This is a genomic window from Nonomuraea sp. NPDC003560 (assembly GCF_042878785.1).
Classification (GTDB): Bacteria; Actinomycetota; Actinomycetes; order Streptosporangiales; family Streptosporangiaceae; genus Nonomuraea.
The window spans coordinates 111,329-166,424 of sequence record NZ_JBIAOF010000016.1 but is presented as its reverse complement, the minus strand read 5'-3'; the positions used below and the strand labels follow the sequence as shown (position 1 = coordinate 166,424).

At 72.9% G+C, this 55,096-nt stretch carries 54 protein-coding genes and 1 pseudogene (2 of these 55 cut by a window edge); 32 read left to right on the top strand and 23 right to left on the bottom strand.

Annotated features, from left to right (window positions below; genetic code table 11):
- The 4 genes from ACFYUV_RS45155 to ACFYUV_RS45140 all read right to left on the bottom strand — a co-directional run.
- On the bottom strand, window positions 1-534 hold the beginning of the coding sequence (locus ACFYUV_RS45155) for a sensor histidine kinase (RefSeq protein ID WP_387680778.1). 684 nt of this gene lie to the left of the window's left edge; only the first 534 of its 1,218 coding nucleotides appear in the window; the start codon lies at window positions 532-534; its stop codon lies beyond the left edge, outside the window.
- Window positions 535-611: 77 nt separating this feature from the next.
- A complete protein-coding gene (locus ACFYUV_RS45150; protein ID WP_387680775.1) occupies window positions 612-2,123 on the bottom strand; it encodes a nitrilase-related carbon-nitrogen hydrolase in 1,512 nt (503 codons plus the stop codon).
- Window positions 2,124-2,252: 129 nt separating this feature from the next.
- Window positions 2,253-2,867 (bottom strand): TetR/AcrR family transcriptional regulator, encoded by a 615-nt coding sequence (locus ACFYUV_RS45145; protein ID WP_387680773.1) that lies wholly within the window; start codon window positions 2,865-2,867, stop codon window positions 2,253-2,255.
- Window positions 2,868-2,912: 45 nt separating this feature from the next.
- A complete protein-coding gene (locus tag ACFYUV_RS45140) occupies window positions 2,913-3,038 on the bottom strand; it encodes a hypothetical protein (protein WP_387680770.1) in 126 nt (41 codons plus the stop codon).
- Between the two features lie 105 nt (window positions 3,039-3,143).
- On the opposite strand from ACFYUV_RS45140, the gene ACFYUV_RS45135 reads away from it, so the two are divergent.
- The gene (locus ACFYUV_RS45135) at window positions 3,144-4,121 is read left to right on the top strand and encodes a phosphotransferase family protein (protein WP_387680767.1); all 978 of its coding nucleotides are present in this window, start codon (window positions 3,144-3,146) and stop codon (window positions 4,119-4,121) included.
- A 15-nt stretch (window positions 4,122-4,136) separates the two neighbouring features.
- On the opposite strand, the gene ACFYUV_RS45130 is transcribed toward ACFYUV_RS45135, so the two are convergent.
- Complete coding sequence (locus ACFYUV_RS45130) at window positions 4,137-4,730, bottom strand: pyridoxamine 5'-phosphate oxidase family protein (RefSeq protein WP_387680764.1); 594 nt, start codon at window positions 4,728-4,730, stop codon at window positions 4,137-4,139.
- 75 nt (window positions 4,731-4,805) lie between these two features.
- Here ACFYUV_RS45130 and ACFYUV_RS45125 point away from each other — a divergent pair, with 75 nt between their 5' ends.
- Window positions 4,806-5,273, top strand: coding sequence for a cupin domain-containing protein (locus ACFYUV_RS45125; RefSeq protein ID WP_387680762.1), 468 nt, complete (start codon window positions 4,806-4,808; stop codon window positions 5,271-5,273).
- A gap of 71 nt (window positions 5,274-5,344) precedes the next feature.
- On the opposite strand, the gene ACFYUV_RS45120 is transcribed toward ACFYUV_RS45125, so the two are convergent.
- Window positions 5,345-6,247, bottom strand: coding sequence for a GlxA family transcriptional regulator (locus tag ACFYUV_RS45120; RefSeq protein ID WP_387680759.1), 903 nt, complete (start codon window positions 6,245-6,247; stop codon window positions 5,345-5,347).
- Between the two features lie 13 nt (window positions 6,248-6,260).
- On the bottom strand, window positions 6,261-6,845 hold the full coding sequence (locus tag ACFYUV_RS45115) for a cysteine hydrolase family protein (RefSeq protein ID WP_387680756.1): 585 nt from the start codon (window positions 6,843-6,845) through the stop codon (window positions 6,261-6,263).
- Window positions 6,846-7,044: 199 nt separating this feature from the next.
- On the opposite strand from ACFYUV_RS45115, the gene ACFYUV_RS45110 reads away from it, so the two are divergent.
- Complete coding sequence (locus ACFYUV_RS45110) at window positions 7,045-7,602, top strand: hypothetical protein (RefSeq protein WP_387680755.1); 558 nt, start codon at window positions 7,045-7,047, stop codon at window positions 7,600-7,602.
- On the opposite strand, the gene ACFYUV_RS45105 is transcribed toward ACFYUV_RS45110, so the two are convergent.
- Window positions 7,581-8,498, bottom strand: coding sequence for an AraC family transcriptional regulator (locus ACFYUV_RS45105; protein ID WP_387680752.1), 918 nt, complete (start codon window positions 8,496-8,498; stop codon window positions 7,581-7,583). The two genes, ACFYUV_RS45110 and ACFYUV_RS45105, sit on opposite strands and share 22 nt — an antisense overlap.
- Window positions 8,499-8,614: 116 nt before the next feature.
- Here ACFYUV_RS45105 and ACFYUV_RS45100 point away from each other — a divergent pair, with 116 nt between their 5' ends.
- From ACFYUV_RS45100 to ACFYUV_RS45070, 7 genes and pseudogenes are all read left to right on the top strand, one after another.
- Window positions 8,615-9,169 (top strand): NADPH-dependent FMN reductase, encoded by a 555-nt coding sequence (locus ACFYUV_RS45100; protein ID WP_387680749.1) that lies wholly within the window; start codon window positions 8,615-8,617, stop codon window positions 9,167-9,169.
- A gap of 79 nt (window positions 9,170-9,248) precedes the next feature.
- The gene (locus tag ACFYUV_RS45095; RefSeq protein ID WP_387680746.1) at window positions 9,249-11,579 is read left to right on the top strand and encodes an ATP-binding cassette domain-containing protein; all 2,331 of its coding nucleotides are present in this window, start codon (window positions 9,249-9,251) and stop codon (window positions 11,577-11,579) included.
- Window positions 11,579-12,358, top strand: coding sequence for an LLM class flavin-dependent oxidoreductase (locus ACFYUV_RS45090; RefSeq protein WP_387680743.1), 780 nt, complete (start codon window positions 11,579-11,581; stop codon window positions 12,356-12,358). The genes ACFYUV_RS45095 and ACFYUV_RS45090 overlap by 1 nt, the downstream gene beginning before the upstream one ends.
- 329 nt (window positions 12,359-12,687) lie before the next feature.
- A pseudogene (locus tag ACFYUV_RS45085) lies at window positions 12,688-13,335 on the top strand (dihydroxy-acid dehydratase); the annotation flags it as partial.
- Window positions 13,336-13,338: 3 nt separating this feature from the next.
- Window positions 13,339-13,908, top strand: a complete 570-nt coding sequence (locus tag ACFYUV_RS45080) for a dihydroxy-acid dehydratase (RefSeq protein ID WP_387680996.1) — start codon at window positions 13,339-13,341, stop codon at window positions 13,906-13,908.
- Window positions 13,895-14,899 carry a C-terminal binding protein gene (locus ACFYUV_RS45075; protein ID WP_387680740.1) on the top strand — a complete coding sequence of 335 codons (1,005 nt, stop codon included), beginning with the start codon at window positions 13,895-13,897 and terminating at the stop codon, window positions 14,897-14,899. Before ACFYUV_RS45080 ends, ACFYUV_RS45075 begins: the two co-directional genes overlap by 14 nt.
- Before the next feature lie 152 nt (window positions 14,900-15,051).
- Window positions 15,052-15,459, top strand: a complete 408-nt coding sequence (locus ACFYUV_RS45070) for a nuclear transport factor 2 family protein (RefSeq protein ID WP_387680738.1) — start codon at window positions 15,052-15,054, stop codon at window positions 15,457-15,459.
- A gap of 13 nt (window positions 15,460-15,472) precedes the next feature.
- On the opposite strand, the gene ACFYUV_RS45065 is transcribed toward ACFYUV_RS45070, so the two are convergent.
- The 3 genes from ACFYUV_RS45065 to ACFYUV_RS45055 are packed head-to-tail and all read right to left on the bottom strand — an operon-like array spanning window position 15,473 to window position 17,967.
- A complete protein-coding gene (locus tag ACFYUV_RS45065) occupies window positions 15,473-16,033 on the bottom strand; it encodes a GNAT family N-acetyltransferase (protein WP_387680735.1) in 561 nt (186 codons plus the stop codon).
- Window positions 16,034-16,054: 21 nt separating this feature from the next.
- Window positions 16,055-16,762 carry a response regulator gene (locus ACFYUV_RS45060; RefSeq protein ID WP_387680733.1) on the bottom strand — a complete coding sequence of 236 codons (708 nt, stop codon included), beginning with the start codon at window positions 16,760-16,762 and terminating at the stop codon, window positions 16,055-16,057.
- Complete coding sequence (locus ACFYUV_RS45055; protein WP_387680731.1) at window positions 16,747-17,967, bottom strand: sensor histidine kinase; 1,221 nt, start codon at window positions 17,965-17,967, stop codon at window positions 16,747-16,749. Before ACFYUV_RS45055 ends, ACFYUV_RS45060 begins: the two co-directional genes overlap by 16 nt.
- Window positions 17,968-18,162: 195 nt before the next feature.
- Here ACFYUV_RS45055 and ACFYUV_RS45050 point away from each other — a divergent pair, with 195 nt between their 5' ends.
- The 10 genes from ACFYUV_RS45050 to ACFYUV_RS45005 all read left to right on the top strand — a co-directional run bounded on the left by ACFYUV_RS45050 (window position 18,163) and on the right by ACFYUV_RS45005 (window position 29,178).
- On the top strand, window positions 18,163-19,146 hold the full coding sequence (locus ACFYUV_RS45050; RefSeq protein ID WP_387680728.1) for an ABC transporter ATP-binding protein: 984 nt from the start codon (window positions 18,163-18,165) through the stop codon (window positions 19,144-19,146).
- A complete protein-coding gene (locus ACFYUV_RS45045) occupies window positions 19,143-21,416 on the top strand; it encodes an alpha/beta fold hydrolase (protein ID WP_387680725.1) in 2,274 nt (757 codons plus the stop codon). Before ACFYUV_RS45050 ends, ACFYUV_RS45045 begins: the two co-directional genes overlap by 4 nt.
- 299 nt (window positions 21,417-21,715) lie before the next feature.
- The gene (locus ACFYUV_RS45040) at window positions 21,716-22,708 is read left to right on the top strand and encodes a helix-turn-helix domain-containing protein (RefSeq protein WP_387680722.1); all 993 of its coding nucleotides are present in this window, start codon (window positions 21,716-21,718) and stop codon (window positions 22,706-22,708) included.
- A 652-nt stretch (window positions 22,709-23,360) separates the two neighbouring features.
- The gene (locus ACFYUV_RS45035; protein WP_387680719.1) at window positions 23,361-23,855 is read left to right on the top strand and encodes a thioredoxin family protein; all 495 of its coding nucleotides are present in this window, start codon (window positions 23,361-23,363) and stop codon (window positions 23,853-23,855) included.
- 4 nt (window positions 23,856-23,859) lie between these two features.
- Window positions 23,860-25,674 carry an ABC transporter ATP-binding protein gene (locus ACFYUV_RS45030; protein ID WP_387680717.1) on the top strand — a complete coding sequence of 605 codons (1,815 nt, stop codon included), beginning with the start codon at window positions 23,860-23,862 and terminating at the stop codon, window positions 25,672-25,674.
- Window positions 25,671-26,117, top strand: coding sequence for a S26 family signal peptidase (locus ACFYUV_RS45025; RefSeq protein WP_387680714.1), 447 nt, complete (start codon window positions 25,671-25,673; stop codon window positions 26,115-26,117). The genes ACFYUV_RS45030 and ACFYUV_RS45025 overlap by 4 nt, the downstream gene beginning before the upstream one ends.
- Before the next feature lie 59 nt (window positions 26,118-26,176).
- A complete protein-coding gene (locus tag ACFYUV_RS45020; RefSeq protein ID WP_387680711.1) occupies window positions 26,177-26,320 on the top strand; it encodes a hypothetical protein in 144 nt (47 codons plus the stop codon).
- A 140-nt stretch (window positions 26,321-26,460) separates the two neighbouring features.
- Window positions 26,461-26,604, top strand: a complete 144-nt coding sequence (locus ACFYUV_RS45015) for a hypothetical protein (protein WP_387680708.1) — start codon at window positions 26,461-26,463, stop codon at window positions 26,602-26,604.
- Window positions 26,605-26,744: 140 nt separating this feature from the next.
- The gene (locus tag ACFYUV_RS45010; RefSeq protein WP_387680705.1) at window positions 26,745-27,872 is read left to right on the top strand and encodes a hypothetical protein; all 1,128 of its coding nucleotides are present in this window, start codon (window positions 26,745-26,747) and stop codon (window positions 27,870-27,872) included.
- Between the two features lie 46 nt (window positions 27,873-27,918).
- Window positions 27,919-29,178 (top strand): MFS transporter, encoded by a 1,260-nt coding sequence (locus ACFYUV_RS45005; protein ID WP_387680702.1) that lies wholly within the window; start codon window positions 27,919-27,921, stop codon window positions 29,176-29,178.
- A 94-nt stretch (window positions 29,179-29,272) separates the two neighbouring features.
- On the opposite strand, the gene ACFYUV_RS45000 is transcribed toward ACFYUV_RS45005, so the two are convergent.
- Window positions 29,273-30,499, bottom strand: a complete 1,227-nt coding sequence (locus ACFYUV_RS45000; protein ID WP_387680699.1) for a cytochrome P450 — start codon at window positions 30,497-30,499, stop codon at window positions 29,273-29,275.
- A 253-nt stretch (window positions 30,500-30,752) separates the two neighbouring features.
- On the opposite strand from ACFYUV_RS45000, the gene ACFYUV_RS44995 reads away from it, so the two are divergent.
- Window positions 30,753-32,432 carry a YncE family protein gene (locus tag ACFYUV_RS44995; protein WP_387680696.1) on the top strand — a complete coding sequence of 560 codons (1,680 nt, stop codon included), beginning with the start codon at window positions 30,753-30,755 and terminating at the stop codon, window positions 32,430-32,432.
- A 58-nt stretch (window positions 32,433-32,490) separates the two neighbouring features.
- Here the strand turns inward: ACFYUV_RS44995 and ACFYUV_RS44990 are convergent, their stop codons facing one another.
- Both ACFYUV_RS44990 and ACFYUV_RS44985 read right to left on the bottom strand, forming a co-directional pair.
- Window positions 32,491-33,249, bottom strand: a complete 759-nt coding sequence (locus ACFYUV_RS44990; protein ID WP_387680693.1) for a class I SAM-dependent methyltransferase — start codon at window positions 33,247-33,249, stop codon at window positions 32,491-32,493.
- On the bottom strand, window positions 33,237-33,875 hold the full coding sequence (locus ACFYUV_RS44985) for a TetR/AcrR family transcriptional regulator (RefSeq protein WP_387680690.1): 639 nt from the start codon (window positions 33,873-33,875) through the stop codon (window positions 33,237-33,239). The genes ACFYUV_RS44990 and ACFYUV_RS44985 overlap by 13 nt, the downstream gene beginning before the upstream one ends.
- Before the next feature lie 82 nt (window positions 33,876-33,957).
- Between ACFYUV_RS44985 and ACFYUV_RS44980 the strand changes: the two genes are divergently transcribed.
- From ACFYUV_RS44980 to ACFYUV_RS44970, 3 genes are all read left to right on the top strand, one after another.
- Window positions 33,958-35,043, top strand: coding sequence for a DUF2867 domain-containing protein (locus tag ACFYUV_RS44980; protein ID WP_387680687.1), 1,086 nt, complete (start codon window positions 33,958-33,960; stop codon window positions 35,041-35,043).
- Complete coding sequence (locus tag ACFYUV_RS44975) at window positions 35,040-35,456, top strand: helix-turn-helix domain-containing protein (protein WP_387680685.1); 417 nt, start codon at window positions 35,040-35,042, stop codon at window positions 35,454-35,456. Before ACFYUV_RS44980 ends, ACFYUV_RS44975 begins: the two co-directional genes overlap by 4 nt.
- A 77-nt stretch (window positions 35,457-35,533) precedes the next feature.
- On the top strand, window positions 35,534-36,859 hold the full coding sequence (locus tag ACFYUV_RS44970; protein ID WP_387680682.1) for a serine/threonine-protein kinase: 1,326 nt from the start codon (window positions 35,534-35,536) through the stop codon (window positions 36,857-36,859).
- Between the two features lie 13 nt (window positions 36,860-36,872).
- On the opposite strand, the gene ACFYUV_RS44965 is transcribed toward ACFYUV_RS44970, so the two are convergent.
- Complete coding sequence (locus ACFYUV_RS44965) at window positions 36,873-37,190, bottom strand: hypothetical protein (RefSeq protein ID WP_387680679.1); 318 nt, start codon at window positions 37,188-37,190, stop codon at window positions 36,873-36,875.
- Window positions 37,191-37,363: 173 nt separating this feature from the next.
- On the opposite strand from ACFYUV_RS44965, the gene ACFYUV_RS44960 reads away from it, so the two are divergent.
- The gene (locus ACFYUV_RS44960) at window positions 37,364-38,173 is read left to right on the top strand and encodes an alpha/beta fold hydrolase (protein ID WP_387680677.1); all 810 of its coding nucleotides are present in this window, start codon (window positions 37,364-37,366) and stop codon (window positions 38,171-38,173) included.
- Between the two features lie 22 nt (window positions 38,174-38,195).
- A complete protein-coding gene (locus tag ACFYUV_RS44955; protein ID WP_387680674.1) occupies window positions 38,196-39,101 on the top strand; it encodes a MerR family transcriptional regulator in 906 nt (301 codons plus the stop codon).
- Here ACFYUV_RS44955 and ACFYUV_RS44950 read toward each other — a convergent pair.
- Complete coding sequence (locus ACFYUV_RS44950) at window positions 38,985-40,019, bottom strand: alpha/beta fold hydrolase (RefSeq protein ID WP_387680671.1); 1,035 nt, start codon at window positions 40,017-40,019, stop codon at window positions 38,985-38,987. The two genes, ACFYUV_RS44955 and ACFYUV_RS44950, sit on opposite strands and share 117 nt — an antisense overlap.
- Window positions 40,020-40,136: 117 nt before the next feature.
- Between ACFYUV_RS44950 and ACFYUV_RS44945 the strand changes: the two genes are divergently transcribed.
- From ACFYUV_RS44945 to ACFYUV_RS44925, 5 genes are read left to right on the top strand one after another with little or no spacing between them, the layout of a single operon-like run.
- The gene (locus tag ACFYUV_RS44945) at window positions 40,137-40,736 is read left to right on the top strand and encodes a helix-turn-helix domain-containing protein (RefSeq protein ID WP_387680668.1); all 600 of its coding nucleotides are present in this window, start codon (window positions 40,137-40,139) and stop codon (window positions 40,734-40,736) included.
- 52 nt (window positions 40,737-40,788) lie between these two features.
- Window positions 40,789-42,006, top strand: a complete 1,218-nt coding sequence (locus ACFYUV_RS44940) for a glutamate--cysteine ligase (protein WP_387680665.1) — start codon at window positions 40,789-40,791, stop codon at window positions 42,004-42,006.
- A gap of 31 nt (window positions 42,007-42,037) precedes the next feature.
- A complete protein-coding gene (locus ACFYUV_RS44935; RefSeq protein ID WP_387680662.1) occupies window positions 42,038-43,825 on the top strand; it encodes an N-acetylglutaminylglutamine amidotransferase in 1,788 nt (595 codons plus the stop codon).
- Window positions 43,825-45,636: a S9 family peptidase gene (locus ACFYUV_RS44930; RefSeq protein ID WP_387680659.1), complete on the top strand. Its 1,812-nt coding sequence runs from the start codon at window positions 43,825-43,827 to the stop codon at window positions 45,634-45,636. The genes ACFYUV_RS44935 and ACFYUV_RS44930 overlap by 1 nt, the downstream gene beginning before the upstream one ends.
- 55 nt (window positions 45,637-45,691) lie before the next feature.
- Entirely contained in the window at window positions 45,692-46,870 is a 1,179-nt protein-coding gene (locus ACFYUV_RS44925) for an amidohydrolase (RefSeq protein WP_387680656.1), read from the top strand.
- A gap of 32 nt (window positions 46,871-46,902) precedes the next feature.
- Here ACFYUV_RS44925 and ACFYUV_RS44920 read toward each other — a convergent pair whose 3' ends face one another.
- The 7 genes from ACFYUV_RS44920 to ACFYUV_RS44890 form a co-directional block, all read right to left on the bottom strand.
- Window positions 46,903-47,274, bottom strand: a complete 372-nt coding sequence (locus ACFYUV_RS44920; RefSeq protein WP_387680653.1) for a hypothetical protein — start codon at window positions 47,272-47,274, stop codon at window positions 46,903-46,905.
- 28 nt (window positions 47,275-47,302) lie between these two features.
- On the bottom strand, window positions 47,303-49,921 hold the full coding sequence (locus tag ACFYUV_RS44915) for an ADP-ribosyltransferase (protein WP_387680650.1): 2,619 nt from the start codon (window positions 49,919-49,921) through the stop codon (window positions 47,303-47,305).
- Window positions 49,922-49,927: 6 nt separating this feature from the next.
- Window positions 49,928-50,386, bottom strand: a complete 459-nt coding sequence (locus ACFYUV_RS44910; RefSeq protein WP_387680647.1) for a hypothetical protein — start codon at window positions 50,384-50,386, stop codon at window positions 49,928-49,930.
- A complete protein-coding gene (locus ACFYUV_RS44905) occupies window positions 50,379-50,783 on the bottom strand; it encodes a YbaB/EbfC family nucleoid-associated protein (RefSeq protein ID WP_387680644.1) in 405 nt (134 codons plus the stop codon). Before ACFYUV_RS44905 ends, ACFYUV_RS44910 begins: the two co-directional genes overlap by 8 nt.
- Before the next feature lie 166 nt (window positions 50,784-50,949).
- Window positions 50,950-51,837, bottom strand: a complete 888-nt coding sequence (locus tag ACFYUV_RS44900; protein ID WP_387680641.1) for an alpha/beta fold hydrolase — start codon at window positions 51,835-51,837, stop codon at window positions 50,950-50,952.
- Window positions 51,838-51,840: 3 nt separating this feature from the next.
- The gene (locus ACFYUV_RS44895) at window positions 51,841-54,654 is read right to left on the bottom strand and encodes a LuxR C-terminal-related transcriptional regulator (RefSeq protein WP_387680638.1); all 2,814 of its coding nucleotides are present in this window, start codon (window positions 54,652-54,654) and stop codon (window positions 51,841-51,843) included.
- Between the two features lie 52 nt (window positions 54,655-54,706).
- The gene (locus tag ACFYUV_RS44890) at window positions 54,707-55,033 is read right to left on the bottom strand and encodes a hypothetical protein (protein WP_387680635.1); all 327 of its coding nucleotides are present in this window, start codon (window positions 55,031-55,033) and stop codon (window positions 54,707-54,709) included.
- Window positions 55,034-55,042: 9 nt separating this feature from the next.
- Between ACFYUV_RS44890 and ACFYUV_RS44885 the strand changes: the two genes are divergently transcribed.
- Window positions 55,043-55,096: the beginning of a helix-turn-helix domain-containing protein gene (locus tag ACFYUV_RS44885; protein WP_387680632.1), read on the top strand. Its footprint extends 789 nt past the window's final position; 54 of the gene's 843 nt are visible here — the first part of the coding sequence; its start codon is at window positions 55,043-55,045; its stop codon lies beyond the right edge, outside the window.

Below are 55,096 nucleotides of genomic sequence, written 5' to 3'. Positions count from 1 at the left end.
CCACCGGGCGCGCAGACGCAGCAGCGGGGGGCCGATGTAGAGGCCGAGCGCGATCAGCGCCAGCCCGACCGGGATCGCCGCCAGCGCGGCGCCCGTCGAGGTGACGTGGATGACGCCGTAGGCGTTCGCGCCGCCGGCCCGCAGGTTGGCCCGCCACACGAACGGCTGCACCGCGACGCCGTACAGGCCGTACAGCGGCATGCCGAGCGCCAGCGCGGACGCCCACGTGCCCATGAGCGGGTCGAGGACGCCCCAGAGCACGTCCCGCCAGGTCGCCGGATCCTTCAGCAGCGCGGACGCGTCCGTCCCCGGACTGTAGGGACGCTCGACGCGCACGCCGAGCCGGCCGGCCAGCCGCCGGGCCGCGTCCGCGACCGCGCGCTGCAGCGTCACCGCCTGCCGGAACGCCCCCCGGCCCACGCCGGCCACCGCCGGCACCGCGCTGAGCACGACCAGGACGGCCGCGAGCACGCCGGCCACCGACAGCCCGATCATGGCCAGCGCCCGCACCGGCGTCGTGAGTCTCGCCTTCACCCCTCGTCTCCCCGTCGTCCGCGTCCTCGCGTTCCGCGCCCGTGGCATCATCGCACCTTCCTCCGCAAATCCCATGGTCAGCTCCGGTACGCGGCCCGCCGGAGCACGGCGAGCCCGGTCAGCCCGGCCAGGGCGGCCGCGCACAGCCCGGCGAACAGGTCGCCGACCAGGCCGTACAGCGTCCAGGCGCCGCGGGTCGGGACGGAGACGACCATGCTCTGCCGTACCGTGCCGAAGTAGTTCGCCCTGGCCAGCGGGGTGCCGTAGGGGTCGACGGTGATCGCCAGGCCGTTGCTGGCCGTCCGGACGAGGCTGTAGCCGTTCTCCACGGCCCGGAACACCGCGTTCGCCGCGTGCATGCGCTCGATGCCCTTCCAGTCGTTGGCCGGCACGAACATGACGTCGGCGCGGGTGCGCAGCGTGGCGGGGAAGTCGGCGTCGAAGCAGATGACGTGGGCCAGCCTCCCGTACGGCGTGCCGGTCACCGGCACGACCCCGTCGCCCGGCCGCAGGCTCTCCATGCCGGGCACCGGATGCGCCTTGTCGAAGACCGACGCCACCCGCCCATCGGGCGTCACCAGCACGGCCAGGTCGCGGGAGCGCGGCTCCCCGTCGAGGACGACGGCCACCCCCATGTCGAGATAGACGCCCTTCTCCCTGGCCAGGTCCTGGGCCTTGCGCAGGAAGCCGGGGTAGTCCTCGCCGAGCACGACCGCGGCGGTCTCGGCCCAGGCCACGATCCGGGCGCCGCCGTCGGCCTCGGTCCGGGTGCGGGCGAACAGGTCGTCGTCGATCACCGCGAACGCCTTGCGCAGCGTCGGCTTCTGCTCGGGCAGGACCCGCGGGGTGTGGAAGTCGTCGATCTCCCGCATGCGTTTCTCGGCGGCCGGCGAGGCGCTGATCCCGGCGACGCGCACCAGCTCCGGCGCGGCCGGCGCGGCCGCCAGCCGCAGGCCGCCGCCCAGCAGCACCGGGACGAGCACCGAGACGTACGTCAGCGTGACGCCCCGGACCGACGGCCAGGCCACCCGGCGTTCCAGCAAGAGGTTGACGACCGGCGCGGCCCACGCCATCAGGAAGCTGATCCCGTAGACGCCGGTGACGGACGCCGTCTGGAGCAGCGGCAGGTTCGCCGACTGCGTCGCGGCCAGCGGCCCGAAGATCGTGCCCAGCGGGCTGACCGTGGCGATCAGGAACTCGGCCGTCACCCGGGCGGACGGGAAGACCAGCGTGCCGGCGATCGGGCCGAGTCGCCGGACGAGCAGCCGGTCGGCCAGCAGCGGCAGGCTCAGGACCAGGCTGAGCAGCAGGCAGCCGAGCAGGATCGGCGGGACGGTGAGCGCGCCCGCCGCCGCGACGAAGACCACCGTCGTCGCGGCGGCCGACAGGCCGACGGCCGCGAGCCCGGCCGGGACGCCCGAGCTGCGGGTGAAGCGCATGAGGCCGATGGAGAACAGCCATCCGGCCAGCGGGACCGACCATTCGCTGTTCGTCCCGAACAGCCCGAGCACGATCCCCGCCGCCAGCCAGGCGTATTTTCGCCGGCCGCCGGCCAGGTGGGGGATTGTCGTGGTTGCGGTGTTTGCCATGCACAGGAGCCTCGCCGATCGCACGGCGGCCGCCATTGCGGCTGACTCTCGACTCCCCCTGTAGTTATCTCCACCCCCGGGAGGCCGTCTGCGGGGAGGCCGTCTGCGGGGAGGCCGTCTGCGGGGAGGTCAGCCGCCGGGACGGGCCAGCCCCGCGGCGACGATGTCGATGAGCAGGTCGATGATCCTGGGGTGCAGGTCCGGATCGCCGAGCCGCTCGGCGAACATCGGCACCAGCAGCACGCACTGCAGCACGCCGATGATGACCGCGGGCTCGGCGTCGACCAGCTCGCCCGCGGCCCGGCGGGCGGTGACGTACTCGGTGAGGGCGGCGGCCGGGCTGCCGGACATCGCGGCGACCCGTTCGGGGTCGAGCTTGCGGGCCACCGCCTGCATCTCCTCCGGATGGGTCATCAGGCGACGCCACAGGGGGTTGACCGACAACTCCTCGACGGTGGCGTGCAGGAACCGGCGCAGCGCCTCGCGCGGGTCGTCGGCGCTCATCAGCGCGCCGTCGATGACCCGCCGCCGCACCTCGCCGGTCTGGCGCAGCATCAGCTCCAGGTACAGCGCCTCCTTGGAGTCGAAGAAGACGTAGAAGCTGCTCTTGGCCACCCCCGTGGGGGCCATCAGCTCCTCCAGGGAGGTCTTGCGCAGCCCCTGGCCGGTGAACAGCTTCTCGCCGTTCGCCAGCAACAGGGCGGTGATGCGGGCCTTCTCCTCTGCGGTGAACGCGGGCGGCATCGGGGACAACCTTCCTGCACGACCAGTTATGCCGATCAGATGGTTTCACGAACCCGCGGCGGCGGCGCGGCGCAGGCCCTCCTCGTAGATGGCCACGAAACGGTCGATCTGCCGCTTCCATGCCTCGTCGTCGAGTCCGAACGTGGCGGCCGCGGCCTGGGTGAGCTTCATCGTCGCTCCTTGCGGGGGAACCGCCGGGACCTCCCCGGCACTCTGCATCCATAAAACCAGTTTAGAATTTTGTTTTCAACCAGCCCGGGGTGATAGAAAACGATCATGACCCGAACATTCCTGCGGCCCGACGACGTGCGCGACCTGGTCGCCGAGCAGTTCGGCGCCGACCGGCGGCCGGCCGCGCTCGACCGGCTGACCGGCGGCAGCAAGAAGGGCGTCTACCGGCTCCGGCTGGACGACGCGACCAGCGTGATCCTCTACGTCTGGGCGGAGGGCGAGAACTACTGGCCGCCGTCCCCGGCGGTCGAGGACGACCCCTTCACCGACGCGTCGGGAGCGGACCTGTTCGCCGCCGGCCACGCGGCCCTGACCGCGGCGGACGTGCGGGTGCCCCGGCTGCTGGCGCTCGACCCCGGCGGCCGTCACCTCGGCGCCGCCCTCGCCCTGGTCGAGGACGCGGGCGCCACGACGCTGGAGACCCTGATGGAACGCGACCCGGCCGCCGCCGCCCGGCCGCTGGCCGCGCTCGGCGACGCCCTGCGCCGCATGCACACCACCCTCGGCCCGTCCTACGGCAAGCTCGCCCACCTGGCCGACGGCCGGACCCGGGCGTCCCGGCCCGCCGAGGACGTCGTCCTGGACCGCGCGCTCGCCCATCTCGCCGCCGTCGCCGACCGCGACGCCCGGATGGGCCGGGCGCACGAGCGGATCGCCGCCCACGTGCGCCGCCTGCGTGACGCGGTCGCCCCCCGCGAACGGTACGGGCTCGTGCACGGCGAACTCGGGCCGGACCACGTGCTCGTCACGTCCGCGGGCGAACCCGTCATGATCGACTTCGAGGGCCTGACCTACTTCGACGCCGAGTGGGAGCACGCCTGGCTGCGCATGCGCTTCGAGGACGCCTACCCGGCGCTGCGCCCGCCCGCCCTCGACCCCGACCGGCTGGAGCTCTACCGGTACGCGCAGGTGCTCTCGCTGATCGAGGGCCCGCTGCGCATCGCCGACACCGACTTCCCCAACCGGCGCTGGATGCTGGACCTGGCCGAATGGAACATCGCCAAGGCCCTCGCCGTCCTGTGACGCCGGCCCGTCCGGTCAGGCTTCGCGGGGGAGCGGGGGCAGCGGGAGCGGCAGCCCCGGAAGGCCGTCGATGCTGGTCGCCACGTGCTCCTTCTTGTGGAAGTACGCGTCGAGCGACTCGTCGTCCTCGCGGGCGAAGCGGGAGCCGTGCAGCGGGCGGTCGGCGTCGTAGGTCATGAACGGGACGGCGTACCCGCAGGTGTCGCGGATCAGCCGGGCGGTCACGACGATGATCGCGCGCAGGCCGTGCGGGACGGGGTCGATGTCCGGGAAGTGCCGCAGCAGCCCGGCCCAGCGGGGGTCGTCGCGGAAGACCGGCTCGCCGTGGCCGTGCACGCGCACGATGTTCGGCGGGCCGTCGAAGGCGCACCACATCAGCGTGACGCGGCCGTTCTCGCGCAGGTGGGCGATGGTCTCGGCGTTGCTGCCGGCGAAGTCGAGGTAGGCCACGGTGTGGTCGTCCAGGACGGCGAACGAGCCCTTCAGGCCCTTGGGCGAGAGGTTGACCGTGCCGTCGCCGGCCAGGGGAGCGGTCGCCGTGAAGAAGATGGGTTGGGACTCGATGAACGCGCGCAACCGGCCGTCGATCCGGTCGTAGGTCTTTCCCATGATCCGGATTATCCCCTTTCGCGGTTTCGTGTGGGGGTGAGGGGCGTCGGTCCCGCGGGTGGCAGAATGCCCGGCATGATCGCGAACGAGGGCCCGCAACCGCGTCCCCTGCTCCGGCGTCCCGCCGAGGGCGAGCTCATCGACGTCGCCGGGGTCCGGCACTTCTTCCGGCTGACCGGGGAGCACACCGGGGACCGGTTCGCGTTCGAGGAGTTCACGCTGGACCCGGGCGTCGTCGGGGCGCGCCCGCACGTCCACCACGGCCACGACGAGTACTTCTACGTCCTGGACGGCGAGCTGACCCTGCACGACGGCGCGGGAGAGGTGACGGTCGGCCCCGGCCACCTGCTGGCGGCGACGCGCGGCACCCCGCACGGCTTCCGGAACGCCGGCGACGGCACCGTGCGCGCGCTGTGCCTCTACACGCCCGCCGGCTACGAGGGATACTTCCGCGAGGTGCACGCGGCCGTCGCCGCGGGCGCGCAGATCACCGACGAGCTGCTCGCGGAGTTCCGCTCCCGCTACCGCACCACCTCCCTCTGACCCACCGCCTGGCCTGCCGCGGCGACGGTCAGGAGGCCGTCGCACCGGCCCACAGGCCCCCGGGCCGGCGGTCAGGAGGCCGTCGCGCGGGTGCGCAGCCGGCGGAGCATCCGGGCGTCGGCGAAGCCCACCTCGCGCGCGGCGACCTCGGCGGTCGCGCCGCGGCCGAGCAGGTGTTCGGCCCGCTCCAGCCGCAGCGCGGTCTGGTAGGCCAGCGGGGTGAGCCCGGTCGCCCGCCGGAACAGCCGGGTCACCGTGCGCTCGCTGCATCCCGCGGCCCCGGCCAGCAGACTCAGCGGCAGCCGCTCGGTGAACCGGGTCTCGATCAGGTCCTGGATGCGGTGGACCGTCTCGTCCACGTGCGAACGCCGTCGCAGCAGCGGGCTGACCTGCTCCGCCGTGCCGTCGCGGTGGGCGTGCACGAGCATCGCGCGGGCCACCTGCCCCGACGCGTACGGCCCGTGCCGGGTGGTCACCAGATGCAGCGCCACGTCGATCCCGCCGGCCACGCCCGCCGAGGTGACGATCCGGTCGTCCTCGACGTACAGCGCGTCCCGGGCGACGCTCGCCCGCGGATAGAGGCGGGCCAGCTCGTCCTGGACGGTGTGGTGGGTCGTGCACCGGCGGCCGTCGAGCAGCCCGGCCCGGCCCAGCGCGTCGGCCCCCGCGCACACGCCGGCCACCGTGCCGCCCGACGCGTGGTGTTCGCGCAGCCGGCGCAATGTCTCGCCGCTCGCCGGCCGGGCCGGCCCCCGCCAGCCCGGCACGACGATCAGGTCGTCGGGTGTCAGTGACGGCCACGAGGTCCGCGCGTGCAGCGTCAGCCCCTGCACGCTGGCCACCTCGCGCTCCTCGGCGACGTAGTCGATGGTGTACGGCCGGCCGAGGTCGGCGGCGGTGGAGAACACCTGGGCGGGCCCGGCCACGTCGAGCAGGTGCACCCGCGGGATGAGCAGGAAGACGACTCGGGACATGACCGGCGCCTCCTCAGTTCCGGGCGAGCTCGTCCACGGTCCTGATCGTGGCGAAACGACCCGACAGAGCGTATTCGGTACGGGCGAGGATCTCGTCCACGCCGAGCGTGCGCGGGTCCCGCACGAGCTCGTCGAAGGGGACGTCGGCGGGCGCGTCGCGGTGGGGGAGCGGCGTGGTGGCGGTGGCGTCGATGGCGAAGTCGACCTCGAAGCCCAGGTCGGAGGCGAGGCGCGCGGTGGTCTCGCAGCACTGCTCGGTCCGGATGCCGCAGACGGTCAGCCGCCTCACGCCGCGCCGGGTGAGGAACTGGTGGAGATTGGTGGTGGTGAAGGCGTTGTGCGCCGACTTGGTGAGGACGGGCTCGTCCGGAAGGGGCTCCAGGCCCTCCATCAGCTGGACGTACCCGCGGGCCGGATCGAAGACCGTGCCCGAGCCGGGCCGCGACCCGAGCACCCACACGACCGCGTCCCCGGCCTGCCTGGCGGCCGCGGCCAGGCGGTTGACCTGCGGGACGATGTCCGGCCTGGACGTGTGCCGCCAGTCGGGCAGCTGCAGGAAGGAGTTCTGGACGTCGATGACGACGAGGGCGCTGATCATGCCACCCAGGCTGGCCGGACGAGGCGCCCGGGCGGAAGGCACGACCTGGTCAGCGTGTGGACCGATCCAGTCGGGCCCCGCCTCCGGGCCGATATCCCCCCAGCGTGACACCGTAATCCGCGGGCCCTCGCAAGGGCCGGTGCCGCCTGCCACCATGGAGGCGCCAGCTGATCCGGACGATCTCTGGAGGGGGCGTGTCATGAAGTGGTGGGAGGGCGACGACGGACGCCACGAAGGCTGGGATGCCGCCGTCTTCCCGGACGGGCGGGTCTCCACCGGCCCGGCCGACGGCGGGGCGAGGGTGCACCCCATCGGCTCCGACGGCCGCATCGGCTACGGCCGCGGCGACGTCGTGGACGGCCGCACCGCGATCGGCTGGCGCGGCCACTGCGCCTGCGGATGGCAGGGGCCGCTGTGGGAACGCGTGGCCCAGGCGCGCCACGACTTCGCGGCCCGGCGCATCTACGCGCTGAGCGAATGCCTGCTGTCCGGCGCCGCCCCCGACGACGTGGCCGTCGCGATCCGCGCGGAGTGGGAGACCCATCTCGACCCGCCGAGCCTGGTCGCCGTCCGCCAGGCCGCCGAGGCCGTGCGCCGCGCCCAGGGCCACCTGGACGCCGCCGTGCGCGCGGCCCGCAAGGACGGCCGCTCCTGGACCCGGATCGGCGAGTCCGCCGGCGTCCGCCGCCAGTACGCCCAGGAACGATGGGGCCCTGACCCGGCCGGCCCTTGGGATCAGGCCGCCGACCGGCGGTAGCGGCCGGGGGCGACGCCGAACTCGCGCTTGAAGGCGTTGCCGAAGGCGAACTCCGACCCGTACCCCACCTGCTCGGCCACCCGCGCCACCGGCGCGTCGGACTCGCGCAGCAGGCGGGCCGCGCTCATCAGCCGCCACCACGTCAGGTACGCCAGCGGCGGCTGCCCCACCAGCCCGGTGAAGCGGCGGGCGAAGCCGGCCCTGGACATGCCCGCGTGCGCGCCGAGCGACTCGACGGTCCAGCGGCGGGCCGGGTCGCGGTGGATGGCGTCGAGCGCCCGGCCGACGACGGGGTCGGCCAGCGCGGCGGCCCAGCCGGAGACCGTGCAGGGCTCGTCCTGGGTCTCGAAGTAGGCACGCAGGACGTACAGCTGCAACATGTCGAGCAGGGACGACACGACGGTGTCGGTGCCGGGCCGCGGGCCGTCGATCTCGGCGGCCAGCAGCTCGACGGCGGCCCGCAGCTCCGGACGGCTGCCGAGCGTCGCGGGCAGGTGGATCACACCGGGCAGCGAGCCCAGGATGGGGTGGGTCCGGTCGAGGTCGAGCCGGTAGCCGCAGGACAGGACCACCGTCTCGGCCCCCGTGCCGCCGAACCCGGCCGACGCGAACAACTCCGAGTGCGGCTCGCAGTCGGCCTCGGCCAGCGGGCGGGCGGGATCGTCGGCCAGCCCGAAGTCGTCGCCGTGCGGCAGGAACACCACGTCGCCCACGCTGAGCGCGACGGGCTCGCCGTCCGGCGGGATCAGCCAGCACGACCCGCGCAGCACCACGTGGAACCCCGCCGACCCCGGCACCGAGCGGAACGCCACCCCCCACGGCGCCCGCCAGGAGATGCGGGAGGAGGTGGGGCGCCCGCACCGCATGAAGGCCATCACGTCGCTCAGCACGTCCATGAGGATCGAGTCTAAGGGGTGAGACGCTCGCGTATAAATGGTGGATTGCAGCGCATTCAGTATCTCAGTCGCTCTCCCTACCGTTGGTTTCCGTAACCGAACTGAGGGAGAGGGACATGCTCAAGGTAGGCATCATCCTCGGCAGCACCCGTCCTGGCCGCAACGGCGAGGCGGTGGCCCACTGGGTGCGCGATCTGGCGGCCAAGCGGGGCGACGCCGACTACCGGCTCATCGACCTGAAGGACTACGACCTGGGCAACCTGGACGAACCCGAGCACCCCGCCATGGGCAACTACCGGCACGAGCACACCAGGCGCTGGTCGGCCACGGTCTCCGAGCTGGACGCGTTCGTGATCGTGACCCCGGAGTACAACAACTCCTACCCGGGCGCGCTCAAGAACGCCCTCGACTTCCTGTACGCCGAGTGGACCAACAAGGCGGCCGGATTCGTCGGCTACGGCGTGGACGGCGCGCCCCGGGCCATCGCCCACCTGCGGCACGTGCTGGGCCTGCTCGGCGTGGCCACCGTGTCCAACCAGGTCGGGCTGTCGATCCACACGGACTTCGCCGACGGCTTCCGGCCCGCCGCCGCCCACGAGGACCGGCTGAACGCCGTCCTCGACCAGGTCCTCGCCTGGGGCTCGGCGCTGCGCCCGCTGCGGGCGGCCTGATCCCGCCCCGGTAGCCGCACGGGAGTCGCCGGGGAGCCGCCCGGCGGTCGCACGGCGGGCGATGGGTAGATTGCGCAGAGTGGAAGACGAGGTGGTCAGCGGCATCCGGGTGCGCGGCGCGCGGGTGCACAACCTGCGGGACGTCGACGTGGCGATCCCGCGCGACGCGTTGGTGGCGTTCACGGGGGTCTCCGGGTCGGGCAAGTCGTCGCTGGCGTTCGGCACGATCTTCGCCGAGTCGCAGCACCGCTACCTGGAGTCGGTCGCGCCCTACGCGCGGCGGCTGCTGCAGCAGCTGCCGATGCCCGACGTCGACGACATCACCGGCCTGCCGCCCGCGGTCGCGCTCGGCCAGCGGCGGTCCACGCCGTCCGCGCGGTCCACGGTCGGCACGCTGAGCCGGGTCTCCAACTCGCTGCGCATGCTGATGTCCCGCGCCGGCGCCTACCCGGCGGGCGCGCCGCGCCTGGACTCGGACGCGTTCTCGCCCAACACCGTCGCCGGCGCGTGCCCGCAGTGCCAGGGGCAGGGGGTGTTGCACGAGGTCACCGAGGAGTCGCTGGTGCCCGACCCGTCGCTGAGCATCGCGGAGGGCGCGATCGCGTCGTGGCCGGGCGCCTGGCAGGGCAAGAACCAGCGCGACATCCTGGCGACGCTCGGCTACGACATCCACGCGCCCTGGCGCAGCCTGCCGCGGGAGCAGCGGGACTGGATCCTGTTCACCGACGAGGAGCCGGTGGTCACCGTCCATCCCGTACGCGAGGCGGGCCGGATCCACCGCCCCTACCAGGGCAAGTACGCCAGCGCCCGGCGGCTGGTGCTCAAGGCGTACGCGTCCTCGGCCAGCGAGAAGAGCCGCCTGCGCGCCGAACGGTTCATGACCGACCGCACCTGCCCGCTCTGCGGCGGGCGGCGGCTGCGTCCCGAGGCGCTGGCGGTCACGTACGCGGGCCGCACCGTCGTCGAACTGGCCGCGATGCCGATGGGCGAACTGGCCGGCGTGCTCCGCCCGCACCGGGACGAACCAGGACCGGCAGGGGCGCTCACCCGCGACATCCTCGACCGCATCGAGGTGCTGGACGAGCTGGGGCTGGGCTACCTGAGCGTGGCCCGGCCCGCGCCGACCCTGTCCAGCGGCGAGCTGCAGCGGATCCGGCTGGCCACCCAGCTGCGCGCCGGGCTGTTCGGCGTCGTGTACGTGCTGGACGAGCCCTCGGCCGGCCTGCACCCCGCCGACTCGGCCGCGCTGTCGGACCTGCTGCGCCGCCTGCGCGACACCGGCAACACCGTCTGCCTGGTCGAGCACGACATGGACGTCGTGCGCCAGGCCGACTGGGTGGTGGACGTCGGCCCCGGCGCGGGCGGCGACGGCGGGCGCGTCCTGTACAGCGGGCCGGTCGCCGGGCTGCGCGAGGTCGCCGGGTCGGTGACCCGCCGCTACCTGTTCCACACCGTCGTGCCGGAACGGCCGGCGCACCGGCAGGCGGGCCGGCTGGAGCTGCGCGGGCTCACCCGCAACAACCTTCAGGGCGTGGACGTCGACGTGCCGCTGGGCGTGTTCACCGCCGTCACCGGCGTGTCGGGGGCGGGCAAGAGCAGCCTGCTGGCGGCCGTCGCCGAGGCCGCCGGGGAGCGGCGGGTGGTCTGGGTGAACCAGCAGCCCATCGGCCGCACCCCGCGCTCCAACCTGGCCACCTACACCGGCCTGTTCGACACGGTGCGCAAGCTGTTCGCCGCCACCGACGGCGCGCGTGCCCACGGCTACGGCCCGGCCCGGTTCTCCTTCAACGTGCCCGGCGGACGCTGCGAGACCTGCCAGGGCGAGGGCTACGTCGCGGTCGAGCTGCTGTTCCTGCCCACGACGTACGCGCCCTGCCCCGACTGCGGCGGCGCCCGCTACAACCCCGACACGCTGCGGGTGACCTACCGCGACCGCACGATCGCCCAGATCCTGGAGATGACGGTCGACGAGGCCACCGGCTTCTTCGGCGACGTCCCCGCGGTACGCCGCCCGCTGGAGACGCTGCACGAGGTCGGGCTCGGGTACCTGCGGCTCGGGCAGCCCGCCACCGAGCTGTCGGGCGGCGAGGCCCAGCGCATCAAGCTCGCCGCCGAGCTGCAGGGCCGCCGCGCCGAGTCCACGATCTACCTGCTCGACGAGCCGTCCACCGGCCTGCACCCGCACGACACCGACGTGCTCATGGACCGGCTGCACGAGCTGGTCGGCGGCGGCGGCACGGTCGTGGTCGCCGAGCACGACATGCGGGTGGTGGCGACCGCCGACCACGTCATCGACCTCGGGCCGGGAGGCGGCTCGGCCGGGGGCACGGTGGTGGCCGCGGGCACGCCGGCGCAGGTGGCCGCCAGCCCGCGCAGCCGTACCGCGCCGCACCTGAAGGGCCTGCTGTGATGCGCCGCGCGCTGTACCTGCCGCCGTTCGGGGAGCTGGCCGATCCGCGGGTGCTCGCCGACCTGGCCGCCCGCGCCGAGGACGCCGGGTTCGACGGCGTCTTCCTGTGGGACCACGTCGTGCGCCCGCTGAGCCCGGGGCTGGCCGTCTGCGACGCCTGGATCGCCCTGGCCGCGATCGCCGCCGCCACCGAGCGCGTCCGCATCGGCACCAGGGTCACGCCGCTGTCGCGGCGCAGGCCGCAGGAGGTGGCCAGGCAGGCCGCCGCCCTCGACCAGCTCAGCGGCGGGCGGATGGTGCTCGGCGTCGGGCTGGGCGCGGACGACGGCGGGGAGCTGAGCAGGCTCGGCGAGACCGGCGACCCGCGCGTCCGGGCGGAGATGCTGGACGAGGGCCTCGACGTCATCTGCCGGCTCTGGACCGGCCTGCCCGTCCGCCACCGGGGCCGCCACTACCGCGTCGACGACCTGGCGTTCCAGCCGCAGCCCGTGCAGCGGCCGCGGATCCCGATCTGGGTCGCCGCCCAGTCGGTCCGGCGGGCGCCGCTCCGCCGCGCCGCCCGCTTCGACGGTCTCTGTCCCGAGACCACCCCGATCGGGCTGCGGGAGATGCTGGCCGTCGTCGCCGAGCACCGGGGCGGGCTCGAAGGCTTCGAGGTCGCGGTCGGCGTACCGCCGGGGGTGCATCCCGGCCCGTACGAGGACGCGGGCGCGACGTGGTGCCTCATCGAGTTTCCCGAGGTCAGCAGCGTCGAGCAGGTGATGGCGGCGATGATCTGAGGCGTTTGCGCGGTGACGCCGGCGGGGTAGGCCAGTCATCGCCCGTCCGGGGTGCGCCATGACACCGCCCGGCCGGCGGCCCGCGCGAGTGAGGAGCGAGCTGATGCGCCCGACCGGGCATCCCGAGAGCGGCGGCCTGCGCAGCCAGGCCTGGTGGGACAACGCCGGCAATCCGGAGATGACGGCTCTCTACCTCGAACGTTTCCTCAACTTCGGGCTGACCCCGAAGGAGCTCCAGTCCGGCCGGCCGATCATCGGCATCGCCCAGACGGGCAGCGACCTCGTGCCCTGCAACCGCCACCACCTCGCCCTGGCCGACCGATCCGCTCGACGGCGTCGTCCTGACGACGGGCTGCGACAAGACCACGCCCGCGTGCCTGGCCGCGGCGGCGACGGTGAACATCCCGGCGATCGTCCTGTCCGGCGGGCCGATGCTCAACGGCTACCACCAGGGCAGGCGCATGGCCGCGTCGGGGTCGGGGCTGGTGATCTGGCAGTCCAAGCGGCTGCTGGCCACCGGCGAGATCGACTACGACGAGTTCATGGCGCGCGTGGCCGCCTCCGTGCCCAGCATCGGCCACTGCAACACCATGGGCACCGCCCTGTCGATGAACAGCCTGGCCGAGGCGCTCGGCATGTCGCTGCCGTGCTGCGCGGCGATCCCCGCGCCCTACCGCCGCCGGGCGCAGATGGCCTACGACACCGGCCTGCGGGCGGTGCAGCTGGTACGCGAGGACCTCACCCCGCGCAAGATCATGACCATGCGGGCCTTCGAGAACGCGATCGTCGTCGCCTCGGCCATCGGCGCCTCCACCAACGTGCCCATCCACGTCAACGCCATCGCCCGGCACGCCGGGGTGCCGCTGACGATCCACGACTGGCAGCGCGTCGGGGCCGACGTCCCGGTGCTGGCCGACGTGGCCCCCGCCGGGGAGTTCCTGGGTGAGGACTTCTACCGCGCGGGCGGCGTGCCCGCCGTCATGAAGACCTCAGTCCTCAGCGACGAGTTCCGCGCGGTCCGCGACTACCGCGCGATCGTCTTCGAGGGGCCCGAGGACTACCACGCCCGCATCCAGGATCCGGAGCTCGGCGTGGACGAGAGTTGCATCCTCGTCATCCGCTACACCGGGCCGATCGGCTATCCAGGGTCGGCCGAGGTGGTGAACATGGAGGCGCCGTCCGCGCTGCTGCGGCTGGGCGTCACCACGCTGCCCACGCTCGGCGACGGCCGCCAGAGCGGCACCTCCGACGCGCCGTCCATCCTCAACGCCAGCCCCGAGGCCGCCGCCGGCGGCAACCTCGCCATCCTGCGCACCGGCGACCTCGTCCGCGTCGACGTGGCCAACGCCCGCGTCGACGTGCTGCTGACGGAGGAGGAGATCGCCGCACGGTGGGCCCGTCACACGCCGCCGGCGCTGGAGAACCAGACGCCGTGGCAGGAGATCTACCGCGCCACGGTCGGGCAGCTCGACGGCGGGGGATGCCTGGAGCTGGCCCTGTCGTACCAGGACCTCGTACACACCAAGGGGATTCCCCGTGACTCGCACTGACGCCAGAGGCACCATCATGATCGCCGACTCCGACTTCGGCGACGTGGACATCGAACGCGCGATCGTCGAGGCCGCCGGGTTCGAGCTCCGCGCCGAGCAGTGCAAGAGCGAGGACGAGGTGATCGAGAAGGGCCGGGACGCCGACGGCGTCCTGACCCAGTACGCCCGGATCGGCTCCCGCGCCGTCGAGGCGTTCACCCGCTGCCGGGTGATCGCCCGCTACGGTACGGGCGTGGACATCGTCGACGTCGAGGCCGCGACCAGGCACGGCATCCAGGTCACCAACGCGCCGAACGAGTGGTGCGCCGAGGAGGTCGCCGACCACGCCGTCGCGCTCTGGCCGGCCGCCGCCCGCAAGATCTGCGAGTACGACCGGGCCACCCGGCGGGGCGTGTGGCGATGGCAGACCGGCGAGCCGATCCTGCGGCTGCGGGGGAGGGTGTTCGGGCTGCTGGGCTTCGGCGCCATCGCCCAGCTCATCGCCGCCCGCGCGCGGCCCTTCGGCGTCGAGGTGTGGGCGCACGACCCCTTCCTGGACGACGCCGAGATCCTGGCGCACCACGTGCGGCCGGTGTCGTTCGACGAGCTCGTGGCGGGCGCCGACCATCTGGTGATCCAGGCGCCGCTCACCTCGGGGACGCACCACGCCTTCGACCGCGCGACGCTGCGCAGGATGAAGCCGGACGCGATCCTCGTCAACACCGCGCGCGGCCCGATCGTGCAGGACGAGGCGCTCTACCAGGCGCTCACCGAGGGGTGGATCGCCGGCGCGGCCCTGGACGACCTGGAGGAGGAGCCGGCCAAGCAGCGCGACTGGCGTCCGGACAACCCGCTGTTCACGCTGCCCGGCGTGATCGTCACCCCGCACGCCGCCTACTACTCCGAGCAGGCGGTGGAGACGGTGCGGCGGTTCGCCGCGGAGGAGGCCGTCCGGGTCCTGACCGGGCAGGCGCCGCGCAGCCCCGTGAACGACGTGACCGCCCGGCCCTGACGGGCGGCCGGATGGGTCCCGGCGCCGTAGACGCGGGGGAGCGTACGACGGCGGGAGTAGCGCCGACCGTCTCCGGCCGTACGACGACGGCGGCGGGCACGGGCGGCGAGGATCGGGGACGGCAGCCACCCCCACTCCCTCAAGGACGCTTCATGGGCATCACCTGCGAGCGCGACCTCGCCGACTTCCTGACCGCCTACACCCGGGATATGGCCGTCTCCCCCGAGGAGCCCGCCACGATCATCGACCGCTACTTCGTCCCGGACTTCGAGTACTGCAACGACGGGCTCGTGATCGACCGGCAGCGCATGATCGACCACGTCCGCCCCGTCCGGCGGCAGGTCGACCAGGAGGCGATGGCCGCCGGCGACGGGACCGGGGTCGAGATCCACGAGACGCTGGTCTCCGGCGACCGGATCGCCGCCCGGTGGACCTTGCGCACGAGGCTGCGCAAGGGCAGGACCTTCACGGCGGAGGTCTTCATGTTCGGCCGCCTCGCCCCGGACGGCCGCATCCGCCGGATCGACCAGACCACCAGGCAACTGGACGAAGCCGGGTAGCCGCGCGAGCGGTTCAGCCCCTCTGGCGGCCGGCCCGCCACTCCGGGGCCAGCACGGACCAGACCTCGACGTCGTGCCGCACGCCCCGGTGGGGATAGCTCTCGCGCAGGACGCCGTCCCTGCTCATCCCGAGCCGCCGGGCCACGGCGATGCTGGCGGTGTTGCCCGCCGCGGCCTGCCACTCCACGCGGTGGATGCCGCGTTCCTCGACGGCCCAGTCGATGATCACGCGGATGGCCCTGGTCACCAGGCCCTTGCCCGCCGCCGACGGCTCCAGCCAGCAGCCCGCCTCGGCGGTGCCGAGCCGGACGTCCATCGTCCGGAAGAGCACGCCGCCGACCAGCCTGCCGCCGGTCCAGATGCCGTAGATCCGCCCGGTGTCGGCCGCGGCCTTGTCCGCGTACGCCTGCAGCACCGACCTGGCGGACTCCAGGTCGGTGACGAGGTCGGGCAGGGAGATGAACCGTCCGATGAACTCGCGTCCGCGGTCCATGTGGCTCAGGAACTCCTCAGCCCGCCAGGGCTCCAGCGGACGCAGCTCCGCGCCGTCGTCGCCCAGGGAGATCGCGAACATTGCTGCCTTTCCGTCCAGGATTCACCCGTCTTGCGGTGGAATCCTCTCACGGACGGCCGGGCCCGTTGATCTCGGCGGGGCGGGCACGGCCTGCAGGTAGGTCAGCACCGCCATGACGCGCCGGTTGTGGTCGTCGGAGGGAGGCAGGCCGAGCTTGGCGAAGATGTTGTTCGTGTGCTTGCCGACCGCCTTGTCGGTGACCTGGAAATGGGCCGCGATGGCCAGGTTGGACAGGCCCTCCGCCATGAGGGTCAGCACCTCGCGCTCGCGGGGCGTCAGCGCGGCCAGCGGCTCGTCCCTGTCGCGGCGGGTCAGCAACTGGGAGACGACCTCCGGGTCCATCGCGGTGCCGCCGGCGGCCACCTGGCGCACCGCCTCGACGAACCGGTCGACGTCGCCCACCCGGTCCTTCAGCAGGTAGCCGACCCCGCCGGAGCGGTCGGACAACAACTCCCTGGCGTACAGCTGCTCCACGTACTGCGACAGGATCAGCACCGGCAGCCCCGGCACCCGGGCGCGCGCCTCCAGCGCGGCGCGCAGGCCCTCGTCGGTGAAGCCGGGCGGCAGCCGCACGTCGATCACCGACACGTCGGGACGGTGCCGGACCAGCGCCGCCAGCAGCATGGGCCCGTTGTCCACCGCCTCCACGACGGTGCAGCCGTGCGCCGACAGCAGGCGGACCAGGCCGTCCCGCAACAGCGCGAGATCTTCGGCTATGACAACGCGCACGGGACCTCCATGGTCAGTTCGGTCGGGCCGCCGGGAAGGCTGCTGACGGCGAGCGAGCCGTCGAAGGCGGACAGACGGTCCTCGATGCCGCGCACGCCGGTGCCCCGGTCGCGGCGGACCGGGCCCCCGCCGTCGTCGCCCACGGTCAGCCGGAGCACGCCGGCGGTGTGCCGCAGCCGCACCCAGGCGCGGGAGGCGCCGCTGTGCTTGGTCACGTTGGTCAGCGCCTCGGCCGCGGCGAAGTACACGGCGGACTCCACCGGCGGCTGCGGGCGGCCGGGCAGGTCGATGTCGATCTCGACCGGCATCGGGCACAGCAGCGCGGACGCCTCGATGGCGCCGGCCAGGCCGCGGTCGGTCAGCACGGGAGGATGGATGCCGCGCACCAGGTCGCGCAGGTCGCTCAGCGCCTGGCCGGCGATCTCGCGGGCCTCGTCGATCATCCGCAGGGTCTCGTCCGGGTCGCCGGAGCCGCGGGCCAGCCCCAGGTGCATGCGGATGGCGATCAGCTTGGCCTGCGCGCCGTCGTGCAGGTCGCGTTCGATGCGGCGCAGCTCGGCCGCGCGCGCGTCGACCAGCGCGGCCCGGGACGCGGTCAGTTCCCGGATCCGCGTGTCCGGCGTGGGCCGCGCGTCCAGCAGCCGCCGCGCCAGCCGCGCCTGCCCGGTACGGAACAGCGGGACGGCCAGGAGCACCACCACGGCGATGGCCACGGTGGACATGCTCAGGGCGAACGTGTTGAGCAGGCTGGTCTCGGCCGGCCGCAGCCGGAGGAAGACGTAGTCCAGGGCGGACAACATCGCCCACACCGCCACCAACGGGGCAGGTCCGGTGACGCCGTGCACGGCCAGCCAGGCCAGCTCCCGCCACCTGCCGCCGCCGTCCCCGTCGCTGGTCCCTGAGCTGTTCCCGTCGCCGTCGCCGTCGCCGTCGCTGTCGCCGTCGAGGCCGAGCGTCCGGCCCGCCCAGCGGCGCTGGAACCCGGCCAGGCGGCGGGCGGCCGCGAGCAGCCGGCCGAGCGGCCCCCGCCCGAGACCGGCCACCGGCACCAGGACGGCGCTCACCGGCACCAGGACGAGCAGCGCCAGCGCGGCCACGCCGGTGACGGCGTTCAGCGCCAGGCCGGTCACCGCTTTCAGCGCGTACGCCGCCAGGCCGGTCACCACCCGCCACGCCGGCCCGCCGGGCGAGGGTCGTCTTGCCATCACAGATGCAGTCTGCCCAATCGGCGAGCAGAAGGCGGTGGGGCCGGCCCCACCCCCCGGGGTGGCGATTTCCCACCCCGGCAGGTGGGCGCCCACCCATGGAGGCGGCAGCCGCGGCTCGCCAGGCTCGACGAGACCAGCCGACGAGACCAGCCGACGAGACCAGCCGACGAGACCAGCTGACGAGGGGGAGACGTGATCGAGGTAAGAGGTCTGACCATGCGCTACGGCCGCACACTCGCCGTGGACGACCTGACCTTCACCGTGAGACCGGGCCTGGTGACCGGATTCCTGGGCCCGAACGGCGCCGGGAAGTCCACGACCATGCGCGCGGTGCTCGGGCTGGAGACGCCCGCCGCCGGCGCGGCGCTGGTGGACGGCCGCCCCTACGCGTCGCTGCGCCGGCCCATGCACACGCTGGGGGCGCTGCTCGACGCCGGGGCGGTGCACGGCGGCCGCACGGCCCGCGCCCATCTCGGCTGCCTGGCCCGCAGCAACGGCATCGGCCCGCGGCGGGTGGCCGCCGTCCTCGGCCAGGTCGGGCTGGAGGACGTCGCGGACCGGCGGATCGGCGGGTTCTCCCTCGGCATGAAGCAGCGGCTGGGCATCGCGGCGGCGCTGCTGGGCGATCCGAAGGCGCTGATGTTCGACGAGCCGCTGAACGGGCTGGACCCGGAGGGCATCCGCTGGATCCGCGACCTGCTGCGCTCGCTCGCCGCCCAGGGCCGTGCCGTCCTGCTGTCCAGCCATCTGATGAACGAGCTGGCGCTCACCGCCGACCACGTCGTCGTCGTCGGACGCGGCCGGCTGATCGCAGACACCACGACGGACGCGCTCGCCGCCCGGTTCCAGCGCGACGTCCTGGTGCGCGCCACCGACCTGGAACGGCTGGCGGAGATCCTGCGCGGGCACGGCGCGACCGTCACCGCCGAGCCCGCGGACCCGCCCGCGCACGACCCGCCCGCGCACGACCCGGCCGGGACCGGCGGCCCGCCCGTCCAGGGCCTGTCCGTCCGAGGGCTGGAGGCCGGCGTGATCGGCGACCTGGCGCTGCGGGCCGGGATCGCGCTGCGGGAGCTGACCCCGCGCGGCGCGTCGCTGGAGGAGGCGTTCCTGGAGCTCACCGAGGACAGCGTCGAGTACGGCGCCCGCCCCGCCACCGCGGAGGCGGCCCGATGACGGCCCCGACGACGGACGCCGTCGCCGCCGAATGGCTCAAGCTGCGCTCACTGCGCTCGAACGCGTACCTGCTGGCCGTCTCCCTGCTCGCCGTGCTGGCCTGCGCCGGGGTGGCGTACCTGATGGGACGGGGGTTCGACCACCAGACGGCCGAGGAGCGGCTGCGCTTCACCGGCATCGGCAACGGCCTGGGCACCGGCCTGCCGGTCGCCTACTTCGTGTTCGGCACGCTGGGCGCCCTCACCATCACCTCCGAATACGCCACCGGCATGATCAGGACGAGCCTGGTGGCGGTGCCCCGGCGGCAGCTGTTCCTGTTCGCCAAGGTCCCCGGACTGGCTGCCGTCACCCTGGCCGCCGGTCAGCTGCTGGCCTTCGCCATGCACCTGGCCGCCCAGGCCGTGCTCGGCGAGCGCGCCGGTCAGGTGCTGCTCGACGGGCGGACCCTGGGCACACCGCTCTCCGACCCCGGGGTGCTCACCTCGGTGGTGGCCGCCGGGCTGTCCATGGCGGCCGCGGCGCTGATCGGGCTGGGGGTGGGCGCGGCGCTGCGGTCCACCCCCGGGAGCCTGGTCGCGCTCGTCATGATCTTCCTGGTGCTCCCGGTCGCCGCCCAGACCCTGCCGTCGCCGCTGCGGGCGCGGGCCGGGTCGTACATGATCGAGAACCTGCCGGGCCAGATCGCCGGGGTGGGCGGCGGCCTGCTGTCCCCGCCGGCGGCGGCCGCGCTGCTGCTCGCCTACCTCGCCGCCGCGCTGACGGCGGGCGCCGCGGTCACCGCGTCGAAGGGCGGCACGCGCAGGGTCCTGGCCGTCGGCGCCGCCGCGGCGCTCGTGACGGGTCTGGTGGCGGTGCCCGCCGCCGGCGGCTCGACGGACGCCGGACCGTCCTCCCTGGTCTGGCGGCCGTGCGCGGACAAGGACGCCCCCCGGGACATGCGGTGCGCCTCCGTCCAGGTGCCCGTGGACTGGAGCCAACCGGCCGGACGGAAGATCGCCGTCCCGCTCGGCCTCCTGCCCGCCTCCGGCGGCGCACGCCGGATCGGCACGCTCTTCTCCGTCCCCGGCGGCCCCGGAGCGTCGGGCATCGACGACCTGAAGCAGTTCCACGGGAAGTTCACGCCGTTGCGTGACCGCTTCGACGTGGTCAGCCTCGCCCCGCGCAACACGGTCGAACCCGGCGGCGTGCTGCCGTACGCATGCCTGACCACCGGTCCGTGGATCACCCTGCCGCGCGACCGCGCCGAGTACGCCGCCCTCGCCCGGACGAACCGCGAGCACGCCCAGCGGTGCCGCGCCGCCGATCCGGAGCTCTTCGACCGCATGGACTCGGCCTCCGTCGCCCGCGACATCGAGGCCGTCCGCGTCGCGCTGGGCGAGGACCGGCTGAGCTTCCTCGCCAACTCCTACGGCGGCCGCCCCGCGACGGCCTACGCCCGCCTGTTCCCCTCCCGCGTCCGCGCCATGGTCATGGACGGCGCCGCCGGCCACGCCGAGGACACCGCGGCCGGCGAGCCCCGCATGTACGCGCGGGCCGAGCGGCAGCTGCGGCGGTTCGCCGCCTGGTGCCGCACGGCCACGGCGTGCGCCCTGCGCGGCCGGGACGTCGGCGAGGTGTGGCGCGGGCTGGTGACCGCCGCGGACCGCTCACCGGTGCCGGTGAAGAACGATCCGTCCGGGGCCGCCTACACCGGGTTCGACCTGAAGGTCGCCGCCGCCCCCAGCTTCACCTCGCCGGGCCGGGAACCCGACGTGCCGCGCTGGGTCCAGCTCGCCGCCGCGATCGACAAGGCCGCTGGCGGCGACGCCTCGGGGTTCGCCGACTACGTGCGGCAGTCGTCGGGCAGCCCCAAGGTGCCCTCGCTCGCCGGGCAGAACATGACGCACTGCCTGGACGGCGCGGGATACGGCAGCTACGCCGCCTACCGCGAGGCGCTCCGGAGGGCGGCGGAGCTGTCGCCGGACTTCGCCGGGCAGCGGGCCTGGTGGCCGCTGGCCTGCGTCGGCTGGCCCGCGCCCGTCACCAACCCGCCGGCGCCGCTGCCCGCCCGCGGCCTGACGCCGTTCCTGGGGGTCGGCAGCTGGACGGACCACGACGAGGTCGCGGAGGTCGTCCGCCCGGTGCCGGGCTCGTCCAGCGTCCGGTACGAGGGGCACGGCCACATGCTCTACCTCTACGGCGACACCGGCTGCGTCACCGCCCACGTCAACCGCTACCTGACGAGCCTGAGACCCCCGCCGCCCGGCACCACCTGCCCGGCCACCGGATGACCACGGGCACCGGGGCCCGCGCCGGAGCCGGCACGGCTCACGCGGGCACGTCGGAGGGATGCAGCGCGGGCCGTCGCGCCCGGCTCCTTGCGCGTGTCCGCTTGTTTTTGAGCAGAATCTCGACTGGCTGGTCGCAGCCGGCGGGGGCGTCGTGCTCAGGACGGCGAACAGAGGTGGCCGATCACGCGGCGCCACGCCTTTTCGCGCACATATTTGTTTGACTGACGCCCGCTGGGCCCAGCAGCTCCTACGTGTGCGATTCCGTGAATGTCATGACCGATTAACCGGAAGGGAACGGCGTGCACATTGATGATTTCGGCGCGGACAGGTCCGCGGAAAGCCGCCCCGCGAATGCCGCACAGGCGCGCTGGCAGCAGCAAGGGGTTCTGGACCTCGCGCCTTCACTCATTCACAGCGACGAACCCGGTGAACCCGTTCTTCCCGGACGGGTGCTGGAGCTGCAGGGCGTGCAGGTGGCCATGCTGAACCACGGCCCCATCCAGGTACGCCGGCCGACGTCGCTGATCAGGCAGTTCGATCCGGAGGCGTACAACATCAATCTCTTCCTCGCCGGTGACGGGGGGTTGTCCCAGGCGGGACGGCAGGCCGCCATGACCGCCGGGCAATTCGTGATGCTCGACACCTCACGCCCCTACGAGGGCTGGCGCAGGTGCGATCGGGCGAGCGCACCGCACTCGACACTCACGTTCCAGATCCCCCGCCTGATGATGCCCCTCCCGTCGAACGTGGCCGACCGGCTGACCGCGGTCCCCTTCGACACGCGGCACGGCATGGGCGCGGTCTTCGCCCGCTGGGTGACCGGACTCGTACGGGATCCCGGCTACTTCACCCACGACGACGTTTCCACCTTGACCTCGGTCACCATCACATTGCTGGCCGCCGCACTGGCCCCGCACCTGAACAGCGCTCTGCATGACAGCTCCGAGGCCCGCCGACGCCGGCTCAGATTCCAGATCGACGACTTCATCCGGCGAAATCTCGCCGATCCGGCGCTCGGCGCCGAGGCCGTCGCCGCCGCCGCACAGATCTCGGTACGGCAGTTGTACGAGCTGTTCGCCGAGTACGACCGGACCCCGGCGGCCTGGATCCGGCACCTTCGCCTGGAACGCTGCCGCCGGGACCTGGCCGACCCGAGGCTGCGCGGTTATCCCGTCCATTCCATCGCCGCACGCTGGGGCTTTACCGATCCGACCACGTTCAGCCGCGCCTTCCGCGCCGCCTACGGCGTGCCGCCTGGCTACTATCGCCGGCTGTCACACAGGGAGAACTGATCTCGCCCGACCTCGGAAAGCCGAGGCTGCTGCAGGATTTGCCAAGGATGTCTGCAGGCCCGGCCAATGACCCGCACTTCGTGCGTGCGGCATGGTGATGAACGTCAAGCCACTCCATCGGGCCGCTTCCGCAGCGCATATCCGCTCGGACTCATGACGATCGCCGGCATCTGGCGGAAGCCTCAGCCGTATGTGCTGATGAATCGCCCTGCGGCGAGGTGAACAGACAAGGCGATCGCCGGCCGGGTCATGTGCGCCAGAAAAAGTCTGGCGCATGAGTCGCATCTCAATCTGGAGGAATGTCATGACCAAAGTCATACAGAAGCTGAGCGACAGGCTCCTTGTGCTTTTCGTTCCTCGGACCACTGTCCACGCGGGATGTCCCCGGATCTGCGAGCAGGTCCCCATCTGCGGCGAAGGCAACAACTGCGGGTACCGGACCTGCTGCATGATCAGCGTGGGCGGTCGCCAGTGCGGCTGGGACTGCTGAGGATCCGATAGCCGCCGGCACGATCGGTGAGCTCCGTCGGCTCTGACGGAACATCCGTCAGGGCCAACGGAGCCGCCTTTCCCGGCGGATCCGACCTCGGGCCCGGATCGCACAGGCCGCCCCGGCGGCCGCACTTCACAGGAGAGCTGGAACTTGCTTTATATGAATGTGGCCATTGGCCTCCTGAGCGCTCTTTCTCTCTTCAACCTCCTTCTTCTCTTCGGGGTGATTCGGCGCCTGCGGCAGCTTTCCGAGTCCGCGCGACAGCCGGCGCGTCTCGCGGTGGGCGACACGATCGACGACTTCTCCGCGGTGACCACCCGGAACAAAATGGTGACCGCAGGTTCCCTGCAGGACGGCACGGTGGTCGCCTTCATGTCGCCGACCTGTGAACCCTGTAAAGAAATTCTGCCGACCTATATGGAGTTCGCGAGCTCCTCGCAGACCCCGACGCTGACCGTCATGCTGACGACGGACGCCGACGCCGTCGAAGACCTGGGCCGGCTCGAGTCCGTCGGCGACGTGGCCGTCGAGCCCGTTCAAGGGGCGATCTCCACCGCTTTCGGAGTCACCAGCACGCCCACTTTCATCACTGTGGTCAGCGGGAAGATCGCCGACTTCGGCCTTCCCCAAGTCACGGAAGGCGCTCTGGGCTAGGCACATGTGGAAGAAGATGAGCAGCGCAACGCCCGTGAGGAACGCCCTGCCGGCCATTTCCCTCGCCTGGCGGGCGGGAGCGCCCTGGGCGACCTCGATCACCGTTCTCGCCCTACTCTCAGCCCTCACCCCCATCTCGATGGCCTGGCTGACCAAGCTGCTGCTCGACCGGCTGACCCACGGGGCTCAGTTGTCGACGGTGCTCCTGCTGGCCGGGTTCCTCGCGTTCCTCGGTCTGCTGATGTCCGGATCCGCGGCGCTGCGCCGGTACTGCGACGCCGAGCACGACAGAAGGGTCAACCTGTACGCACAGGACACCATCCATCGTGCGGTGAACAACATCTCCGGGCTCTCCAAGTTCGAGGATCCCAAGTTCCTCGATCAGCTCCGGCTCGCGGCGCAGGCCGGCGGGAACACGCCGAGCCAGGTGTTCCAGGCGGCGCTCGGCCTGTTCGCCGGATCGCTCACCATCGGCGGGTTCGCCGTGTCCCTGCTGCTGATCAGCCCGATGATGGCCGCGGCGACGATCGTCGGAGCCGTGCCCATGTTGCTGGCGGAGATCTCGCTGGCCAAGCGGCATGCCGTCCGGATCTGGCGGATGAGCCCCACCGAGAGGCGGGAGATCGCCTACAGCCAGTTGATCTCCACCACCGCGGCGGCGAAGGAGGTCCGCCTGTTCGGCCTGGGTGACTTCTTCCACATGAGGATGCTCAACGAGCGGCGGGCGATCGACGAAGAGAAAAGGCGCATGGACAGGGCGACCCTTCGGGTTCAGTTCGGGCTCGGAGTCCTGGGGGCAGTGACCGCCGGAGCGGGGCTGGTGTGGACGGCCGCGCAAGCACTGAACGGACGGCTCACCCTCGGCGACATCACCATGTACGTCGCCTCCATCGCCGGCGTGCAGGCAGGACTTTCCGCCCTGGTGTCGCTGATCGCCTCCGCGTACCAGCAGTTGACCCTCTTCGGGCACTACCGGGAGATCGTCTCCCTTCCGGCGGAATCTCAGGCCGAGATCAGGAACGTGCCGGCCGCCCTTGATCGCATCGAATTCAAGGACGTGTGGTTCCGGTACGGCCCTGACCATCCGTGGGTGCTTCGCGGCATCAACCTGACCATTCCCTTCGGCAGCAGCCTCGGGCTGGTGGGCGAGAACGGCTCCGGAAAGAGCACCCTGGTCAAGCTGCTGTGCAGGTTCTACGAGCCCACCGAAGGCACGATCCTGTGGAACGGCGTCGACACCCGCGAGATCGACGTGAAGATCCTGCGTTCCAGAATCTCGGCCGTCTTCCAGGACTTCATGGAATATGACCTCTCGGCTGCCGAGAACATAGGCGTCGGGGACATCGAGAAGATCGATGACCGTGCGCTGATCGAGGAGTCGGCCAGGCGAGCGGGCGTTCACCAGACGCTGGCCGCCCTGCCGAAGGGTTACGACAACCTGCTCACCCGATTCTTCCTCGCCTCCGACGACTCGGAGGGCGTACGTCTCTCCGGTGGCCAGGCGCAACGAGTCGCGGTCGCCCGGTCGCTGGTGCGAGAAGGCCGGGACCTGCTCATTCTCGACGAACCGAGCTCGGGCCTCGACGCGGCGGCGGAACACGACATCCACGCCGGCCTCCGGGAGTACCGCAAGGGATCCACCAGCATCCTGATCTCGCATCGCCTGAGCGCGGTTCGCGACGCGGACATGCTCGCGGTGCTGGCCGATGGCGGCATCGCCGAGTGCGGGACGCACAGCGAGCTGATCAGCCTGGACGGCATCTACGCCCGCCTGTTCAACCTGCAGGCCGCGGGTTACCACGAGACGGTACCCGGATGATCGTCCTTGCTGTGGCGGTCCTGGCAGGGCCGGCCCTCGTTCTCGGCTACGTGCTGTTACGGCGGCATCGAATGATCGCGGTCGTGTCCGGGGTCAGCATGTTGCCGAGCTACCGGCCGGGAGACCGGCTGCTCGCACGTCGCCGGCGTCCGCAGGACGCACTTCAGGCGGGCCAGGTCGTCGTCCTGCGGCATCCGCGTCCGGAGGTGGACACGGGCTGGCTGGTCAAGCGCGTCGTCGCCGTGGCGGGTGACGTCGTGCCCGACGGGATCCGCTGTGACGTCATACCGAAGAACCAGATCATTCTGCCGGGCGAGATCGTGCCCGAAGGGCACACGCTCATATTGGGCGACAATCCCGCGCACAGCATGGATTCGCGGCAGCTCGGCTTCATACCGCTGGAAAGCATAAGGGCGACGGTGGTCAGGCGGTTGAACCGCTGACAGCGTCCCTTTTCCTGATGACCGGACAACCCGCAACCGATTGAAGAGAGAGGTTTCACATGATGAGCAACCGTACCGTCCAGATCCAGGACGCTCTGCTGCGGCTCGAAGAGCCGGAGAGCTCGGAGCACGCCGTTTTCTCGGGGAGCGCCGGCTTCCCGCTCGCGACCTACAACATCGCCATTCCGCCGCGTAGCCGGTGAGCCGGGCAGGCGCGTTCACGTCAACAAGTGCAGTTCATTCACTACGGAGGTGGCCTCGGTGGCTGCGGTAGTCACTGCGGAGGCGCGGGCCGGCGTGCCGGCGCTGCCGGATTCCTCTCCACGGACGAGAAGGGCTTCACATGATGAGCAACCGTACAGTCCAGATCCAGGATGCTCTGCTGCGGCTCGAAGAGCCGGAGAGCTCGGAGCACGCCGTTTTCTCGGGGAGCGCCGGCTTCCCGCTCGCCACCTACAACATCGCCGTTCCGCCGCGTAGCCGGTGAGCCGGGCAGGCGTTCTCGCTTTCTCACCGAGCCTGCGCGCGTAGCTCTCTCGGGCCGGTCCGCCGACCGGCCCGAGAGGTGCCCTGCCTGCTCGGCCGACCGTCAACAAGTGCAGTTCACTCACTACGGAGGTGGCCTCGGTGGCTGCGGTAGTCACTGCGGAGGCATGGGCCGGCGTGTCGGCGCTTCTGGACTCCTATCTGCGAATCTCGGCTGCCGATCAGCTGGTGATTCTCTACACGGCCGAATGCCGCCCGCCCGCGGCCTGGATCCTGGTCGCGGCGGAGGAACGCGGGCTGTCGCCTGTCGCGCTCGCCATGCGGCCCATGGAGGACCCCTCTCTGGTCCCCCGCCTGCGCGAGGCGCTGCTCCCCTCGACGCGCCGGTCCAACAGGGTGGTGCTTCTCACGCTGGAGAAGAACAGCGTGTCCCACTTCGCCGTTCTGCGGGAAGCCCAGGACCTGCTCGGCGATGACCGCTGCGATGTCGTACGCGTCACCAACGCCGGTCCCGAGCTCTTCTCCCATGCCTTCAACACCACGCCCGCGGAGCTGAGCGCGTACAACGCCTCGCTGTACGGGCGTCTGCGGAAGGCGCGGAAGGTCACCATCAGGACCTCGCGTGGCACGCACCTGGAAATCGAACTCGATCAGGCACGTTTCACCTGGACCAGTAACCGGGGCACCCTCAGGAAGGGCGCCTTTCTGGTGCTGCCCGCCGGCGAGCTCGCGACCTATCCGGCCCGCATCAATGGACGTCTGGTCGCCGACGCCGCCTTCAACGCCAACATTTACACGACGCTGGATGCACGCCTCGGCGCCCGTCCCGTGACCGTCGACATCGTGGAAGGGCAGGCTGTGGACTTTTCCTGCGACGATGCCCAGGTCGCCGAACTGATCGAGATGTGCTGGGCCGTTCCGCACGCGCGCCGCGTGGGGGAGCTGGGCTTCGGCACCAACGCCGGCATCGACCGGCTCGTTCCGCTCAACTCCCACATCAACGAACGTTTTCCTGGCGTTCATGTCGGCTTCGGAGAACACAATCAGCCGTTCCAGATCGTCGACTACCGCTGCGACGTTCATTTCGATCTCATCGCGACGGGCGGCATCGTCACTCTGGACGACGGAAGTGAGATCGATCTGTCGAGACCGGCGGATGACGGGACACCGCATCCCGACGGTGTCAACGACGAGGACATCGACGGTGACTGCTGCGTGCTGAGCTTCGATCAGTGCAGAGTCCTCAGCCTGCCGGTCCGGAGCCGGTGATCCGCCTGGCCGTGACCAGGAGTCGTGAAAGAGAATCGAAGCCGGCATGACCCTCCCCGATGTCCCAGCTCAAGGCGAAAGGTCCCAAGGCTCCGCACCTCTTACCAGGAACCTGCCATTCCTCGGTTATCTCGCCGCCCGGGCGCAATCGCAGATCGGTTCGTCCATCACGGCGACGGCCACCCCGCTCATCGCCGCGACGTGGATGGGGGCGAGCGCCACACAGATGGGGCTGCTGGTCGCCGTCCCGTTCGTCTCACGGGTCGCCGGACGGCTCCTGGCCGCCGTCCTGGTTGAGCGCTCACGCTCGCGTGTCACTGCCCTGGCGGCCATCGAGGTGACGTCCGGTCTGTGCGTCGTCGCCGTCACCCTCCTGGCCGTCTCCCACGACCTGTCGATCCCGGGGCTCATCGCCCTGGTCTCGATCATCGCCGGGTTGTCCGGGGCGTTCGGGTCCTTCTCCGCGCCTGTTGTCCTGGATCTCGTCGATCCCGGCCGGCTGACCAAGGCCAACGGGGCGATGGCCGGGGTCGCGCACCTCTCCACCATCGCCGGACCCGGGATCTTCGGTCTTCTCCTCCAGTTCCTGGCGATGCCCTTGGTGCTGGTCGTGGACGCGCTCAGCTATTTCGTGTCGGCCCTTCTGACCCTGCCGCTCCGTCGGCGGGCCCTGCCGCGTACCCAGGCGAGAGTGCCGGACCGGGGCCTTCGAGGCTTCCGGCACGTGTTCCGTGGGGACATCCGGGTCTATATGGCGGGCGCCGCGCTCATCTGCCTGATCAACGGTGCTGTCATCGCCCTGCTCCCCTTGTACGCGACGCGTGATCTCGGCCTGTCGGCCGACGCGTACGCGGTCATCCTGGCCACCGGCGCGGCGGGCGGCCTCATCGGATCCGCCACCGCCTCCTTCTGGGAGACCAAGCTGGGCAGGAACCGGGCGGCGTTCGTGGCGGGCGCTCTGGCCACGGGGGCGACGGGATTCCTCGTGTTCGCGGACAAGGGCTTGTCCGGGGCGCTGGGCTGCGGTGCCTACGAACTGGTCGGCAGCGTCGGCGGCAGCGTCTTCGTCGTCCTCATGATGTCGGCGATACCCGTATCCGTCCCGTCGGACGCGGTCGCGAGATCGATGGCCGTCGGCGCTCTCGTTCTCGAGCTCGGCACGGCGATCGGAGCGGCGGCCGGTGGAGTCATGGGAACGGCTGCCGGCCTCCGTTCGACCGTGGAGCTCTGCCTGTACGTCGCCGCCACCGTGCTCCTGGCCGTCGCCCTGCGAGGCGGCCTGTCGGCCGTGAGGTCTCGTTCCTGAGGACGCAAGGGCTGACGCCCTTCCCCGGCGGGGTGGCGGTCGGCTCTTGACGTCCTCCGCCCTCAGGCGCGCCGGATGTGCGGAGCTGGTGCGGTCACCAGGTCACGGGGAGCTCGTACACCCCGTACACCTGGCCGTCGTGCTTGAAGGGGATCTTCTCGAAGTCGGTGGCCAGGGCCAGGGTGGGGATGCGCCTGTAGAGCGTGCCGTAGGCGACCTGCAGCTCCAGCCGGGCCAGGGGCTGGCCCAGGCACTGATGGACGCCGAAGCCGAAGGCCACGTGCCGGCGGGCGTCGCGGCGCACGTCCAGCTCGTCGGGGGCGGGGAAGATCTCGGGGTCGCGGTTGCCGATGTCGTTGGCCACGATGATGCCCTCGCCCGCGCGGATGACCTGGCCGCCGATCTCGATGTCCTCCTTGGCCACTCGGCGGCGTCCGCCGTGGGTGATGTTCAGGTAGCGCAGCAGCTCCTCCACCGCGCCCGCGATCAGCGCGGGGTCGTCGCTCCCGCGCAGCAGGGCGAGCTGGCCGGGATGCCGGAGCAGCGCGAGGGTGCCGAGGGCGATCATGTTGGCGGTGGTCTCGTGGCCGGCCACGAGCAGCAGCACCCCCATCTGGGCCGCCTCCTGCCTGGTCAGCTCACCCGCCGTGACCCGGGCGGCCACCTGGGACAGCAGGTCGTCGCCGGGGCGGACGAGCTTGTCGCCGACGAGCCCGTCCAGGTACTGCCGCAGCCGCCCGCCCGCGGCCGTCCGGTCCTCGACCGACACGTCACGCTTGACGATGATCTGGCTGTTGTCCTGGAAGAAGTCGTGGTCGGTGTACGGGACGCCGAGCAGCTCGCAGATCACCAGCGACGGCACCGGCAGCGCGAACGCCTCCACCAGGTTCACCGGCCTCGGCCTCGCCAGCAGGTCGTCGATGAGACGGTCGACGATGCGCTGCACGGCCGGGCGCATGGTCTCGACCCGCTTGACGGTGAACGCCCCTTGCACCATGCGGCGCAGCCGGTGGTGCTCGGGGTCGTCCATGAAGACGAAGCTGATCGCGCTGTCGGGCCGGTTGGGCGCCAGGACCGGCAGCGGGTAGCCGGGCCGGGTGACGTCGGAGCTGACCTGCGGATGGCTCAGCACCGCCTTCTGCTCGGCGTAGCCGGTGACCAGCCACACGGTGCCGCCGTCGCGCAGCCGTGCCCGGGTCAGCGGCGCGTCCTGCCGGAGCGCCTGCAGGGCCGGCGGCGGGTCGAAGGGGCACGCCGCCGCCCTGACACCGGGGAACTCGGGCAACGAGCCGGACACGTCCTGATCTGGGGCGGCCGTCATGACGGTGTTCCTTCCCCTTGCCTGGCCCGGACGGCGCTCATCGACTTCCCGCCTGACGCACCCGCGCTCGCCGTTGTCATGTCCAGTAACCGACGCGCGCCCTGGTAAGTCAAGCGCCTGCTTCGAGGAGCTCCGTGATCGAAGTGTTCTGGACGACAACCCATCAGTATGCGAATATGTGTTCGATTATTGAAGATCGTCAACGGAGGCGAGCCCCGCAGTCATGCCGGGACGTCTCCAGAACGGAGTGCCTGTGCGCACATCGACCTCTGCCCGTGCTCCTCTGCCCCGCCGATCAGTCGCGTGGGCCGGGCCCCTGCTCCTGGCGGCGGCCCTGCTCGTCACCCAGACGCCCACCGCCGCGACCGCCGCGGACGCCGCGACCGTCTCCGACCTCGGCGTCGCCGGGGAGGGCGGCGACGTGGTGGCGCGCAACAGGAAGGTCTTCGTCGCCGCCGGCGACCGGATCGTGGTCACCTCCACCGACGGCAAGGTCGTCGGCACGATCCCCGGCCTGTCCGGCGCCGTCGCCCTGGCCTCGCCGGAGGACGGCAGGAAGGTGTACGCGGCGCTGCGCGGTTCGAACGAGGTGATCGAGATCGACAGCACCACCCTCGCCATCAGCAGGCGCATCGACCTCACCGCGTACCCGTGCCCGTCGAGCCTGGCGCAGGAGTACGACCGGCTGTGGATCGGGTTCGGCTGCGGCGGAGCGGGCGGAGGAGGCGTCCTCGGCCTCGTCACGTCGGCGGCGACCCCCACCCTCGTCCGGGTCGGGCCGGCCACGACCGGTGCCCCGCTCGTCGCCGTCGCCGGGAACACGCTGGTGGCGGGGGAGTCCGGGGTCAGCCCCGCCACGGTCAAGGTGTACGACATCAGCACCACGCCGCCCACGTCGAGCGGCGAGATCCGGGGGGACGCGAACGGCCTGCCGGCCCTGCGCGATCTCGCGCTCGCCGAGCACGGCGCGACGGCGCTGTCGGCGCTGAACGACACCCGCCGGTTCGACGCCTGGGACACGGCGGCCCTGACGCGGGGCCGCGCCTACGCCGACAACGGCTTCGGCGACCAGGGCGTCCCCGTCACCGTCGGGGCCAGCCCGAACGACGCCTACGTCGTGGGCGGCTGGAACTCCCAGGCAGGCGACGCGGCCGAGCTCGTGGTGTACGACGCGACCACCTCGGAGGTCATCTACACGGCCGCCCACCAGGGGAAGACCGTGGTGGCGGGCAGCGTCGAGTTCTACGGCACCGTCACCTTCGCGGTCCTGAAGGAGCCCGGCACCGGCCGCATGCACCTCTGGCGGCTGCCGCCCTCGCCCTACCACTCCTCCACGCTCACCCTGACGGCTCCCGCCAAGGTGACCACGCTCCAGGAGTCGGCCTTCACCGGACGGGTCACGCTGAGCAGCGGACTGCCGCCCGGCGTGCAGACGCTCGAACTGTACCGCTGGCTCCCCGACGGCACCTCCAGGCCGTTCGAGGAGGTCACCACGGCGGCGGACGGGACCTACCGGTTCACCGACACGCCGCCGTCCACCGGGGCGTACAAGTACCAGGTGTACTGGCCGGGCAACTCATGGTTCCGGGGGAGCGGCTCCTCGGTGACCGTCACGGTGGGCCCGTACGAGCCGACGCTCACCGTGACCGGACCGGCGACGGGCCGCGTCGGCACGCGCCTCGCGTTCAGCGGCACCTTCGGCGCCGACGGCATCACCTTCCCGCGGACGACCGTCACCGTCTCGCTGCGGGTCGTCGGCCCGGACGGCGCCGTCACCTCGAGGAGCGTGGCGAAACTGGTCCCCACCCCCGACGGGACGTTCAGCTTCTCCGACACGCCGACCGCGGCCGGTGAGCACACCTACACCGTCGACCTGGCGGGCAACTCGGACGTGGGGCCGGCGCGCACCACCCACGTGGTCGCCGTCCGCTAGCGGCCCGCGCGACGTCCTGACGCCGGGCGCTTCAGGCGGCTTCCAGGACGAAGACGCTTCAGGCGGCTTCCAGGACGAAGAACAGGAAGCACAGGAACCGCGCGCCGGAGATCTCGCGGAGCTCGTCGGGGAACAGCTCGCGGGCCTCCGGCGCGTACGGCGGTTCACTGATCACGGTGATGCGGAAACCCGCCGCGGTGAAGGCTTCGGTCATCGCGTGCAGCGGCCGGTCCCAGAAGCTCAGCCGGCTGGTCTGCCCGCCCATGGTCCACTCCTCGACCCGGTTGCGGGCTCCGAAGTAAACCGGCTTCTCCCCGGCCTTGTGCTGCGTGAGGGTGATGACGAAGGGGTGCTCGACCGAGACGAGGAGCCGGCCGCCGGGCCGCAGCACGCGTCGCAGCTCGGCCAGCGCCGGCCCCCAGTCCTCCAGGTAGTGCAGCACCAGCGACGCGATGACGTCGTCGAAGGCGTCGTCGGGGAAGGGCAGCGGGCCGGCCAGGTCGGCGACCCGCAGGTCCGCCTCGGGGCCCAGCCTCCGCCGGGCCATCTCCAGCATCCCGGCGCTCGCGTCGACGCCGGTCACGACGGCGCCCCGATCGCGCAGCTCGGCGAACAGGGGGCCCGAGCCGCACCCGGCGTCGAGGATGCGCCGGCCGGTCACGTCCCCGGCGAGCTCCAGCATCGCGGGCCGCTCGTAGTACGCGTTCACCAGGCTGGTCTCGTTCTCGGCCGTGTAACCTTCGGCGATCGCGTCGTAGGCGTTGCTCTCGGGCGAGTCCGCGACGCGGTTCTCGGGCATGGTCGTCATAGGGGCCATTCTGGCCCGCATGTCCCGGGGGCGCGGAGATGCGGCCCGTCCGCCGGCCCCGGCTGGTCGTCCGTCCTGTCGAGCAGCAGGGCGGCCGCCCGGGTGAGCACCTGGGCCCGGGTGCGGCCGCCGTGGTCGGCGGCCAGGAAGTGTTCGCCGATCGCCACGCAGAAGGCCAGGAGGCTGCGGGCCTCGACCTCCTCGGGGTCGGAGCAGAAGCTGCCGATCATCTCGCGCAGCAGCGCCATGCGCCGGTTGTCCACCCGCCGCAGGCGTTCGGCGACCGCCTCGTCGCGCCTGGCCCAGTCGCGGACGGCGAGGTCGATGGGCAGCAGGCGGTCGTCGGAGAAGGTGAGCACGCCGGCGCGCTGGATCTTGGTCCGCGGGTCGCCGCCCTCGCGTTCGACGCGCTCGATCACCTCGTCGGTGCTCTCCCGCTCCCAGGTGTCCAGCATCGCCTCAAGCAGTGCCTCCCGGTCGGCGAAGTACCCGTAGAACCCGCCTTTGGTGACGCCGAGCCGCTTGGCCAGCGCCTCCACGCGCACCGCGTCGGGACCGCCGGCGGCCAGCGCCCGCAACCCCTCCTCGATCCACCCCTCCCGTGTCGTACGGACCGCGCCCACAGTGTGTGCCACCTCACTCGGAACATATGTATACGCCACCGTATAACCGTGGCTAACCTCAGTATATACGGCAGCGTATAGATAAGGAGGGGTCATGAGGCTGGCGAACGCCGCCCACACCGGACGGCCCTGGCGCATCCATGACATCGCCGCAGATTTCGAGCTGGAGGACGTCTGGGTGATCCGCACCCCCGGCGCCGGACGGGAGGACTTCTCAGCCGTGCTCGCCGCGTTGCGCGACTCCAGCGGCGGCCCCCTGCCGCTGCGGCTGCTGCTCGCGGCGCGCTGGAAGCTGGGCGCCCTGTTCGGCTGGGACAGGGCGTCGGCGGGCGTCGGAAGGCGCGTCCCGTCGTTGCGTGAGCGCCTGCCGGCCGACCTGCGCCGGGCCCCGCACGACTCCGACGCCGGCCTGGCGCCCTTCTCCCCGGTCTACGCCCTGGACGACGAATGCGCGCTGGAGCTGGCGAACCGCACCGTGCACGCGGTGATGCACCTGGCATGGGCGCCGGCCGCCGGTGGTGGGCAAGAGCTGCGCATGGCCGTCCTCGTGCGCCCCAACGGCCTGCTGGGACGGTGCTACATGTCCGCCATCACGCCGTTCCGCCGCGCCCTCGTCCTGCCGGCCTTCGTCCGGCGGCTGGAGCGCGCCTGGCGGGAGCGCGACGCGGGCGTCCTGGAGTCCGCCGTCGGGACGGGCGGCATCCCGCCGTCCGTCCGCGCGCTGAGCTCCTTGCCCGTCGTCGACTACGCCGACCACTTCGCCCTCACCGTGAACGCCGTCGCCGCCGAGGCCGGGGCGACGGCGGAGCGGTGGGCGCGGGCGATGTTCGGCGACGTGCCCAGCGCGGGGGAGCGGTTCATCTGGCGAGGTCTCCTGGGGCTCCGGCTCGCCCGCGGCCGCTCGCCCGCCACCGTGGCCGGGTGGCGGATCGCCGCGCGGGGCGACGACTGGATCCGGCTGGAGACCGCGTCCTGGTTCCTGACCGCCAACCTCGTCGTCCGGGCGGCGGACGGGCGGGTGTCGCTCACCACCCTCCTGCGCTACGACCGGCGCCTCGGGCGCGTCGTGTGGCCGCCGCTGTCGGCGATCCATCGCCGGCTGGCTCCCGGGCTGCTCCGGGGCGCCGCCGCACGGATGACCCGCGGGACTCCTTCCTCGACGCGGCCGGCGGCTACGTGACCAGCGAACGCGAGCTGCTGTCCGCCTGCAGGAAGGGCGCCGACCCCCTGGAGGTGGGTGAACGGGTGCGGAGCCTGCTGGCGGCTCTCCCGCCCCGGACCGAGCGGCCTGGCCCCGGCGCGCCGCCCCCGACGCGGGTGATCCACCGCCGCATGGCCCTGGCCGTGCAGGAAGCGCTCAAGCACGTCGGCAGGATCTTCCGGTACGTCACCGGGCGCACGATCAGCGAGTACCGCAACGAACTGAGGGTGCGGGCCGTGCTGGAGCACCTGGCCGACGGCGGCGCCCAGCTCGCCGAGCCGGCCACCATGTACGGCTTCGCCGACCACGCGCACCTGACCCGGACGGTCCGCAAGCACCTCGCCGAGACGCCCAGCGCCCTGCGCGCCCGCCTCGACCCCGGCGAACTCTGATCGTCACGTGACCCGCCGGCCACCCCGTCCGGTGGCTATTGTGATCACCGACATGCAGGGCAAGAGGGCGGATGGTCATGACATCGGCACAGCCTGGTCACCTGGTCGGCGGGCGTTACCGGCTGGTCGCCCTTCTTGGCGCCGGCGGGTTCGGGCAGGTCTGGCGCGCCCACGACCAGGTCCTGGACGTCGAGGTGGCGATCAAGGAACTGCGGCTGCCGCCCGGCCTGCCGCAGGCGGAGCAGGACAGGCGGCTGGAGCGCACCGCGCGCGAGGCGCGCAACGCCGTCCGGCTGCGGGCGCACGAGAACGTCGTCGCCGTCCACGACGTCGTCCAGGACGGGCTGCCCTGGATCGTGATGGAGCTGGTCGAGGGCCGGTCACTGCAGGAGCACCTCGACACGCACGGGCCGTTGCCGGTGGACCGCGCCGCACAGCTGGCCGCCGGGCTGATGGCGGCGCTCGGCGCGGCGCATCGGGCCGGCATCGTGCACCGCGACGTCAAGCCGGCCAACGTCATGCTCGCCGCGGACGGCAAGGTGCTGCTCACCGACTTCGGCATCGCCGTCCACACCGCCGACACCGCCCTGACGACCGCCGGGATGCTCGTCGGCTCACCCGAGTACACGGCCCCCGAACGGTTGCGCGGCACCGACGGGCTCCCGGCCAGTGACCTGTTCTCCCTCGGTGTGACCCTCTACCAGGCCGTCGAGGGCGTCTCGCCGTTCCGCCGCGACACCCAGCCGGCGACGCTGACCGCCGTCCTGCTGGCGGAGCCCCCGCCGCCACGCCGGGCCGGGCGGCTCGCGCCGCTCATCGCCCGGCTGCTCGACAAGGAGCCGCGCGGCAGGCCGACCGTCGAGGAGGCGCTGGCCCTGCTCGGCGAGCAGCAGCCGGGCCGGGACGAGGCCGGCGACCGCACCAAGGTCCTGCCGTCGGCCGGGATCCCCGCGCGGGGGTGGCAGCGCAGGGCCGTCACGGTGCTGACGGCGGCCGTCGGCGTGCTCGCTGCGCTCGGTCTCACGAAGGCGCTCGGCCTCGTCGAGGCCGGCGACCCCTGGGGTTACCTGAGCTCGCTGGTGACGGGACACCGTTGGGGCGCCGCCCTGGCCGCGGTCCTCGTCCTGGACGCCGGCCTGGCCGGCCTGCTGTGCGCCCGGGTCGCCCGGCTCCTGACGCCGCTCACCGGGACGACCGTCGCGGTCGCCGGGGGCGCCGCCGGGTTCCTCGCCGGGATCGGCGCCGTGGCGCTCGCCTTCGACGGCATCGCCGTGCTCCTGGCCATGGCCGACGTCGAGCGTGGCGACCGGATCTGGGTGATCCCGTTGATCGTGATCACGTCCGTCCTGGTGCTCACGGCCGGTTGGGCCTGGGAGTCGAGGCGCCGGGCACACCCGTCGTAGGGGCGTCCGCCGGTCAGCGGGGCCGGCTGAGGGCGGTCTCGGCCAGATCCGTCCACTGCTCGGCCGAGGAGTGCGGCACGACCACCCAGTCCTTGACCACCCTGCCCGTGCCCGAGGGGTCGAACAGGCACGCCCCGGCCAGCTCCAGCGCGGCCGCGTGCTCAGGGGTGTCCCTGACCAGCCGGAACACCATCGCGCCGTCACGCTGCAGGCTGGCGAACACCTTGCCCGCCTGATCCTTGAGCGCCGGCCTCCCCATCATCCTGGAGACCCGCACCCCCAGGTCGGCCAGCTCGGCGCCGACCTGCTGGAAATCCTCTTCCGCGCTCATCGTCAGTCGGCCCCAGACTCCATGGCGGCGCGGGGCCGAGCGGCTCGGCTCCGGCACTCCGGCAGAAACGGCGATCAGGCTAGCAGGACCATGCCGAACCGGGAGAACTCGCGTTCCCGGGCCGCGTCCGGCGCTCTTCCCCTGACGCAGGGTCAATGTCCCAGCATGGGGGCATGACCTCTCCGACCAGTACGAACCGCCCGCCGTCCGGCGAGCTGACCGCCCACCACGACGGCCTCACGATCCCGCTGTCCCGCGGCGGACGGGGCCGCCCGCTGGTGCTGTGCCCCGGGCTGAACGCGACCCGGGCCGACCTCGGCGAGCTGATCGAGCTGCTGCGGCGCGACCACGACGTGGTCACCTTCGACCTGCGCGGCCACGGCCGCACCCCGGCCGCGGACCGGTACTCCTTCGAGGCGTTCCTCGGCGACCTGGACGCCGTGATGGCCCGGGTGGGCCGGCTCGGCCTCGGCGAGCCCCCCGTGCTCGTGGGGTACTCGCTGGGGGCCGACCTGGCCGTGCACCACGCCGCCCGGCATCCCGGGGGCGTCGCCGGGCTCGTCCTGATCGACGGGGCGAACCCGGTGCCCGAGCCGTTCCTCACCGAGGACGTCCTACCGGCGTTCCGGGCGATGTGGGCGGAGCTGGCCGCGCGGCAGCAGGCCCGGCGCGGCACCCCGCGCCAGGTGCTGCTCACCGCGCGCCAGATCCTCGACCTGAACGTCGAGATCGACGTGGTCCGGTCCGAGATCCTGTCCCGGTACCCCCTGATCGACCGGCCGATCAGCATGATCATGTCGACCTCGATGGCCGGCGAGGGCGGCGGCCCCGCCGCGCGGTTCAACCGCAACTGGCGGGCCGGGATCGAGCGGCTCGTCCGGCGGCAGCCGCGCATCGCCACGACCTGGCTCGACGCCGACCACGGGCTGGTCTTCACGCACGCCACCGAGATCGCCCGGATCATCCGGCAGGCGGCTTCTTGACGACCTCTGGAAGGCTGGTCCCATGCTGACCATCGGCGAACTGGCCTCGTACGCGGGGGTGACCGTGCGGGCGGTGCGGCACTACCACGCCAAGGGACTGCTGCCGGAGCCCGAGCGCGACCGCCACGGCTACCGCAGGTACGACGCCGCCGTCGCGGTCGAGCTGATCAGGATCCGCACCCTCGCCGAGGCCGGGGTGCCGCTCGCGCGGGTGCGGGAGCTGCTGCGGGCCGGCGAGGAGGAGTTCGCCGCCGCGCTCGCCGACATCGACCGGCGGCTGCGCGCGGAGATCCGGCGGCAGCAGCGCCACCGGGCGCGGATCGCCCGGCTGGCCGCCGGGGACGGCCTGGCGCTGCCGCCGGAGGTCGTCGGCTACCTCGACCGGCTGCGGTCACTCGGTGTGGACGACCACATCGTCCAGGCCGAACGCGACGGCTGGATCCTGCTGGCCGCGCACTCGCCCGGACGCGTGCCGGAGTGGATGGCCCGCAAACGCGAGCAGCTCGACGACCCGGACTTCGTCGGCTTCTTCCGCAACCTGGGCCAGGCCCTCACCCGGTCCGCCGACGACCCCCGGCTGGAGGAGCTGGCCGACGAGCTGGCCGCCTGCCTCACGCGGCTGACCGGCGAGCGGGACGAGGGCTACGTCGACGACCTCGACGTGGAGCCGCAGTTCGTCCGGTTGATGGACGCCCTGGCGTTCGACGCCGTCCCGCCCGCCCGTCGGCTGATCGAGCTGCTGCGCGGGCGGGGCTGGACCGGCTGGAGCAAGCTCGAACGGGTGGACCCGCCGTCCTGGTCGTCGGCCGGGTCAGCCGTCGAGGAACCGCTCCAGCTCCGCGGTGACGAAACCGGGGTTCTCCTCGACGAGCCAGTGCCCGGCGCGCGGGACGTCCACCGCGCGGACGATCCTGGTCAGGCGCGGTGACACCGTGGCCCGGATCGCGTCGAGCTGCCCCTGGGCGGTCATGAGCAGCGCCGGGACGCGTACCGGCGCCGCCGCCGTCGTGTCGCGCACGTCCTGGTCCAGGGCGCGGTAGAGCTCGAAGCCGCCCGACAGTGCCTGCGGCCGGCTGTAGGTGCGGGCGTACTCGGTGATCTCGGCGTCGCTGAACGGGGACCGCTGCGAGGTGCCGCCGAACGCCGTTCCGCCGTAGGAGACCTGGGGGTAGAACAGCGCCAGGTACTCGCGGACGTCGTCGCCCACCACCGCCTCGGGCACCCGGCGCTGGGAGTGGAAGGCGATGTGCCAGCTCAGCGACCGGTACGTGGCCGCGTCGACGGCCGGGCCGGGCAGCGGCAGGTCCAGGTAGCCGAGGCGGGCGGTGTCGGCGGGGAACCGGCTCGCGTACTGGAACGCCACCGCGGCGCCGAAGTCGTGGCCGACGACGGCGGCGTCCCTGATCCCGAGCCGCCCGGCGATCAGCTGGTGCACGTACCGCGCCAGCGTGGCCTTGTCGTAGCCGGTGGGCGAGCCTTCGCTGTCGCCCAGCCCCGGCAGATCCACGGCGTAGACGGTGTGGTGCCGGGCCAGGTCCGGCATGATCGGCCACCAGCCGTACCAGGTCTGGGGCCAGCCGTGGATCAGCACCACCGGCGTGCCGGTCCCGCCCTTCACGTAGTGCATGCGCACGCCGTCCACGTCGGCGAACTCGTGCCGGAACGTCGTGCCGAAGCGCGGGTCGTCCCGGGTGGCGGTGGTGTGGGAGGCGGCGGGCGGGGGAGCGGCGGCGGGCGTCGAACAGGCCGTGGCGGCGAGCGGGAGCAGCAGGGCGAGCGCGACGGTCGCGGCCGTGCGCGCGGATCGGGCGAGACGGCCCGGCGACGGCCGTGGAGCGGTGGTCATGTGGTCCTGTCCTGAGGAGAGTGGCGGGGTCGACGGCCGGTGCTGCCGTCGATCAGTGTGGGATCAATCCGACCAGCAGCCCGCCGATCTGGCACGAAAACTTGCGGTTATGGCAAGATGGCCGTCGTGCACGACGACATGGACGAGGTGCTGGGCGCGGTGGGGCCGCGCCTTCGGGCCCTGCGTCGTCACCGCGGCATCACCCTCGCCGAGCTCGCCACCACGACCGGCGTCTCGGAGAGCACGCTGTCCCGGCTGGAGAGCGGGCAGCGCCGGGCCACGCTGGAGCTGCTGCTGCCGCTGGCCCGCGTCTACGACGTCCCGCTCGACGACCTGGTCGGCGCCCCGCGCACCGGCGACCCCCGGATCCACCTCAAGCCGATCACCCGGTTCGGGATGACGTTCGTGCCGCTGTCCCGGCGGCCGGGCGGGGTCCACGCGTTCAAAATGATCATCCCCGCGCGGCCGGAACCGCTCGAACCGGCCCCGCAGACCCACGACGGCTTCGAATGGCTCTACGTCCTCACCGGACGCCTGCGGCTCGTCCTCGGCGACCGCGACCTCACGCTGCCGGTCGGCGAGGCGGCCGAGTTCGACACGTCCATGCCCCACTGGCTGGGCAGCGCCGACGGCGGCACGGTCGAGCTGCTCATCCTGTTCGACCCGCAGGGCATGCGCACCCACATCCACGCCGACCCCCACCGGCACTCTCACTGAGCGTCCGACAGGCCGTATTCGCGGCCTGACCTTCATTTGTGGAGGTCAAGAGGTGCTGAAGCGCGTTTTCGGGGGAGAAGGGGGTGGCTTCGAATGCCTGATGATGGGAGTGGTGACCGTGGAGGGGTCCGGGGGAGCGATCCGGGTCGGTGTGGAGGAGGAGTACCACATCGTCGACGCGACCACACGCCGGGTGACCGCGCGGGCGGGGGCGCTGCTGAGCGCGCTGCCCGAGGAGAGCTTCACGCACGAGCTGCAGCGGTCGATGGTCGAGGCCAACAGCGCGCCGTTCCTGGCCCTGGACGACCTGGCCCGCGACGTGTGCCGCCTGCGCCGCAAGCTGATCTCCACCGCCGACGAGCTGGGGCTGGGGATCGCGGCGGTCGGCACGCCGCAGCTGGCCGACCTCGACGAGGTGAAGGTCTTCCCCGACCAGCGATACGAGAAGATGCTCAGCGACTTCCAGGTGCTGACCCGTGAGCAGCTCATCTGCGGCACGCACGTGCACGCGGAGGTGCCCGACCCGGACCTGGCGGTCGCGGTGGCGCACCGGCTGACGCCCTGGCTGGCGCCGTTGCTGGCACTCAGCGCCAGCTCGCCGTTCTGGGACGGCGCCGACACCGGCTACGCCAGCTACCGCACGCTGGTGTGGCAGCGGTGGCCGACGACGGGGCCGATCGGCAAGTTCGGCTCGGCGGCCGAGTACCAGGAGATGGTGCGGGGCCTGATCCGGTCCGGGGTGATCAGCGACGCGGGGATGCTCTATTTCGACGTCCGGCCCTCGCAACACGTGCCGACGGTGGAGCTGCGCATCTGTGACGCCTGTCCCCGGGTGGAGGACGTCGTGCTGATCGCCGGGCTGTTCCGGGCGCTGGTGGCCAGGGAGGTGGCCGCGGCGCGCCGCGGCCCCGGGCCGGAGGTGCAGGTGGAGGCGGCGCGCGCGGCGACCTGGCAGGCGGCCCGGTGGGGGCTGGAGGGCGACCTGGTCGATCCGGTGGAGGGCGTGCCGCGCCCGGCCAAGGAGGTGGTCGAGGACCTGGTGACGGGCCTGCGCCCGCAACTGGAGGCGGCCGGCGACTGGGAGCTGGTGACCGGGCTGACCCGGCAGGTCCTGCAGACGGGCACGTCGGCGGCCCGCCAGCGGGCGGCGTACGCCGAGCGGGGCAGCCTGGCGGACGTGGTCGACCTGGTGCTCAGCGAGACCCGCACCTGCGAGTGGGACCGGCCGACGGGCGACCACGACCTCCCTTCGTGCCGGCCGGCGGCCTGATGGCCGGCCTCGGCGGGACGGGGGTGGCGGCATGTGCGGGCTGAGCGGCGAGTTCAGGTTCGACGGCGCGGAGGCCGACATCGGCGCGGTGGGCCGGATGACCGACGCGATGCACGACCGCGGGCCGGACGGCTCCGGCCTGTGGGCGCAGGGGGCCGTCGCGATGGGCCACCGGCGGCTCAAGATCATCGACCTGTCGGAGAAGGCGGCCCAGCCGATGGTGGACGCCGGGCTCGGCCTGGCGGTGGTGTTCAACGGCTGCCTGTACAACTATCGCGAGCTGCGCGAGGAGTTGCGCGGCGCGGGCTACCGGTTCTACTCCACCTCCGACACCGAGGTGCTGCTCAAGGCGTACCACCGGTGGGGCGCCGAGTGCGTCGGACACTTCAAGGGCATGTTCGCCTTCGCGATCCACGAGCGGGACAGCGGCCGGCTGGTGCTCGGCCGCGACCGGCTCGGCATCAAGCCCATGTACGTCAGCCACGACGCCCGCCGCCTGCGCTTCGCCTCGACGCTGCCCGCCCTGGCCGCGGGCGGCGGCCTGGACACCGGCATCGACCGGGTGGCGCTGCACCACTACATGACCTTCCACTCGCTCGTGCCCGGCGAGCGCACGATCCTCGCGGGCGTGCGCAAACTGCCGGCGGCCACCGTGCGGGTCGTCGAGGCGGACGGCACGAGCACCGACCACCGCTACTGGGACCCGCCCTACACCCGCTCCGCGATGCCCGAGCACGCGGGGCTGAGCGAGCAGGAGTGGCGCCGGGCCACCCTGGACGCCCTGCGCACGGCGGTGCGCCGCCGGATGGTCGCCGACGTGCCGGTCGGCGTGCTGCTCTCCGGCGGCCTGGACTCCAGCCTCATCGTGGCGCTGCTGGCCGAGGAGGGGCAGAGCGGCCTGACCACGTTCAGCATCGGCTTCGAGGCGGCCGGCGGCGAGCAGGGGGACGAGTTCGCCTACTCCGACCTGGTCGCCGGCCGGTTCGGCACCGACCACCACCGCATCCGGATCCCGGGCGACCGCCTGCTGGACGGGCTGGAACGCGCGGTGGGCGCCATGAGCGAGCCGATGGCCAGCCACGACTGCGTCGCCTTCTACCTGCTGTCGCAGGAGGTCGCCCGGCACGTGAAGGTCGTGCAGTCGGGCCAGGGCGCCGACGAGGTGTTCGCCGGTTACAGCTGGTTCCCGCCGCTGGCGGGCGTGCCGCGCGAGCGGGCGGCCGAGGTCTACTGCAGGGAGTTCGCCGACCGCCCGCACCAGGAGCTGTCCGGCGTGCTGGCCCCCGGCTACCTGCTGGACCGGGACGTCAGCGGCGACTTCGTCCGGGAGCACGTGGCGCGGCCGGGCGCCGACACCGCGCTCGACGCCGTGCTGCGCCTGGAGACCACGGCCATGCTGATCGACGACCCGGTCAAACGCGTCGACAACATGACCATGGCCCACGGGCTGGAGGCCCGCACGCCGTTCCTCGACCACGACCTGGTCGAGCTGGCCGCCGCCTGCCCCGACGGGCTCAAACTGGCCCACGGCGGCAAGGGCGTGCTCAAGGACGCCGCCCGCCGGCTGCTGCCCGCGCAGATCGTCGACCGGCCGAAGGGCTACTTCCCGGTGCCCGCCGTCCGGCACGTCGAAGGGCCCCTGCTCGACCTCGTCCGGGACGCCCTCACCAGCGGGGCCGCCCGCGCGCGGGGCCTGTTCCGTCCGGAGTTCGTACGGCGGCTGCTGGCCGACCCCGAGTCCGACAGGGCGACGACCGGCGTCAACACGCTGTGGCAGATCGGCCTGCTCGAACTGTGGCTCCAGGCCCACCAGATGTGATGCCGGACATCCTCGGCGACCTGTCGCACCTGCCGTCGGCCGCCGCGCTGCGCGCCTGGAACTGCCGCCGGCCCGCGCTGGCGCCCGACAACAGCGCCGTGGCCTTCGTCGGCGACCAGGACGGCGTGCCCCGGGTGTGGGTCCAGCCGCTCGGCGCGGATCTGGACGCGTGGCCGGTCGACACCGGCCACCACCCGGTCGTGGACGTGAGCTGGGGGCCCACGGGGGAACACCTGGCGGTCCTGGTGGCGCCGGGCGGCGGCGAGCACACGCAGGTGTGGACCGTGCGCCCGCACGGCGGCGAGCTGCGGCCGCTCGCCGTCCCGCCGCACGGGTCGGCCGCGCTCGTCCGCTGGACCGGCCGGGGCGAGTCCGTCCTGGTGGCCGAGACCTCCGCCGCCGGCCTGACCAGGGCCGAGCTGGCCGACGCCGTCACCGGCGCCCGCCAGGTCATCGCCGCAGGCGAGCTGCTGTGGCCGGCCGCGGTCAGCCGCGACCACGCGCGCATGCTGCTCCGGCGCGGGCCGCGCGGCCTGCGCCGGATGTACGCGGCCGACGCCGTCCCGGGTCACCCGCCGGGCGGCGAGCGCGACCTGCTGCCCGGCCTGCCCGGCTCGACCGACCAGGGGGTCCTGTCGCCCGACGGCGAGATCGCCTACCTGGTGTCCGACGCGGGCCGCGACCGGGCCGCGCTGCTGGCGGTGCGGCGCAACGCCTATCCCGTCGTGCTGGCCGAGCGGCCGGACGCCGAGCTGGACCGGTTCGCGCTCAGCGCCGACGGCCGCCGCGGCGTCCTGCTGTGGAACGAGCACGGCCGCTCGGCGCTGGACGTCGTGGAACTGCCCGCCGTGCATGTCAGGCCGCTTCCGCCGCCGCCCGCCGACGTGGTCACCTCGGTCCGGGTCGCCTGGGACGGCCGCACGGCGGTGCTCGCCGCCGAGAGCCCCCAGGAGCCCTCGCACGTGCTGCTGTGCGACCTTACCTCCGGGACGTACCGGTACGCCGCCGGGGCCGGGCGGCTCCCGGTCGCGACCGGCGCCGAGCTGCTGCGCTTCCCCGCCCGCGACGGGCTGGAGCTGGCCGCCTGGCTCTACCGCCCGGCGCACGTCCACGGGCCCGCGCCGTTCGTGGTGTCGCTGCACGGAGGGCCGGAGGACCAGGAACGCCCCACCTTCAACCCCCTCTACCAGAACCTCCTGGCCGCCGGGATCGGGGTGCTGGCGCCCAACGTGCGCGGTTCTGGCGGGTACGGGCGGGCCTTCCGCCAGGCCGACGACCTGGCGCTGCGCTTCCGCGCGGTCGAGGACGTCGCCGACTGCGCCGCCGCGCTGGTGCGGACGGGCGCGGCGGACCCGTCCAGGCTCGCCTGCATGGGCTGGTCGTACGGCGGCTACCTGACCCTGGCCGCCCTCGTCACCCATCCGCGCCTCTTCCGCGCGGGCGTGAACATGAGCGGCATCGCCGATTTCGCCACCTTCTACGCCCGTACCGAACCGTGGATCGCCGCCGCCGCGGTGTCCGAGTACGGGCACCCGGAGGCCGACCGCGACCTGCTGCACGCCCTGTCCCCGCTGCGCGCCTTCGACCGGCTGGCCGCCCCGCTCCTGGTCGTGCACGGGACCCAGGACACCAACGTGCCGGTGCACGAGGCCCGGCAGGCGTTCGGGGCGGCCCGCGCCCGCGGCGTGCCCTGCGACCTGCTGCTCTTCGAGGACGAAGGCCACGAGATCCGCAACCGCGCCAACCGCGTCAGCCTCGTCTCCAAGGTGCTGAACTGGCTCGACGAGCACCTGCGGCCCGCCCCGCATTGATCGGGCGGCCGGACGCGTCCATCATGGTGCCCCACCGGCACGGAAGGACCCGCTCGTGACCGACCTCGACTCCCGGCTGCGCGCCTGGCGGCACGACCTGCACCGGCGGCCCGAGCCGGCCTTCGCCGAGCACGCGACGAGCGCCTACCTCGCCGAGGCGCTGGAGGCGGCGGGCCTCGACGTCGTCACCGGCGTCGGCGGCACCGGCGTCGTCGCCTCCCTGACCAGGGGCGGCGCCGGCCGGGCCGTCGGGCTGCGGGCCGACATGGACTGCCTGCCGCTCGACGAGCCGGGCACGCACGCCCACGTCTCCCGCAACCCCGGCTTCATGCACGCCTGCGGCCACGACGGGCACATGGCGATGCTGCTCGGCGCCGCCGCCGTCCTGGCCGCCGAGGGCGGCTTCGACGGCACCGTCCGGTTCGTCTTCCAGCCCGCCGAGGAGCCCGGCCGCGGCGCGCGGGCCATGCTCGACGACGGCCTGCTCGCCCGCTTCCCGGTCCAGGCCATGTACGGACTGCACAACTGGCCCGGCGTCCCCGCCGGCCACTTCCTGACCCGCGCCGGGAGCATCATGGCCGGCGAGGACAACTTCGAGATCCGCATCCGGGGCCGCGGCGGGCACGCCGCCCGCCCGCACATGGTCGTCGACCCGATCGTGGTGGCCGCGGAGATCGTCCTGGCCCTGCAGACGGTCGTCGCCCGCAACGTCGACCCCGCGCTGCCCGCCGTGGTGTCCTGCACCGACATCAGCACCGACGGCGCGCGCAACGCCATCCCCGGCGAGGTCGTCATCAGGGGGGACACCCGCAGCTTCGACCCCGCCGTCGCCGCGCTCCTGGAAGACCGCGTCCGGCGGCTCTGCGAGGGCATCGGCGCCGCCCACGGCGCGACGTGCGCCGTCACCTACACCCACGAGTTCGCGCCGACCGTCAACGACCCCGCCTGCGTCGCCGCGGCGGTCGAGGCGGCCGTCGCGGTCGCCGGCGAGGACGGCGTCGACCCCGACTGCGCGCCGGTCATGCCGAGCGAGGACTTCGGCGTGTTCGCCGGGGCCGTGCCGGCCTGCTTCGTCTTCCTCGGCAACGGCACCGAACCCGGCCGGGGCGGCGACCCGCTGCACAGCAGGGAGTACGACTTCAACGACGCCGTCCTGCGGACGGGGACGGACTTCTACGTCACGCTGGCGCGCCGCGCCCTGCCCGCCGGCGCTCCCCCGGCGCCTGCTCGGTGAGGCCCGTCCGCGGGCGGCCCCGCGGCGGGACGTCACGCGGCCGCGGCCAGCTCCTCCAGCGCGCGCAGGGACGGCAGCTCGAACGGCTGCCGCACCGGAACCTGCCCGGCGCGGGCGTCCTCGGCCTCGCCCGCCCAGTGCCGCAGCGCCTGCAGCGGGGTGACGCCGTTGGCCTTGGCCCAGCGCAGCCGCCGGGTCCAGACCACGGCGGCGTCGAAGGCGGCGTCACCGGCCTGCTCGCGCGGCACGTACTGGGCCGCGTCGTCCGTGGCGGCGGCCCACAGGTAGCCGATCACGGCGCCGTCCTTGAGCACCGGGACGTAGCGGACCGCGGACGCCGTCGTGCGGGGGTAGGCGTCCGGGGCGTGGACGGTCCGGAACTCGGGCTGGTCCTTCAGCGACACTTCGTCGTCCTTCCCGTCATCCGTCCCATCATCCGTCGGCCTCCGGCGGCAGCACCCAGCCGTAGACGTGCCACCGGCCGTCCTTCCGCTGCACGTCCTCGGCGAACCAGGACGTGCCGGCGCCGAGGAGCAGCTCGTTCTCGCGGTGATGGCTGATCAGGTCCAGGTAGAAGGCGGGGGTGCCCTCGGCGACGCGCAGGTGCAGCAGCACGTCCCCGGAGAAGACGTTCTTGTCGCCGAGGTTCGTCGAGAAGAAGGCGGGGTCGCGTTGCACGGTTCCCGGCAGCTCGTGGACGGGCACGGTGAACAGATTCTTGGTCAGCCGCAGCGTCCGGAACACGTCGATCGTCTCGGGGACCGGCCGGCGTTTCGTCACCGCCTGGAGCGCCTCGATCTGTTCGATGAGACGTGCCTTGTTCGCGGCGATGTCCTCGGCAGTCAGGCCCTCGATGGAGGAGTCGCCGTTGCGCAGGTAATCGTTCATCCCGATGTAGCCGCTGCCGGAGTAGGACTGCCCCGCCGCGCGCTCGGCTTCGGACAGCCCGGCCGAGACGTCCGACCAGACGGCCTGGCCGAACGTGGGCGAGACCAAGCGGGAGCCGAAGGGCGCGTCCAAGGGGACGTGCGGCGCGGCCGTGGTGTAGTACAGGCCCGATTCGGTACGCCGGATCGTCTGCCCCAGCGACGGGTTCGACCCGTCGCCGACCAGCCCCGAGTACGCGGGCGGCGCGCTGCCCTTGCCGTGGGCCAGGGCGGAGGGGGGCAGGTCGCCGGAGTGCGCGCCGAAGTCCACCGGGGGCTTGATCCGGCCGGCCGTGTCCGGCGCGGTGTAGTGGTCCTTCGGCGGGGCGGCGGCCGGGCCCGCGTCCTGGTGGTACAGGCCCATGATGTCCGGCAGGGCCTTGGCCAGGGCGGGGTGCAGCTGGCCGTCGTTCGCCATCGAGGTGAGCTCTTTCAGCGTGAACCACTTGGCGCCGCTGGCCTCGAACGTGTCGAGCTTCGGGGCGAACATCGGCCCGTCGGCGGCCAGGTTGGTGTACGTCCAGCCGCCGTCCCCGACGTGCACGGCGTGCTCGCCCTTGAGCTGCAGCAGGTCCAGGTAGTTCTGGTTGACGCCCAGCTCCTCGCTGATCTCCCGGGCCGCGCCGTGCACGGGGCTCTCCAGGCTGTCGAGCGCGCCGCCGGGCAGCTGCCACTTGCCGGCGTTGGAGACGAACTCGCTCTGCTGCATGAGCAGGTAGCGTGGCTCGCCGTGCTGGTCGATGCCCCGGATCAGCACGCCCGCCGCGCCGTACTTGCCCCACTGGCCCCCGCTCACATAACCGTCGCCCGACTTGCCGGGGTTCTCCAGGATCCGGAACGGCCCCTGCGGCTTGGCGGCGCCGGGCAGGACGCCCTCGCCCGCGTGGGAGGCGGCCGGCCCGTCCCCGGCCCGCACGTCGTTGAGGAGGGCGTCGAAGTTGTGCCCGCTCCCGAACGACACGTCCTGCTTGGTGCCCGCGCCGGCCAGCGTGGCGTTGTCCGGGAAGTGCCCGGACGGAAGCCCTGCCGAACCGTCCCCGTAGTACGAGGACGTGTACGACGACGAGGAGACGTCGTGCAGGGACGAGGAGGCGTGCGAGGAGTTGTACGAAGAGGACGAGTGCGACGAGGAGTACGACGACGAATGCGAGGACGAGTAGGACGACGGCGGGGAATCGTAGGCGTAGGACTGGTGCAGGCCGCCGCTCGTCCACTCGGAAGGAAGCGTGGCGGCCGAACCGGAGTGCGCGCCGGGCTTCGCGCCAGAGCTCCCCGTGGAGCTCACCGGCGGGCCCGCGTCGGGCTTGACGTGCGCTCCCGGGCTCCAGCTCGCCCAGTGCGCGTCCGCGCCCCCCAGCACGCCGGAGGTGAGGCTCTTGAGCAGCCTGTCGGGGTCGAGCGGCTGCCCGCTCGCGAGCTGCGTGGTCACGTCCGTGGCCATGCTGGCCAGGCCCGAACGGCCCATCAGCCCGACCATCGACCGGGCGGGCAGGATCCCGGTGAAGCCCGTCAGGAAGGCGCCCAGGAGGGCGCCCGTGCCGGCCGACGTCATGACCTGGTCCCAGTCGATGTGATCGCGCCGGGACTGCGTGGCCTGCACTCCGAGGTCCATGCCGCCCATCAGGCCGCCGAACAGCCCGATGTTGATCAGCAGCCGCCTGCCGAGCTGGGCGATGGCCAGCCGGGTCAGCTGGATCCGGGAGCCGGCCACGGCTACGGCGGCCGGTCCCCAGGGGCCCGCCGCCGCCGCCAGCAGCCAGATGAGCTGCAGGATCAGGAACCAGACCGAGACCTCGATCATCCGTTTGGTGTACTGCACCTGGACGCCGAGATCGTTGTAGTGGAGTGCGGCCGAGACGAGCTGTCTGATGAGCTCGGCCAGCAGCTGATCGGGCCCCTCCTGGACGTGCTTGACGAACTCCCGCAGCGCGTCGCCGTCCCAGTCGTCGCCCAGCCGGCTGTAGACCGCCACGCCCCGCTCCTCCAGGACGTCCCGCGCGGCGGCCGCGCACGCGTCGGCGATCCGGAAACAGCCGTCCTCGTCACCTTCGGGCCAGTCCATGCCGACGGCGTAGCCGATGTAGGGCTTCGCCCAGTCAGGGACGAGAAAACCGTCGAATCCCAAGGAAACTCACATCCCCGGCAACGACGGGAGAGGCGGGCCGTCGCCCTGCGGGGGCACACCCGCAGGTGACGCGTCCGCGGGGGGCGGCAGCCGGCCGTCGGGGGGCGGATCCGGGAGGCCCTGGCCGCCGGGGGAGGGGGAGCCCGGGTCCTCGCCGCCGGGGTCGCCGTAGCCTTCGGCGTCCTCGTAGTTCCGCGCGTTGCCCCAGAGCCCGTCCTGCACGGTCTCCACCGCCCGGATGTAGCCGTCGAAGGCGGCGAAGACGCCCTCCTCGATCTTGTACTGGTTCTTCTCCAGCTCCATGCCGTACTGGTCGTCGCCCAGCGGGTTGCCCTCGCGGTAGAAGACGGCGCTTAACACGTCGCGAATGTCCCACAGGGCGTCGGCGCTGGAGCCGGCCTGCGTGGAACGCTGCCGAAGACCGCTGAAGACGGCCTGGTATCCCTGGCCGCGGAGGTCACTCATGCCTCTCGCCGTCCTCCGGCGAAAGCCGGACGGGCTTCGGAAGGAACGACTCGATGCCCGCCCCCTCGCCCAGCACCTCCTCCAGAGGCAGCCCCTTCGGCATGAACGGCGTCATGAGCTCCTTCGTCCGGTCCGCCACCTGCTCGGTGGCGGCGCCGATCTGCTCCATGATCGAGCGGGCGAGCTGGGACGGCGCGAGCCTGCGGTACACCCGGGGGTCCAGCGCGATGTCCTGCACCTGACCGCGCGGCCCCACCGTCACACTGACCAGGCCGTCGCGGCTCTGCGCGGTCGCCACCAGCTCCGACAGCTTGCCGTACGCCGTCCGCAGCTCGCGGGCCTGCCGGTTGTACTCCCTGGCCAACGCTTCGACTGTCAGCCCGAACTCGTCGCTCAAACGGCGTACCTCTCGTACCAGGGGCCTGCTTCTGCCACAGCTGTAACCGGAGGCCCTACCGTACTAAATCTCTTTACGGACGGAAAACGAGCAGTTCAGGCCATCCGAAACCCGCCCACCGACGGGCCGGCGGGGTCAGCCGGCCTCGCGCGGGCCCGCCCGCCGGTCAGAGATCGCGAGGGGTCGTGTGCGCGAGGACGGCGGTGGCCAGTTCCTCGTGGACCTCCGGCGGCAGCGTGTGCCCCAGGCCCTCCACCATCATCAGCCGCGCCCCCGGCACCTGCTCGGCGATGAGCGCGCCATGACCCGGCTTGGCCACCTCGTGGGTGCCCTCGATCACCAGCGTCGGCGCCTTGACCTGGTGCAGCACGCCCACCGGCTCGAAATCGGGCTTGGCGCCCGCCGCCAGCCGATGGTTGACCGTCGCCGACAGGTCGCGCGCCCGGTCGTAGATGCGCTCCTGCAACCGGCGCGCCGCGTCCTCGTCGAACGGCAGCCCGGTCCCGTGCAGCAGACGCTGCTCGGCGATCATGCCCTCGATCGCCGCCCGCCGGTCCTGCGGCGGCGGCGACGCGATCAGGGTCTGGTAGAAGGCCACGAACTCCGGCAGCGGCACCGGCAGGCTGCCCTCCGGCTGCGGCTGGCCCAGCAGCGCCCGCATGATGACCTGCCCCTCGCGGCCGCCCAGCGGCGAGGAGCCGATGACCGTCAGCGACCGCACCCGCTCCGGCCGCTCCACCGCGACGAACTGCCCCAGCAACCCGCCCGCCGAGTGGCAGACCAGATGCGCGCTGTCCAGGCCGTGCGCGTCCATCACCCGGTAGACGTCGTCCTTGATGTCGTCCCACGTGTACGGGTGCGCCGCGAAGTCGACCGTGTCCGACATGCCGGTGTCACGGTGGTCGTACCGGATCACCCGGCGGCCGCCCGCGGTCAGCAGCCCGACGAACTCGTCCGGCCACAGGACGCCCTGCGACATCGAACCCATGATCAGCAGGATCGGCTCGTCGGTGGCGGCGCCGAACTCTTCACTCCAGATGTTCACGTTTTGCATGCCTCAAAGCTTGCCCGGCCCGGCCACGGGCGCCTTCTGTAGAACTACTAGCCGCGCCAGATCAGTACGGGAGCCGATGCCGAGCTTCGGATAGATCTTGTACAGGTGGTACTCGACCGTCCGCGGGCTCAGGAAGAGCTGGGCGGCGATCTGCTTGCTCGACAACCCGTCGGCGACCAGGCCCGCGATGCGCAACTCCTGCGGGGTCAGCGCGTCGAGCACGGCCGCGGGCGGCGCCTGCCCGCTCTCGCCGGCGGCCCGCAGCTCCTCCTGCGCGCGCCGCGCCCACGGCCGCGCGCCCGCCCGTTCGAACGTCTCCCACGCCATCCGCAGATGCGCCCGCGCCTCGCCCGGACGTTGCCCGCGGCGCAACCGCTCGCCCAGCAGCAGGGCCGTCCTGGCCGCCTCGAAGGGGTTGGTGTGCAGCCGCAGAGCCTCGTCGAAGGCGTCCTCGCGCGATTCGGCCAGGCCCCGGCAGCGTGCCAGCAGCGCGCGTGACTCCGGCGTCGCCGCGTGCCGCGACCCCCGTTCGTACGCCTCCAGCGCCGCCCGCGCGCCCGCCTCGTCGCCCGCTCCGACGGCGGCCTCGACGCGGTCGGGGGTCGTCCGCCAGACGACCGCCGGATGCCCGGTGCCCGGCCCGGCCGCGGCGATGGCCGCGAACCGGTCGCGCGCCGCCGCGTGCCGGCCCAGGCACAGGTCGAGCATCGCCCGCGCGTACGCCGCCACCCCCGCGCGCAGCCCCACCCGATGGGGGACGGCGATGGCCAGCGCCGCGCGGGCCTGCCGCTCGCAGTCGTCCTCCTCGCCGCGCAGCGCCGCCACGACCGCCAGGTTGGCCAGGTGCGCGGCCACCGTGTTCTCGTAACCGGCCTCGCGGGCCAGCTCCAGGCCCTCCTCCGAGAGGGCCTGGCTGCGCGCCAGCCGCCCGGCCAGCCGTTCGGCGGTCGCCACGAACTCCAGCACGACCGGCAACTGCCCCGCCATGCCCGACACCCTGGCCACCTGCCCGGCCCGGTCGCTGAGCTCGGCGGCCAGGTCCGTCTCGCCGAGCTGGCTGGCCGCGGCCGCCGCCCACAGGTGGCCCGCCGGGTCCTCCAGCTCACCGGCCCGCGCCAGCGCCCGGCGCAGGAGGTCGGGCCCGGCGGCGTCGCCGCCCAGGGTCAGGCCGATGCCGGCCACCGTGTCCCGCAGGAAGCCCTCCGGGTGCGCGGCGGCCCGGCGGCCGAGCTCGACGATCATCGCGGTGTCGCCGACGTACGCGGCCGCCTCGGAGGCGTCGGCCAGCATGTCCAGGCTGTCGCCCGCCGCCAGGATCCGCACGGCCTCGGCGGCGTTGCCCGAGTTCAGCTCGAACCGGCCGCGGAGCTGGGCGATCTCCATGGTCACGGCGACGTCGCCGCCGGCCCGTTCGCGCGCCTCGGCCAGCAGCGACTCCGCCTGACCGGGACGGCCGCCGAGCCAGGCCGCGACGGCGGCGTCCTTCAGCCGGACGGCCCGTTCGCGCGGCTCGGGGGTCAGCTCGGCGGCTCTGGCCAGGGCGGTGGCGGCGGCGCCGTACCCGCCGCGGTCGCGGGCCCGGCCGGCGGCGGCCACCAGCGCGGCGGCGACCTCCTCGTCCTGGCCCAGGGCGGCTCCGGCCAGGTGCCAGGCACGGCGGTCGTCGGCGGTCAGCTCCGCCAGGACGGCGTGCGCCCGGCGCACCTCGGCCGGAGCGGCCGCCTCGTGCACCGCCGAACGGATCAGCGGGTGGCGGAAGCGCACGCCGGCGCCCGACACCTCCGCCAGCCCGCCCTCCTCCAGCTCGGCCAACGCCGCCCGCCCGGCCTCCGCCTCCGCCTCTGCCTCCGACTTCGCCTCCGCCTCAGATTTCGCCTCCGTGGAAGCCGATGTCTTCGCGGAGATCGATGTCTCCGGGGAGGCCGGCGCGGGGTGGTCGTCCCGCGTGCCGGGCCGGCCCGCGCGTTCGGCGAGGAGCCGGCCGGTGGCGCGCAGGACCACGTCGAGGTCGCCCTCCACGGCGGCGACCAGGGCGGCCAGCCGGGCGGCGGCGGACAACGCGGCCACCCGGTCGCCGAACAGCCGGGCGCCGCCGGGCAGCGGGTCGGGCAGCGGTTCGCGTCCGGCGAGCTGGGCGGGCGTCAGGCGGGCGGCGATCTCGCGCAGGGCGAGCGGGTTCGCGCCGGTCAGCGTGACGAGCTCGCGCCGCACCTGGACGGGCAGCGCGCCGTGGCGGGACGCCAGCAGCTCGTCCGCGGCGGCCTCACCCAGGCCGCGCACCTCCACCGTCAGCGGCACGCCCTTGACCGCGGCGTCCCCGCGCACCGCGAGCAGCATCGCGACGCGTTCGGTCGCGAGCCGCCTGGCGGCGAACAGCAGCGCGTCGGCCGAGGCCCGGTCGACCCACTGGAAGTCGTCCACCACGCAGACCAGCCCGTCCGGCGCGGCGGCCTCGACCAGCAGCGAGAGCACGCCGGCCGCCAGCAGGAACCGGTCACCGGCGCCCCCGGCCGCCAGCCCCAGGGCCGCGCGGACGGCGAGGCGCTGCGGCTCGGGCAGCGCGTCGAGCGCGCCGGGCGAACCGGCCACCGGCCACAGAAGCTGGTGCAGCGCCGCGAACGCCAGGTCGGACTCCGACTCGACGCCGGTGAGCCGCAACACCCGCATCGCGCCGCCGCGCGCGGCCGCCGCGTCGAGCAGGGCCGTCTTGCCCGCTCCCGCCTCGCCGCGCAACACCACCGCGCCGCCGGCGCCGTCGCGGGCGCGGGCGATCACCTCGTCGAGAACGCTGATTTCCGCAGATCTGCCGTAGAGCACAAGCCCCTACCCTAGGCGCGCGGCCCGGCCCGCCGAGCCCCGGAGACCGTCCCTACGTGGGCAGCCACGCAGGCCACCAGGGCACGACGCAGTCGCCGGGAGTGCCCTGGGTGGCCACGTCGTACACGGTCAGCGCAGCGGGCCCGGCGAGCGTGACGGCGAGGGCGAGCACCGTCAGGAGGAGCTGCGGCCACAGCCGCCCGGCCGCCCACGGCAACCGCGCGAGCAACTGCACCGGCAGGGACAGCAGCGCCGACCCGGCCGACACGGCCGGGAAGAGCACGAACCTGCTCAGCATCCAGACGGCGCCGGCGAAGCCCTCACCCGCGCTCAGGTCACCCGCGCAGTAGACGTGCGCGTGCGCCACCAAGGAGGCCACACTGGTCCCATGGAATACGTCGGACGGGTGCCCGCGCCGCCGCTCGACCGGTTCATCGACGAC

Coding starts and splice junctions, on each gene's coding strand:
- ACFYUV_RS45025 (WP_387680714.1), top strand. CDS start 25,671: ATGATCGTCCTTGCTGTGGCGGTCCTGGCAGGGCCGGCCCTCGTTCTC.
- ACFYUV_RS45035 (WP_387680719.1), top strand. CDS start 23,361: ATGAATGTGGCCATTGGCCTCCTGAGCGCTCTTTCTCTCTTCAACCTC.
- ACFYUV_RS44955 (WP_387680674.1), top strand. CDS start 38,196: ATGCTGACCATCGGCGAACTGGCCTCGTACGCGGGGGTGACCGTGCGG.
- ACFYUV_RS45105 (WP_387680752.1), bottom strand. CDS start 8,498: ATGGACGTGCTGAGCGACGTGATGGCCTTCATGCGGTGCGGGCGCCCC.
- ACFYUV_RS44910 (WP_387680647.1), bottom strand. CDS start 50,386: ATGAGTGACCTCCGCGGCCAGGGATACCAGGCCGTCTTCAGCGGTCTT.
- ACFYUV_RS45055 (WP_387680731.1), bottom strand. CDS start 17,967: ATGGCAAGACGACCCTCGCCCGGCGGGCCGGCGTGGCGGGTGGTGACC.
- ACFYUV_RS44965 (WP_387680679.1), bottom strand. CDS start 37,190: ATGAGCGCGGAAGAGGATTTCCAGCAGGTCGGCGCCGAGCTGGCCGAC.
- ACFYUV_RS45125 (WP_387680762.1), top strand. CDS start 4,806: ATGATCGCGAACGAGGGCCCGCAACCGCGTCCCCTGCTCCGGCGTCCC.
- ACFYUV_RS45140 (WP_387680770.1), bottom strand. CDS start 3,038: ATGAAGCTCACCCAGGCCGCGGCCGCCACGTTCGGACTCGACGACGAG.
- ACFYUV_RS44980 (WP_387680687.1), top strand. CDS start 33,958: ATGAGGCTGGCGAACGCCGCCCACACCGGACGGCCCTGGCGCATCCAT.
- ACFYUV_RS44945 (WP_387680668.1), top strand. CDS start 40,137: ATGGCCGTCGTGCACGACGACATGGACGAGGTGCTGGGCGCGGTGGGG.
- ACFYUV_RS45120 (WP_387680759.1), bottom strand. CDS start 6,247: ATGTCCCGAGTCGTCTTCCTGCTCATCCCGCGGGTGCACCTGCTCGAC.
- ACFYUV_RS44970 (WP_387680682.1), top strand. CDS start 35,534: ATGACATCGGCACAGCCTGGTCACCTGGTCGGCGGGCGTTACCGGCTG.
- ACFYUV_RS45015 (WP_387680708.1), top strand. CDS start 26,461: ATGATGAGCAACCGTACAGTCCAGATCCAGGATGCTCTGCTGCGGCTC.
- ACFYUV_RS45065 (WP_387680735.1), bottom strand. CDS start 16,033: ATGTTCGCGATCTCCCTGGGCGACGACGGCGCGGAGCTGCGTCCGCTG.
- ACFYUV_RS44990 (WP_387680693.1), bottom strand. CDS start 33,249: ATGGCCCCTATGACGACCATGCCCGAGAACCGCGTCGCGGACTCGCCC.
- ACFYUV_RS45080 (WP_387680996.1), top strand. CDS start 13,339: ATGAAGACCTCAGTCCTCAGCGACGAGTTCCGCGCGGTCCGCGACTAC.
- ACFYUV_RS45115 (WP_387680756.1), bottom strand. CDS start 6,845: ATGATCAGCGCCCTCGTCGTCATCGACGTCCAGAACTCCTTCCTGCAG.
- ACFYUV_RS45000 (WP_387680699.1), bottom strand. CDS start 30,499: ATGACGGCCGCCCCAGATCAGGACGTGTCCGGCTCGTTGCCCGAGTTC.
- ACFYUV_RS45090 (WP_387680743.1), top strand. CDS start 11,579: ATGCGCCGCGCGCTGTACCTGCCGCCGTTCGGGGAGCTGGCCGATCCG.
- ACFYUV_RS45145 (WP_387680773.1), bottom strand. CDS start 2,867: ATGCCGCCCGCGTTCACCGCAGAGGAGAAGGCCCGCATCACCGCCCTG.
- ACFYUV_RS45135 (WP_387680767.1), top strand. CDS start 3,144: ATGACCCGAACATTCCTGCGGCCCGACGACGTGCGCGACCTGGTCGCC.
- ACFYUV_RS45045 (WP_387680725.1), top strand. CDS start 19,143: ATGACGGCCCCGACGACGGACGCCGTCGCCGCCGAATGGCTCAAGCTG.
- ACFYUV_RS45100 (WP_387680749.1), top strand. CDS start 8,615: ATGCTCAAGGTAGGCATCATCCTCGGCAGCACCCGTCCTGGCCGCAAC.
- ACFYUV_RS45020 (WP_387680711.1), top strand. CDS start 26,177: ATGATGAGCAACCGTACCGTCCAGATCCAGGACGCTCTGCTGCGGCTC.
- ACFYUV_RS45150 (WP_387680775.1), bottom strand. CDS start 2,123: ATGGCAAACACCGCAACCACGACAATCCCCCACCTGGCCGGCGGCCGG.
- ACFYUV_RS44950 (WP_387680671.1), bottom strand. CDS start 40,019: ATGACCACCGCTCCACGGCCGTCGCCGGGCCGTCTCGCCCGATCCGCG.
- ACFYUV_RS45030 (WP_387680717.1), top strand. CDS start 23,860: ATGTGGAAGAAGATGAGCAGCGCAACGCCCGTGAGGAACGCCCTGCCG.
- ACFYUV_RS44900 (WP_387680641.1), bottom strand. CDS start 51,837: ATGCAAAACGTGAACATCTGGAGTGAAGAGTTCGGCGCCGCCACCGAC.
- ACFYUV_RS45110 (WP_387680755.1), top strand. CDS start 7,045: ATGAAGTGGTGGGAGGGCGACGACGGACGCCACGAAGGCTGGGATGCC.
- ACFYUV_RS44935 (WP_387680662.1), top strand. CDS start 42,038: ATGTGCGGGCTGAGCGGCGAGTTCAGGTTCGACGGCGCGGAGGCCGAC.
- ACFYUV_RS45070 (WP_387680738.1), top strand. CDS start 15,052: ATGGGCATCACCTGCGAGCGCGACCTCGCCGACTTCCTGACCGCCTAC.
- ACFYUV_RS44960 (WP_387680677.1), top strand. CDS start 37,364: ATGACCTCTCCGACCAGTACGAACCGCCCGCCGTCCGGCGAGCTGACC.
- ACFYUV_RS45005 (WP_387680702.1), top strand. CDS start 27,919: ATGACCCTCCCCGATGTCCCAGCTCAAGGCGAAAGGTCCCAAGGCTCC.
- ACFYUV_RS44930 (WP_387680659.1), top strand. CDS start 43,825: ATGCCGGACATCCTCGGCGACCTGTCGCACCTGCCGTCGGCCGCCGCG.
- ACFYUV_RS45130 (WP_387680764.1), bottom strand. CDS start 4,730: ATGGGAAAGACCTACGACCGGATCGACGGCCGGTTGCGCGCGTTCATC.